General features: G+C 42.7%; 61 protein-coding genes and 2 pseudogenes (2 of these 63 cut by a window edge). 19 read left to right on the top strand and 44 right to left on the bottom strand.

The window, feature by feature from the left end; genetic code table 11:
* On the bottom strand, positions 1–136 hold the start of the coding sequence (locus H7F27_RS12970; RefSeq protein ID WP_024121278.1) for a PhoH family protein. 1,193 nt of this gene lie to the left of the window's left edge; 136 of the gene's 1,329 nt are visible here — the first part of the coding sequence; the start codon lies at positions 134–136; its stop codon lies beyond the left edge, outside the window.
* A 154-nt stretch (positions 137–290) separates the two neighbouring features.
* Here H7F27_RS12970 and H7F27_RS12975 point away from each other — a divergent pair, with 154 nt between their 5' ends.
* Positions 291–920 carry a YhcN/YlaJ family sporulation lipoprotein gene (locus tag H7F27_RS12975; RefSeq protein WP_024121277.1) on the top strand — a complete coding sequence of 210 codons (630 nt, stop codon included), beginning with the start codon at positions 291–293 and terminating at the stop codon, positions 918–920.
* Between the two features lie 86 nt (positions 921–1,006).
* The gene (locus H7F27_RS12980; RefSeq protein ID WP_081638297.1) at positions 1,007–1,216 is read left to right on the top strand and encodes a YlaI family protein; all 210 of its coding nucleotides are present in this window, start codon (positions 1,007–1,009) and stop codon (positions 1,214–1,216) included.
* 55 nt (positions 1,217–1,271) lie between these two features.
* Here the strand turns inward: H7F27_RS12980 and H7F27_RS12985 are convergent, their stop codons facing one another.
* Together H7F27_RS12985 and typA are read right to left on the bottom strand one after the other, a co-directional pair.
* Positions 1,272–1,589, bottom strand: a complete 318-nt coding sequence (locus H7F27_RS12985) for a YlaH-like family protein (protein ID WP_024121276.1) — start codon at positions 1,587–1,589, stop codon at positions 1,272–1,274.
* Between the two features lie 55 nt (positions 1,590–1,644).
* A complete protein-coding gene (gene typA / locus H7F27_RS12990; protein ID WP_010334118.1) occupies positions 1,645–3,483 on the bottom strand; it encodes a translational GTPase TypA in 1,839 nt (612 codons plus the stop codon).
* A gap of 111 nt (positions 3,484–3,594) precedes the next feature.
* Here typA and H7F27_RS12995 point away from each other — a divergent pair, with 111 nt between their 5' ends.
* Both H7F27_RS12995 and H7F27_RS13000 read left to right on the top strand, forming a co-directional pair.
* Positions 3,595–3,783: a YlaF family protein gene (locus H7F27_RS12995; protein WP_101860688.1), complete on the top strand. Its 189-nt coding sequence runs from the start codon at positions 3,595–3,597 to the stop codon at positions 3,781–3,783.
* 272 nt (positions 3,784–4,055) lie between these two features.
* Complete coding sequence (locus tag H7F27_RS13000; protein ID WP_101860687.1) at positions 4,056–4,661, top strand: hypothetical protein; 606 nt, start codon at positions 4,056–4,058, stop codon at positions 4,659–4,661.
* Positions 4,662–4,705: 44 nt separating this feature from the next.
* Here the strand turns inward: H7F27_RS13000 and H7F27_RS13005 are convergent, their stop codons facing one another.
* Together H7F27_RS13005 and H7F27_RS13010 are read right to left on the bottom strand one after the other, a co-directional pair.
* Positions 4,706–4,999 (bottom strand): zf-HC2 domain-containing protein, encoded by a 294-nt coding sequence (locus tag H7F27_RS13005; RefSeq protein WP_095714831.1) that lies wholly within the window; start codon positions 4,997–4,999, stop codon positions 4,706–4,708.
* Positions 4,996–5,184 (bottom strand): annotated as a pseudogene (locus H7F27_RS13010) (sigma factor-like helix-turn-helix DNA-binding protein); the annotation flags it as partial. The gene H7F27_RS13005 and the pseudogene H7F27_RS13010, both read right to left, overlap by 4 nt.
* 347 nt (positions 5,185–5,531) lie before the next feature.
* Between H7F27_RS13010 and H7F27_RS13015 the strand changes: the two are divergent.
* A complete protein-coding gene (locus H7F27_RS13015; RefSeq protein ID WP_185847991.1) occupies positions 5,532–7,097 on the top strand; it encodes a M4 family metallopeptidase in 1,566 nt (521 codons plus the stop codon).
* Positions 7,098–7,765: 668 nt separating this feature from the next.
* Positions 7,766–8,680, top strand: coding sequence for a class I SAM-dependent methyltransferase (locus H7F27_RS13020; protein WP_185847992.1), 915 nt, complete (start codon positions 7,766–7,768; stop codon positions 8,678–8,680).
* A gap of 101 nt (positions 8,681–8,781) precedes the next feature.
* Here the strand turns inward: H7F27_RS13020 and H7F27_RS13025 are convergent, their stop codons facing one another.
* The 3 genes from H7F27_RS13025 to H7F27_RS13035 form a co-directional block, all read right to left on the bottom strand.
* Complete coding sequence (locus H7F27_RS13025) at positions 8,782–9,198, bottom strand: GNAT family N-acetyltransferase (RefSeq protein ID WP_105954384.1); 417 nt, start codon at positions 9,196–9,198, stop codon at positions 8,782–8,784.
* A 25-nt stretch (positions 9,199–9,223) separates the two neighbouring features.
* Positions 9,224–10,021: an inositol-1-monophosphatase gene (gene suhB, locus H7F27_RS13030; RefSeq protein ID WP_185847993.1), complete on the bottom strand. Its 798-nt coding sequence runs from the start codon at positions 10,019–10,021 to the stop codon at positions 9,224–9,226.
* Positions 10,022–10,158: 137 nt separating this feature from the next.
* Positions 10,159–10,347: a hypothetical protein gene (locus tag H7F27_RS13035; protein ID WP_010334110.1), complete on the bottom strand. Its 189-nt coding sequence runs from the start codon at positions 10,345–10,347 to the stop codon at positions 10,159–10,161.
* Positions 10,348–10,585: 238 nt separating this feature from the next.
* On the opposite strand from H7F27_RS13035, the gene H7F27_RS13040 reads away from it, so the two are divergent.
* Positions 10,586–11,224 carry a YktB family protein gene (locus H7F27_RS13040; RefSeq protein ID WP_105992126.1) on the top strand — a complete coding sequence of 213 codons (639 nt, stop codon included), beginning with the start codon at positions 10,586–10,588 and terminating at the stop codon, positions 11,222–11,224.
* A gap of 35 nt (positions 11,225–11,259) precedes the next feature.
* Here the strand turns inward: H7F27_RS13040 and H7F27_RS13045 are convergent, their stop codons facing one another.
* On the bottom strand, positions 11,260–11,526 hold the full coding sequence (locus H7F27_RS13045) for a UPF0223 family protein (RefSeq protein WP_024121266.1): 267 nt from the start codon (positions 11,524–11,526) through the stop codon (positions 11,260–11,262).
* 185 nt (positions 11,527–11,711) lie between these two features.
* On the opposite strand from H7F27_RS13045, the gene speA reads away from it, so the two are divergent.
* The gene (gene speA / locus H7F27_RS13050; protein WP_105992127.1) at positions 11,712–13,184 is read left to right on the top strand and encodes an arginine decarboxylase; all 1,473 of its coding nucleotides are present in this window, start codon (positions 11,712–11,714) and stop codon (positions 13,182–13,184) included.
* 36 nt (positions 13,185–13,220) lie between these two features.
* On the opposite strand, the gene H7F27_RS13055 is transcribed toward speA, so the two are convergent.
* The gene (locus H7F27_RS13055) at positions 13,221–13,340 is read right to left on the bottom strand and encodes a GapA-binding peptide SR1P (RefSeq protein ID WP_010334106.1); all 120 of its coding nucleotides are present in this window, start codon (positions 13,338–13,340) and stop codon (positions 13,221–13,223) included.
* 430 nt (positions 13,341–13,770) lie between these two features.
* Between H7F27_RS13055 and slp the strand changes: the two genes are divergently transcribed.
* Positions 13,771–14,145, top strand: a complete 375-nt coding sequence (gene slp / locus H7F27_RS13060; RefSeq protein ID WP_024121264.1) for a peptidoglycan-associated lipoprotein Slp — start codon at positions 13,771–13,773, stop codon at positions 14,143–14,145.
* 45 nt (positions 14,146–14,190) lie between these two features.
* Here the strand turns inward: slp and lpdA are convergent, their stop codons facing one another.
* The 5 genes from lpdA to H7F27_RS13085 form a co-directional block, all read right to left on the bottom strand.
* Entirely contained in the window at positions 14,191–15,603 is a 1,413-nt protein-coding gene (gene lpdA, locus H7F27_RS13065; RefSeq protein WP_095714720.1) for a dihydrolipoyl dehydrogenase, read from the bottom strand.
* 4 nt (positions 15,604–15,607) lie between these two features.
* Entirely contained in the window at positions 15,608–16,936 is a 1,329-nt protein-coding gene (gene pdhC / locus H7F27_RS13070; protein WP_024121262.1) for a pyruvate dehydrogenase complex dihydrolipoyllysine-residue acetyltransferase, read from the bottom strand.
* A gap of 114 nt (positions 16,937–17,050) precedes the next feature.
* A complete protein-coding gene (gene pdhB, locus H7F27_RS13075; protein ID WP_014113660.1) occupies positions 17,051–18,028 on the bottom strand; it encodes a pyruvate dehydrogenase complex E1 component subunit beta in 978 nt (325 codons plus the stop codon).
* A gap of 3 nt (positions 18,029–18,031) precedes the next feature.
* Positions 18,032–19,147, bottom strand: coding sequence for a pyruvate dehydrogenase (acetyl-transferring) E1 component subunit alpha (gene pdhA / locus H7F27_RS13080; protein ID WP_024121261.1), 1,116 nt, complete (start codon positions 19,145–19,147; stop codon positions 18,032–18,034).
* Between the two features lie 408 nt (positions 19,148–19,555).
* Positions 19,556–20,227, bottom strand: a complete 672-nt coding sequence (locus tag H7F27_RS13085; RefSeq protein WP_185847994.1) for a YkyA family protein — start codon at positions 20,225–20,227, stop codon at positions 19,556–19,558.
* Positions 20,228–20,445: 218 nt separating this feature from the next.
* On the opposite strand from H7F27_RS13085, the gene H7F27_RS13090 reads away from it, so the two are divergent.
* Together H7F27_RS13090 and def are read left to right on the top strand one after the other, a co-directional pair.
* The gene (locus H7F27_RS13090) at positions 20,446–20,601 is read left to right on the top strand and encodes a YjcZ family sporulation protein (RefSeq protein WP_024121259.1); all 156 of its coding nucleotides are present in this window, start codon (positions 20,446–20,448) and stop codon (positions 20,599–20,601) included.
* A 109-nt stretch (positions 20,602–20,710) separates the two neighbouring features.
* Positions 20,711–21,265 carry a peptide deformylase gene (gene def / locus H7F27_RS13095; RefSeq protein WP_185847995.1) on the top strand — a complete coding sequence of 185 codons (555 nt, stop codon included), beginning with the start codon at positions 20,711–20,713 and terminating at the stop codon, positions 21,263–21,265.
* A gap of 41 nt (positions 21,266–21,306) precedes the next feature.
* On the opposite strand, the gene H7F27_RS13100 is transcribed toward def, so the two are convergent.
* On the bottom strand, positions 21,307–22,080 hold the full coding sequence (locus tag H7F27_RS13100; RefSeq protein WP_185847996.1) for a Cof-type HAD-IIB family hydrolase: 774 nt from the start codon (positions 22,078–22,080) through the stop codon (positions 21,307–21,309).
* Between the two features lie 381 nt (positions 22,081–22,461).
* Between H7F27_RS13100 and rnpZA the strand changes: the two genes are divergently transcribed.
* The gene (rnpZA, locus tag H7F27_RS13105; RefSeq protein WP_010334097.1) at positions 22,462–22,671 is read left to right on the top strand and encodes an RNA polymerase subunit omega 1; all 210 of its coding nucleotides are present in this window, start codon (positions 22,462–22,464) and stop codon (positions 22,669–22,671) included.
* 5 nt (positions 22,672–22,676) lie between these two features.
* Complete coding sequence (gene rnjA / locus H7F27_RS13110; RefSeq protein ID WP_010334096.1) at positions 22,677–24,344, top strand: ribonuclease J1; 1,668 nt, start codon at positions 22,677–22,679, stop codon at positions 24,342–24,344.
* 34 nt (positions 24,345–24,378) lie between these two features.
* Here rnjA and ade read toward each other — a convergent pair whose 3' ends face one another.
* From ade to abhA, 5 genes are all read right to left on the bottom strand, one after another.
* Positions 24,379–26,112: an adenine deaminase gene (ade, locus tag H7F27_RS13115; RefSeq protein WP_185847997.1), complete on the bottom strand. Its 1,734-nt coding sequence runs from the start codon at positions 26,110–26,112 to the stop codon at positions 24,379–24,381.
* A 156-nt stretch (positions 26,113–26,268) separates the two neighbouring features.
* Positions 26,269–26,934 carry a Ktr system potassium transporter KtrC gene (gene ktrC, locus H7F27_RS13120; protein ID WP_010334094.1) on the bottom strand — a complete coding sequence of 222 codons (666 nt, stop codon included), beginning with the start codon at positions 26,932–26,934 and terminating at the stop codon, positions 26,269–26,271.
* 71 nt (positions 26,935–27,005) lie between these two features.
* Positions 27,006–27,836, bottom strand: coding sequence for a gamma-glutamylcyclotransferase family protein (locus H7F27_RS13125; protein ID WP_185847998.1), 831 nt, complete (start codon positions 27,834–27,836; stop codon positions 27,006–27,008).
* A 15-nt stretch (positions 27,837–27,851) separates the two neighbouring features.
* Positions 27,852–29,138, bottom strand: a complete 1,287-nt coding sequence (gene kinC / locus H7F27_RS13130) for a two-component sensor histidine kinase KinC (protein ID WP_185847999.1) — start codon at positions 29,136–29,138, stop codon at positions 27,852–27,854.
* Positions 29,139–29,328: 190 nt separating this feature from the next.
* The gene (gene abhA / locus H7F27_RS13135; RefSeq protein ID WP_024121253.1) at positions 29,329–29,607 is read right to left on the bottom strand and encodes a transcriptional regulator AbhA; all 279 of its coding nucleotides are present in this window, start codon (positions 29,605–29,607) and stop codon (positions 29,329–29,331) included.
* A gap of 281 nt (positions 29,608–29,888) precedes the next feature.
* Between abhA and mreBH the strand changes: the two genes are divergently transcribed.
* The 3 genes from mreBH (at position 29,889) to H7F27_RS13150 (ending at position 32,476) form a co-directional block, all read left to right on the top strand.
* A complete protein-coding gene (mreBH, locus tag H7F27_RS13140) occupies positions 29,889–30,896 on the top strand; it encodes a cell shape-determining protein MreBH (protein ID WP_024121252.1) in 1,008 nt (335 codons plus the stop codon).
* Positions 30,897–30,998: 102 nt separating this feature from the next.
* Complete coding sequence (locus H7F27_RS13145; protein WP_024121251.1) at positions 30,999–31,130, top strand: protein YkpC; 132 nt, start codon at positions 30,999–31,001, stop codon at positions 31,128–31,130.
* A 113-nt stretch (positions 31,131–31,243) separates the two neighbouring features.
* A complete protein-coding gene (locus tag H7F27_RS13150) occupies positions 31,244–32,476 on the top strand; it encodes an aminopeptidase (RefSeq protein WP_185848000.1) in 1,233 nt (410 codons plus the stop codon).
* 27 nt (positions 32,477–32,503) lie between these two features.
* Here the strand turns inward: H7F27_RS13150 and H7F27_RS13155 are convergent, their stop codons facing one another.
* Complete coding sequence (locus tag H7F27_RS13155; RefSeq protein WP_024121249.1) at positions 32,504–33,415, bottom strand: ketopantoate reductase family protein; 912 nt, start codon at positions 33,413–33,415, stop codon at positions 32,504–32,506.
* 58 nt (positions 33,416–33,473) lie between these two features.
* On the bottom strand, positions 33,474–35,093 hold the full coding sequence (locus H7F27_RS13160) for an ABC-F family ATP-binding cassette domain-containing protein (RefSeq protein WP_024121248.1): 1,620 nt from the start codon (positions 35,091–35,093) through the stop codon (positions 33,474–33,476).
* Positions 35,094–35,277: 184 nt separating this feature from the next.
* Here H7F27_RS13160 and H7F27_RS13165 point away from each other — a divergent pair, with 184 nt between their 5' ends.
* The gene (locus H7F27_RS13165; RefSeq protein ID WP_010334087.1) at positions 35,278–35,547 is read left to right on the top strand and encodes a hypothetical protein; all 270 of its coding nucleotides are present in this window, start codon (positions 35,278–35,280) and stop codon (positions 35,545–35,547) included.
* A gap of 35 nt (positions 35,548–35,582) precedes the next feature.
* Here the strand turns inward: H7F27_RS13165 and sipT are convergent, their stop codons facing one another.
* From sipT to H7F27_RS13245, 16 genes and pseudogenes are all read right to left on the bottom strand, one after another.
* Entirely contained in the window at positions 35,583–36,164 is a 582-nt protein-coding gene (gene sipT, locus H7F27_RS13170) for a signal peptidase I sipT (protein ID WP_044156035.1), read from the bottom strand.
* Positions 36,165–36,306: 142 nt separating this feature from the next.
* Positions 36,307–38,211 (bottom strand): PTS fructose transporter subunit IIABC, encoded by a 1,905-nt coding sequence (locus H7F27_RS13175; RefSeq protein ID WP_101860677.1) that lies wholly within the window; start codon positions 38,209–38,211, stop codon positions 36,307–36,309.
* 14 nt (positions 38,212–38,225) lie between these two features.
* Positions 38,226–39,137, bottom strand: coding sequence for a 1-phosphofructokinase (gene pfkB / locus H7F27_RS13180; protein ID WP_101860676.1), 912 nt, complete (start codon positions 39,135–39,137; stop codon positions 38,226–38,228).
* Positions 39,134–39,889, bottom strand: a complete 756-nt coding sequence (locus H7F27_RS13185) for a DeoR/GlpR family DNA-binding transcription regulator (protein ID WP_024121244.1) — start codon at positions 39,887–39,889, stop codon at positions 39,134–39,136. The genes pfkB and H7F27_RS13185 overlap by 4 nt, the downstream gene beginning before the upstream one ends.
* 278 nt (positions 39,890–40,167) lie before the next feature.
* Positions 40,168–41,361 carry a sporulation-delaying-protein transporter subunit SkiZ gene (gene skiZ / locus H7F27_RS13190; protein WP_059352849.1) on the bottom strand — a complete coding sequence of 398 codons (1,194 nt, stop codon included), beginning with the start codon at positions 41,359–41,361 and terminating at the stop codon, positions 40,168–40,170.
* The gene (yknY, locus tag H7F27_RS13195; protein ID WP_101860675.1) at positions 41,358–42,050 is read right to left on the bottom strand and encodes an ABC transporter ATP-binding protein YknY; all 693 of its coding nucleotides are present in this window, start codon (positions 42,048–42,050) and stop codon (positions 41,358–41,360) included. Before yknY ends, skiZ begins: the two co-directional genes overlap by 4 nt.
* Positions 42,051–43,187: an efflux RND transporter periplasmic adaptor subunit gene (locus H7F27_RS13200; RefSeq protein ID WP_101860674.1), complete on the bottom strand. Its 1,137-nt coding sequence runs from the start codon at positions 43,185–43,187 to the stop codon at positions 42,051–42,053. It abuts the gene before it with no gap.
* A gap of 4 nt (positions 43,188–43,191) precedes the next feature.
* The gene (gene yknW / locus H7F27_RS13205) at positions 43,192–43,887 is read right to left on the bottom strand and encodes a YknW family membrane protein (RefSeq protein ID WP_024121240.1); all 696 of its coding nucleotides are present in this window, start codon (positions 43,885–43,887) and stop codon (positions 43,192–43,194) included.
* Positions 43,888–44,008: 121 nt separating this feature from the next.
* Complete coding sequence (locus H7F27_RS13210) at positions 44,009–45,823, bottom strand: ABC transporter ATP-binding protein (RefSeq protein WP_101860673.1); 1,815 nt, start codon at positions 45,821–45,823, stop codon at positions 44,009–44,011.
* A gap of 10 nt (positions 45,824–45,833) precedes the next feature.
* A complete protein-coding gene (locus tag H7F27_RS13215; protein ID WP_185848001.1) occupies positions 45,834–47,591 on the bottom strand; it encodes an ABC transporter ATP-binding protein in 1,758 nt (585 codons plus the stop codon).
* 236 nt (positions 47,592–47,827) lie between these two features.
* Entirely contained in the window at positions 47,828–48,061 is a 234-nt protein-coding gene (moaD, locus tag H7F27_RS13220) for a molybdopterin converting factor subunit 1 (RefSeq protein WP_024121237.1), read from the bottom strand.
* Positions 48,054–48,528: pseudogene (locus H7F27_RS13225) on the bottom strand (molybdenum cofactor biosynthesis protein MoaE). Before H7F27_RS13225 ends, moaD begins: the two are co-directional and overlap by 8 nt.
* Positions 48,528–49,049 carry a molybdopterin-guanine dinucleotide biosynthesis protein B gene (gene mobB / locus H7F27_RS13230; protein WP_101860671.1) on the bottom strand — a complete coding sequence of 174 codons (522 nt, stop codon included), beginning with the start codon at positions 49,047–49,049 and terminating at the stop codon, positions 48,528–48,530. Before mobB ends, H7F27_RS13225 begins: the two are co-directional and overlap by 1 nt.
* The gene (gene glp / locus H7F27_RS13235; RefSeq protein ID WP_024121234.1) at positions 49,010–50,302 is read right to left on the bottom strand and encodes a molybdopterin molybdotransferase MoeA; all 1,293 of its coding nucleotides are present in this window, start codon (positions 50,300–50,302) and stop codon (positions 49,010–49,012) included. The genes mobB and glp overlap by 40 nt, the downstream gene beginning before the upstream one ends.
* Before the next feature lie 17 nt (positions 50,303–50,319).
* A complete protein-coding gene (locus H7F27_RS13240) occupies positions 50,320–51,339 on the bottom strand; it encodes a MoeB/ThiF family adenylyltransferase (protein ID WP_185848002.1) in 1,020 nt (339 codons plus the stop codon).
* Between the two features lie 51 nt (positions 51,340–51,390).
* Complete coding sequence (locus H7F27_RS13245; protein ID WP_185848003.1) at positions 51,391–51,990, bottom strand: molybdenum cofactor guanylyltransferase; 600 nt, start codon at positions 51,988–51,990, stop codon at positions 51,391–51,393.
* Positions 51,991–52,122: 132 nt separating this feature from the next.
* Between H7F27_RS13245 and H7F27_RS13250 the strand changes: the two genes are divergently transcribed.
* Entirely contained in the window at positions 52,123–53,088 is a 966-nt protein-coding gene (locus tag H7F27_RS13250) for a coiled-coil domain-containing protein (RefSeq protein WP_024121231.1), read from the top strand.
* Positions 53,089–53,129: 41 nt separating this feature from the next.
* Here the strand turns inward: H7F27_RS13250 and rok are convergent, their stop codons facing one another.
* The 3 genes from rok to ahpA all read right to left on the bottom strand — a co-directional run bounded on the left by rok (position 53,130) and on the right by ahpA (position 55,239).
* Positions 53,130–53,705, bottom strand: coding sequence for a transcriptional regulator Rok (gene rok / locus H7F27_RS13255; protein ID WP_024121230.1), 576 nt, complete (start codon positions 53,703–53,705; stop codon positions 53,130–53,132).
* A 451-nt stretch (positions 53,706–54,156) separates the two neighbouring features.
* Positions 54,157–54,615, bottom strand: a complete 459-nt coding sequence (gene ykuV, locus H7F27_RS13260; protein ID WP_024121229.1) for a thiol-disulfide oxidoreductase YkuV — start codon at positions 54,613–54,615, stop codon at positions 54,157–54,159.
* Positions 54,616–54,696: 81 nt separating this feature from the next.
* Positions 54,697–55,239 (bottom strand): biofilm-specific peroxidase AhpA, encoded by a 543-nt coding sequence (gene ahpA / locus H7F27_RS13265; protein ID WP_010334066.1) that lies wholly within the window; start codon positions 55,237–55,239, stop codon positions 54,697–54,699.
* Between the two features lie 244 nt (positions 55,240–55,483).
* Between ahpA and H7F27_RS13270 the strand changes: the two genes are divergently transcribed.
* Positions 55,484–56,287, top strand: coding sequence for a mechanosensitive ion channel family protein (locus H7F27_RS13270; RefSeq protein ID WP_185848004.1), 804 nt, complete (start codon positions 55,484–55,486; stop codon positions 56,285–56,287).
* Positions 56,288–56,321: 34 nt separating this feature from the next.
* Here the strand turns inward: H7F27_RS13270 and H7F27_RS13275 are convergent, their stop codons facing one another.
* Together H7F27_RS13275 and H7F27_RS13280 are read right to left on the bottom strand one after the other, a co-directional pair.
* A complete protein-coding gene (locus H7F27_RS13275; RefSeq protein WP_010334064.1) occupies positions 56,322–56,567 on the bottom strand; it encodes a YkuS family protein in 246 nt (81 codons plus the stop codon).
* A gap of 60 nt (positions 56,568–56,627) precedes the next feature.
* A protein-coding gene (locus tag H7F27_RS13280) for an N-acetyldiaminopimelate deacetylase (protein WP_185848005.1) crosses the window boundary here: on the bottom strand, positions 56,628–57,671 show its 3' portion. The gene runs 81 nt beyond the window's last position; the window shows 1,044 of its 1,125 coding nt (coding positions 82–1,125); the start codon falls outside the window, past its right edge — the gene reads right to left on this strand; the stop codon is at positions 56,628–56,630.

Consider the following 57,671-nt stretch of genomic DNA (forward strand, 5'->3'; position numbering starts at 1 on the left):
CGTCCATATATCGTTTCTTGGAATCAACCTCTTCTAAAACGACAGCAGGGATGACAACTTCATTTTCTTCAAAAGAAAAAATAGCGTTAGGATCCTGTAATAACACATTCGTATCTAACACATAAATTTTACTCAAGTCTCAGCCTCCTGATATAAGGGTCAAAGTTCTTCCTGCTTCTCTTACGATGAAAAAGGTGAACGCCTGCTAAAATATATGTTTTTGTGAATAAAGATAGAAGGTTAATTCAACAATAAAATTAATGAATGCATTTCAAGGAGGGAAACCGCAAGTGCGAATTCTTTTCATTATCATACAGCTCACACTCATTTTGTCCGCATGCGCTGTTCAACAGGGAAGACAGGAGCAAAATATTGAAAAAGAATCAACAAGACAGCAGGAAACAAAACCGATTCACGTAAAGGACACATCTCAGGAAACAAAAGACAATGGAACTAGAACTGATATTGCCAAGCATCTTGTCGGCGTTGCTGAAAAAGTGCCGGATGTCAAGGATGCGACAGCTGTTGTGCTTGGAGGATATGCTGTAGTAGGAATTGACGTCGACGATAACCTGGATAGAAGCAAAGTCGAAACCATCAAATACTCTGTGGCACAGGCTTTAAAAAATGATCGGCACGGCGCCAATGCAGTTGTGGTTGCTGATCCTGATACCGTCAGCCGTCTCAATGAAATGGGAAGAGAGATCAGTGAAGGCCGTCCTGTTACGGGGATTTTAGATGAACTGGCCGCGATTGTCGGCCGGGTGCTTCCGGAAGTGCCTAACGATGTGATTGACGATGAGGATGAACCGCAAACCAAGCAGCAAAACGATCAATTAAACAGAAAGCAAGAGAAGGAAATGGAAACGGAACAAAACGATCAATCTGATCATCATATGAAAAAGAACAATAATGATTAAGCTACAGCCCTTGCGGCTTTAGCTTTTTCTTATTTTGGACAGCATCTGATCCATGATATAATGCATATTAGAGTGAAAGAGGTGATATGATGAGGGTCCAATGTTCCATTTGCGATAAAATTGAAACAATTGATGATGAAACCCTGATCGCGAAACGGCTGAGAAACCGTCCGATCCATACATATATGTGCCAGGAATGCCATGACCGAATTGCCAAAAAAACAGAAGAACGGCTGAAAACCGGAAAGTTCACATTTCACCCGGGACAGCAGAAGAAAGAAAAAGTTAAAAAATAAAGCGGCAGCTATTCATACAGAATAAAAAAAGACTCAGCGAGATGCTGAGTCTTTTTCATGATTTTGCCGACTGTTCCTTTTTCGACTGATACAGCCGAATTTTGTAAATGATTAAAATCAATGCAGCGACGACCAATCCCTCTGCCACAGGCAAAAATACACCGAGAAAAGTCAAAACAGTGCAGCCTAAAGCCAGAAATAAGTACACCACTGCTGATTTTAATACCGGAAGCCGTTTTGCAAATCCAAGCTTAAACACAATAACAGCTAAAACAAAAATGGTGCCATACAGCAGCCACATGCCTGCTGCTGGCTGCCGGTCCACTTGATATAGAGCGGCGAAGAACGACAGGCGTTCGCTTACGTCATTCAAAAAGATTCCCTCCCCTGCAGCGTACGGGTTCTATCTTTTCAAATTCTGCAAGGGATTAAGACAATCCTGCTGTTTTTTTCTTTTTAGCCGCTTTTTCACGTTCGTTTTTATTAAGGATTTTCTTTCTTAAACGGATGGATTCAGGCGTTACTTCGCAGTATTCATCTTCGTTTAAGTACTCTAAAGATTCTTCAAGAGACATGATGCGCGCTTTTTTAATTGTTGTTGTTTGATCTTTTGTTGCAGAGCGGACGTTTGTCTGCTGTTTCATTTTGCTGACATTGACAACAAGGTCGTTGTCACGGTTATGCTCTCCGACAATCATTCCTTCATAAACTTCAGTACCAGGTTCAACAAAGATCACACCGCGGTCTTCAATCCCTTGAATTCCGTAAGATGTCGCTTTTCCGTTTTCCATTGACACAAGCACACCTTGACGGCGTCCGCCGACTTGGCCCGCCTGCATCGGCTGGTAACTGTCAAACGTATGGTTCAGGATACCGAAGCCGCGTGTTAATGACAGGAACTCTGTTGAGTAACCGATCAATCCGCGGGAAGGCACTGTAAAGATTAAACGGACTTGGCCGTTACCGTTGTTAATCATATCGATCATTTCACCTTTACGCGCTCCCATTGATTCCATTACAGAGCCTGTATGCTCTTCCGGAACATCAATTTGCACGCGCTCTACAGGCTCACAGCGTACACCGTCAATTTCTTTGATGATAACTTCAGGTTTTGACACTTGAAGCTCATAGCCTTCACGGCGCATGTTTTCAATTAAAATAGACAGGTGAAGCTCACCGCGGCCGGAAACCACCCAAGCATCTGGAGAAGCTGTAGGCTCGACACGCAAGCTGACATCAGTCTGCAGCTGTGACTGAAGGCGCTCTTCAATTTTACGGGCTGTTACATATTTCCCTTCACGGCCGGCAAACGGGCTGTTATTCACGACAAATGTCATTTGAAGTGTCGGTTCATCAATGCGAAGCACCGGAAGCGGTTCTTGATGCTCAACAGGACAGACTGTTTCACCGACGTTGATATCTTCCATACCGGAAACCGCAACGAGGTCTCCCGCTTTTGCTTCTTCAATTTCCACCCGTTTTAAGCCTTGGAAACCAAAGATTTTTGTCACACGGAATGATTTAGCTGTACCGTCAAGCTTCATAAGAGAAACCTGCTGACCGACTTTCATCGTACCGCGGAAAACACGTCCGATTCCGATACGGCCTACATAGTCGTTATAATCAAGAAGTGCAACTTGGAATTGAAGCGGCTCATCTGCATTCTCAACAGGTGCCGGAACATGCTTAATAATCGTTTCATATAAAGCTTCCATGTTTTCATCTTGCTGCTTAGGGTCAAGGCTCGCTGTTCCATTAATCGCGGAAGCATATACCACCGGGAATTCGAGCTGTTCTTCATTTGCGTCAAGCTCGATGAACAGGTCAAGAACCTCATCGATCACTTCTTCAGGACGTGCGAAATCACGGTCGATTTTGTTCACAACAACAACCGGGTTCAAGTTTTGCTCAAGAGCTTTCTTCAGAACGAAGCGAGTTTGAGGCATGCAGCCTTCATATGCGTCAACGACAAGCAGTACACCGTCAACCATTTTCATAATCCGTTCTACCTCTCCCCCAAAGTCTGCGTGTCCAGGGGTATCCAAAATATTGATGCGTGTATCTTTATAGTTAATCGCAGTATTTTTCGCCAAAATTGTAATGCCGCGTTCGCGTTCAAGATCGTTTGAGTCCATTGCGCGTTCAGCAACTTGTTCGTTGGCACGGAATGTACCAGCCTGGTGTAAAAGCTGATCGACTAGAGTCGTTTTCCCATGGTCAACGTGGGCAATAATCGCGATGTTGCGAAGATCATTTCGAAGTTTCACTTTTTCATCTCCTAAAAAAATTAGATAACTTTCATATTATACCACACATCCTCTTTAAAAGCGTCACGTTTTTCTGTAAACTTATTATAAGACGTAAAAGGGGATGGAAATATGAAAAAAATGAATTGGCTTTTATTATTATTTGCATTTGCAGCGGTTTTCAGCATAATGCTGATCGGCGTCTTTATCGCCGAAAAAAGCGCGTGGGGCATTATCGCCAGCATTGTGCTCGTTTGCACCGTTATGGGAAGCGGATTTACGTTAAAAAAGAAAATGCGCGAGCAAGGATTACTCGATTAAAAGCTTATCCTTGCTAAAGACATTGTAATCAAAAACACCGCAAATGAATGCGGTGTTTTTTCGTTGCGTAAGGCTTATCTCCCCTGTTTCCTAGGCGGGAAGAAGCAAAACAACATCCATTCATGGACAATCGTTCTAAATATGACACTTTTAACCAAGCAAAAGTGGTTCGACATTGATATACACAAACTACCATAAAGCCTATTTTCCTCACACCAGCCTCTCCCTATAATGGGATTTGTACCACAATTCACAAAAGGGAGAGACGAAACATGAAGAAACCATTTGTAAAAAAAGCCATACTTACAACTGCCGCACTGACCTCAGCCACCCTGCTTACTTTCGGACCCGATGCCGCAAGCGCAAAAACAGTTAGTCACAGCACACCTGCTTTGCAGGAGACAATCACAAATGAAGACCTGAATACATTTTTCGATTTATTAAATCAATGTATATATGAAAAAGACGGGGTTTATTATTTTGACAGTGAAAAAGCTGTCGAGTTAGGAATGACACAAGAAGAGGCTCAAATCATTGCAAAATTGTGGGAATCGACATCTGAATTCTTCGATATTGTTTCACAATGTGTGTATGTTGAAGACGGCAGCTACAAATTTGATACAGAAAAAGCTGTTGAGCTCGGCTTCACAGAAAAAGAAGCACTCGCGCTTGACCAATTTTTCGCCGCTGTTTCCCTTAAAATTCATATTCTGCAGGCATCCATTGTTTCAGAAGATGGAGCGTACAGCTTTGATAAAGATGCAGCTTTAGAAGCTGGTGCGACACCGGAGCAGGCTGATTTTTATGAAAAGCTCTTCGGTGCACTGTCTCAAGAACAGCTTGCAGCCATCTACCAAATGCTTCATCCGCAAGCTTAATGTAAGAAAAGCGCTTGTCCGTAAATCCGGCAAGCGCTTTTCCTTTATATCAGCAGTTTGATGATCAGCATCACAGCAAACACAGCTCCAAACCAGAAGGCTGCTTTAATAATCAGCAAACCATAGTATCTTTGTTTAAAACGGATTTCTTCTTCAGGCAGAAAAGCATCTTGAGGGGGCTGTTCATCTTTAAACTCAAAAGGCTCAGACATCTGTTCAAACATTTCTCTGCAGCTGCGGCAGGTGTTCATATGCTTTTCAATGAAGTTTTCCGTTTCTTTTTTGCAATCACCTTCAATATACAGAGGGAGAAGGTCTCTTACTAGAAAGCAGATCATATCCGCTCCTCCTCTCTTCTTTTCGTCATGTTTTTCTTGAGCTCTAATCTAGCCCGGTGAAGAGTGGTTTTCACTTTCGAAAGGCTCCAGCCTAAGATTTCGGCGATTTCCTCATAAGAAAGCTCTTGAAATTCTCTTAAAATCAAAACGGATTGGTGCTGATCCTTTAGCTGCAGGAGCTCTTGCAGTATATCTGTTCAAAATGCAATACATAATGACTGAATAAATCAAACACGAACAACAATCCTTTACTTCTTATTAAGGCCTCATCCGGTTAGACAAGCCGCTTGTTATAAAGTTTCAATAAAAACCAAAAATTTCTCATCTCCCCTTTGATATAAAGACGACATAACTCTTGCAATTCATCCATCACATGACACTTGACTCATCTTGATATTATTCAACAAAAATAAACACAGGACAATTCTATCAATTTTGTCTAGTTATGTTAGTTTTTGTTGAGAATACCAGATTGCTCGTTTAATATAACGATATAAAGATTTTTCAGTATTTTCAAAAAGGGGGATTTATTGTGGGTTTAGGTAAGAAATTGTCCGTCGTTGTCGCTGCTTCGTTTATGAGTTTATCAATCGGCCTTCCGGGTGTTCAGGCTGCTGAGAATGACCAGCTTAAGGAGAATCAAACAAACTTTCTCCCTAAAAGCGCCATTGCACAAACAGAGCTCTCTGCTCCAAATGACAAAGCTGTCAAACAGTTTTTGAAAAAGAACAGCAAAGTGTTTAAAGGCGATCCCGCCAAAAGACTGAAACTTGTGGAAAGCACAACTGACGCTCTTGGGTACAAGCACTTTCGATATGTGCCCGTCATTAACGGAGTGCCTATTAAAGATTCACAAGTGATCGTTCACGTCGATAAATCTGACAATGTCTATGCGATCAATGGAGAATTGCACAATCAGTCTGCTTCAAAAACAGAAAACAGCCAAAAGGTATCCTCTGACAAAGCACTAGCACTCGCTTTTAAAGCCATTGGCAAATCACCTGACGCCGTTTCTAACGGAAGCGCAAAAAACAGCGATAAAGCAGAGTTAAAAGCGGTAGAAACAGAGGACGGCGGCTATCGTCTGGCTTACGATGTCACGATTCGCTATATCGAACCTGAACCTGCTAACTGGGAAGTCTTAGTGGATGCCGAATCAGGCACCATTTTAAAACAGCAAAATAAAGTAGAACATGCAGCCGCAACAGGATCAGGGACAACACTAAAAGGCGCAACAGTTCCTCTGAATATTTCTTATGAAAGCGGCAAATATGTTTTAAGAGATCTGTCAAAACCAACCGGCACTCAAATTATCACGTATGATTTACAAAACAGACAAAGCCGCCTTCCGGGAACACTTGTCTCAAGCACAACAAATAAATTCACAACTTCATCACAGCGCGCAGCTGTAGATGCCCACTATAACCTGGGTAAAGTGTACGATTATTTTTACTCGACATTTAAACGAAACAGCTATGACAACAAAGGCAGTAAAATCGTTTCTTCTGTTCACTACGGCAGCCGTTATAATAACGCCGCTTGGACAGGGGATCAAATGATTTACGGTGATGGAGACGGCTCCTTCTTCTCCCCGCTTTCCGGCTCATTGGATGTGACGGCGCATGAAATGACACACGGTGTCACTCAAGAAACAGCCAACCTTGTCTATGAAAATCAGCCTGGGGCATTAAACGAGTCGTTCTCTGATGTATTCGGTTATTTCACTGATACAGAAGACTGGGATATCGGTGAAGACATTACGGTCAGCCAGCCGGCTCTCCGCAGCTTGTCCAATCCGACAAAATATGACCAGCCTGACAATTACGCCAACTATCAAAACCTTCCGAATACAGATGAAGGCGATTACGGCGGTGTACACATAAACAGCGGAATTCCAAACAAAGCCGCTTACAATACCATTACAAGCCTAGGCATATCTAAATCACAACAGATTTATTACCGTGCGTTAACAACGTACCTTACGCCTTATTCCACTTTCAAAGATGCAAAGGCCGCCCTCATTCAGTCTGCCCGTGACCTTTATGGCTCAACTGATGCCGCAAAAGTTGAAGCATCCTGGAAAGCCGTCGGTTTGTAATGTCTAAATGAAAAGCCTGAGATATCTCAGGCTTTTTCTTGATTTTCAAGTTTGTTTGAAAATCAGCAGCTGTTTCACGATAGCCGTACATATGACCACCTTGCCTCTGAACAAATCGCAGACAGTGTAAATACAAACTCGGTCATTATCCGCCAATTCAGCCGATTGTTAAAAAAAGCGAGCTTCATTGATGTCAAAAGAGATTATTGAAGAAGGTGAGCTTTTCACACCCATGAAAACTCTAATCCCGATTGCTGGATCGTAACAAATATACTTCAGGTTCTAGAGCTAGGCCCAAGCCGCTTATGTTCATCGCGAGGCGACTCCGCTTCTCATTATGTACGGTGATCAGAATGACGTTGTTCTGTATAAGCAAAGCGCTGATTTATACAGGGCACTTACAAAAGCAGGTCATGGTGAATTATGTATAAAGTAAAAGGTGCCGGACATATCGGTTTACCCAAGACCATACACTTCGTATTGTAAAAACATTCTTTCATTCTCATTTAAACAGCCAAAAATTGAATAGAAGAATCTTACTCTTCCAACCTCAAATACATTGACAAAAATTTTTATTTGTGCTATAATTTACTATTCATATAGTTGTGTGTATAATAAGGTTCTCCTGGCCAGGGGAATCTTATTTTTGTTTATCAGGAGGACATGGTATGAGGGAAAATGAGTCCAGTTTAACAGCTTTAATATCAGCGTTTAGCCGAGCCTATCACAGTCAATATGATACACCTAAAATTTTTGACGATTATATTGCCAAACACCTTATTTCTGAAAAAGAGTTTTCCGACTTTAGTCAAAATATGATACAAGGCATACAGTTTTTCAATAAAGATATTGCCCAAAAGTTTCAAGATGACCCAGAGGAGATACTAAAGTGGATTACACAAGTCCAGCTTTCCCCTACGCCCTTAGCTCGAGCAGCATATTGTGAGAAAGTATTTCGCAACGAAGTGGTGCTGGGAGCAAAACAGTATGTCATTCTTGGCGCCGGGTTAGACACATTCTGCTTCCGGCATCCAGAGCTGGAAGACAGCTTAGACATATTTGAAATTGATTACCCGGCTACACAGCAATTGAAAAAGAAAAGACTGGATGATGCAAGGCTTACTATTCCAGCGAATCTTCATTTGGTTCCTATGGACTTTACCAAAACGTTTTCATATCAGCCTCTCTTAGATGAAGGCTTTGATAACCAAAAAACGTTCTTCAGCCTTTTAGGAGTTTCTTATTATTTGACGAAAGAAGAGAATAAAAGCCTGCTTAACCAATTATTTGCCCATGTCCCCTCCGGAAGCTCTATCGTTTTTGATTACGCAGACGAAACGCTCTTTAAAACAAAAGGAAAGTCTAATAGAGTTGAACATATGGTGAAAATGGCTTCAGCAAGCGGTGAGCCGATGAAATCGTGTTTTACTTATCTTGAAATCGAAAAAGCATTAGATTCAGCTGGTTTACTCATCTATGAACATGTAACACCAGCCGAAATCAATGACCTTTTCTTCAAGAAACGAACGGATTATTTGTCAGCGTTTGAAACCATTCATTATATACATGCCGTAAAAAAATAACCCCCCCTGGTTCTTCACCAGGCTCGCCTCTCAATCGATCGTTAAAGATTGGGAGGTTTTTTTTGCGCATGAAAATAAGCTGCCGTCATGTATACGTCAGCTTAAACTAAAGGCTTTACCATGATTATGTACAGCTTGTCTGCCTCATCTTTCTCCGTCTTGAGCTGTTCAAAGCCGCATTGGCTCAAAAACAGTATCGATTCATTCCGGTCAATCGGAACCGCTGTAAACAGTGCTCTATGTTTGTCCTGAAGCGATTGGCCGATCTGTTCAATGATCTTCCTGGCATGTCCCTTTCTTTCTTCAGCAGGATCAACCAGCACTGTTCCCAGCCATGGCTTTCCGTTGGAAGGAGCCCATTCAAGATGATAACTGACGGCAACAGGCAGACCGTTTTTTTCCCAAACAAGCCATGATCCGTTATACATCGAGTAGGAGATCATATAGCTTTCTGCATCTTTCTCCCCAAACTCCTCCTCTTTCCATACAGGATGAGCCTCCGCGAGCATCTCCAACAAGCAGAGGTCGTCCTGCTCAAATGGCCTACTTTCCAGCATGAAGATACTCTTCAAATATTGTTTTATGTATAGATGGGTTTCCGGCCAGCACACAGTGATTCTCTAAAAAGGTGAACGGTTCTCCTTCAGTCGTTGTATAAATGCCCCCTACTTCGTTTAACAGCACACAGCCAGCTGCGTAATCCCAAGGAGCAAGCCGCATCGTAATGTAAGCGTCAATTCTTCCCGCAGCGACGTTTGCCAGTTCTAGAGCGGCAGATCCATAGGAGCGTGTTCCTCTCACCCTTTTCACAAGCGGTGCCAGCACACCCGGGTCAATTCTTCTGTTTTCCGTCACCCATGTCGCATTAATGGCTAGAATCGCTTCTTCAATAACGGTTTCCTTTAAAGGAGACAGCTTCGTTTCATTCATATAAGCACCTTTACCGCTAAACGCGTGATACAGTTCATCATGCACCACATCGTAAATTAAACCGATTTTGCCAATTCCATTTTCAAAAATACCGATAGAGATTGCAAAATTTCTTTGCTGGTGCACAAAATTCATCGTCCCGTCAATCGGATCGATAATCCAGACGACACCTTCCAACGAGTTAAGTTTGTCTCCTTGTCCTTCTTCTCCGAGTATGCGATGCCCCGGAAAGGTTTCTTGGATGCGGTCGATAAAAAACTTTTCCGTTTCCTTGTCAATATTGGTGACTAAATCATTCGGATTTGATTTTGTTTCAATTGTCAGGCTTTCGTGCATCGACTCTTTAATTCTTGCGCCTGCTTCTTTTATCCATTTCTTTGCAGTCTCATCAATTTCCGTCCAATTTGTCATTCATATGTACCTCTTTTCTATGTAGACCTTTATTTTATAGGATACTGATAACGGCGGTGAAAAAGCAAGGAAAATGAAAAATATGCCTTCTCACGTAAAAACGAACCATTCACGCGGTTCGTTTTCACTATAGCTTTTTACCCGTTGAGGCGAATCCATTCTTTTCTGAGACGTTCAAGTTTGTTTTTGCTTAGCTCAATTTGTTCGTCATTTTCCTTTTGCATTGCCTCATAAAGGGTTGCCAATTCATAATCAACCTCTAGTCTCCAGACAGCTACACGGTTGTTTTTCTCTTCCCTAAATCCCTCTTTCACAACTTGCCTCATTGTCTTTCGCCCCTTCCAGAGATCATTTGTTTTAAAAAAGCATCCCATTTTGCCATTCAACAATGATACTTCTTATATCCTATGATTCTTCTATTTACCTGTAACACGATTCTGAAAATTGTGTGTTTACCTATTCGTTTATTACCACATTCCCCCTCTCTTCAAACGCGTGCTCATCTTTTTGCTGCGCGTTCTAACTGTGATAAAATATGTATACTTAGCATGAAGGAGGAAAATCATGACACAAATGCGTTTTACTGAAGAAGACTTTAACACATTTACAATAGACGGCTTAGACGCGCGCATGGAGGTGTTAAAAGAACGGGTTCGTCCGAAGCTGACTGCTTTAGGCGAGCACTTTGCCCCAACATTATCCGCTTTAACCGGAGATGAAATGTTTCCCCATGTGGCCAAGCATGCAAGGAGATCAGTCAACCCTCCTGCAGACAGCTGGGTGGCATTCGCAAACAGCAAAAGAGGCTATAAAAAACTGCCGCATTTTCAAATCGGCTTGTGGGAGAGCCATGTTTTTGTATGGTTCGCGATCATTTATGAGTCCCCTATAAAAGAAGAATACGGCAAATTGCTTGAAGCGAATCAAGACAGCGTTACAAATCACATTCCAGACAGCTTTGTTTGGTCTGCGGATCACACAAAACCAGGCGTCCATAAGCAGTCAGAAATGGGCAAGGAACAGCTCAAGACAATGTTCGAACGGTTGCAGACAATAAAGAAAGCCGAGCTGTTATGCGGCATTCAGCTTCAAAAAGAAGAGGTGCTGAATATGAATAACCAAGAATTCCTTCAGCGAATCGATGATGCCTTCCAGCAGCTTGCATTTCTGTACCGCTTAACCCAAAAAGTATCACAAGCATAAAAAAAGAGCCGGGACCTCATCCGGCTCTTTTCCTTTTACATCTTAATCTTTGCCTGGTCAGATTCCTTCGCCTGCTTGACCGTACGATAAGGAGAGTATGTACTTTGTTCCTCAAACTCGCCGCACAGCTTTTTTTCTTCAGCTTTTCCCGGCACAATTTCTTTGAATCGCCGATACGTCTTTAGCAGCTCTTCACGGTCTGCTCCCTTTTCATAAGCCAGCTCAACCTGCTGGAAAAATGCAATCACATCCACTGCTTCTTCGGTTGTCCAATCTTCATTCATCGGATATTGGTATTCCATTTTCTTCACTCCTTATAGATTCGCTTTCCTTTTACAAAAAGCATCTTCATTTGATCATAAATTGTTCTTTACATTCTTTCAAGTTCATAATATAATTCATTTGTTTTACGTCTAAAAAACGGTTGAGAAACTGATTTTAATACACACTAATATGCATAGGTATTACTACAAAGGTGGGAAAACAATTGTCGCAACATGAAACACCCTTATTCACAGGCCTGAAAAAGCACGCAAGCAGACAGCCTGTTCAATTCCACATTCCCGGCCATAAAAAAGGGGCAGGAATGGATCCAGAGTTCAGACAATTTATCGGTGAAAACGCGTTAAGTATAGATTTGATTAATATTGAACCATTAGATGACCTGCATGCGCCTAAAGGCATTATTAAAGAAGCGCAGGATTTGGCGGCCGAAGCTTTCGGCGCGGATCATACCTTTTTTTCTGTTCAGGGAACAAGCGGCGCAATCATGACAATGGTGATGGCTGTCTGCGGACCTGGAGATAAAATCATCATTCCAAGAAATGTGCACAAATCCATTATGTCAGCTATTGTATTTTCCGGAGCTGTCCCAATCTTTATTCATCCTGAAATTGACAATGAACTGGGCATCTCTCACGGCATTACACTTGAATCCGCTAAACGGGCGCTGCATGAACATCCTGATGCCAAAGGGCTTCTTGTGATCAACCCGACATATTTCGGAGTAGCTGCTGATTTAAAAAGCATCGTAGAACTAGCCCACTCCTTTGATGTGCCGGTTCTGGTCGATGAAGCACACGGCGTTCATATTCATTTTCACGACCAATTTCCGCTTTCAGCGATGCAGGCAGGTGCAGACATGGCTGCGACAAGTGTGCATAAGCTAGGCGGATCACTGACACAAAGCTCTATTCTAAACATGAAAGAAGGCCTTGTTTCTAAAGACAGAGTGCAATCGATACTCAGCATGCTAACAACCACGTCTACTTCTTATTTGCTTCTAGCCTCTTTGGACGTGGCCAGAAAACGGCTTGCGACAGAAGGCTATCAGCTTGCTGAAGAAACGTTGAAGCTTGCTAATCAGACGAGAGAACGTCTGAACCAAATTGACGGCATTTACTGTGTCGGTTCTGAAATTCTCGGTTCTAAAGCGGCTTACAATTATGATCCGACAAAATTAATTATTTCAGTTAAAAACCTCGGGCTCACAGGACATGATGTCGAGAAGTGGCTGCGGGAATCCTTTAATATTGAAGTAGAGCTTTCAGATCTGTATAACATTTTGTGTATCTTCACACCTGGTGACAGCCAGAACGATGCAAATCGCCTTGTGGAAGCTTTAAAAGAGATAGCGCGTCAAATGTCAGCAAATGATGTTACGCATAAACAGACAAAGGTACTGCTTCCAGAAATCCCATTACTGGCGATGACGCCGCGTGACGCTTTCTATGCAAATACAGAAGTTGTTCCATTAAAAGAAGCAGCAGGACGGATTATCGCTGAATTTGTGATGGTGTATCCTCCTGGAATTCCTATCTTTATCCCGGGCGAGATTATTACAGAAGAAAACATCAGCTACATCTTCAAAAACATTGATGCCGGACTTCCAGTTCAAGGACCGGAGGATTCTACTTTGAGCATGATTCGAGTCATAAAAGAGCAAAAAGCTATTCAATAAATACAAAAAGCATGCGGCTAAGCCGCATGCTTTTTCTTACTCTTCATCAAGAGGACACTGACATTGTCCGCAGCATGTTCCGTATAACGTTGTAACCTTCTCATCCTCGAAGTAATGAATGGCTTCGTTACAATCTTGGCAAACAATCGTACCCATCTCTCATTCCCCATTTCTTTTAATTTTGAAAACGCTTAATTTCTTTTGTTGGTATTATATTAATATGTCACATTTAAAATGTCAACAACAAACTGTATAACACATTTATTTCAAAAACTTTTAATGTAACATGTTTTTTCTTTTCGGTTCCATGAATTATCATCTTCTTAACAAACGCTTTCATTCGATACTTATGCTGAAAAGACATTGTGATTTCATGTTTTCGCGAACTTTTTTGAATAGTGTAACGAAATTGCAAATGATTCGCGATGAATAATGTGTGCGTTCAGAGTATTCGGTTTAAAGAGATGTTATCTCTCTTTAAAAACGGTTTCAATTATATAACAATTAGGTAACAAGAAGCAGATGACGCGGTTACTCGTGATAAACTAAAACTAGTTTACTATGGTTTATACAGAGGAGAAGATAGATGCGATATCGCGCGGTATTTCCCATACTGATGATAGTATTTGCTTTATCGGGCTGCACCCTTTCCACAATCAATCCAATAAAAAAAAGCCGAATTGACAGCATTCATCATACTCAAATCCTATTTTTTTCTGATGAAAATCAAATTGATCAAGAGGCGTCATATTATGATGCTCTGCTAGATTTAGAAAAGGATTATCCTGATCAAATAGATAAAATGAAGGTATACGATAACAGAAAAGGCTGGGAAGATGAAATCGAAACCGTCCCTACTCTCATGGTAGTTGATCAGCGGCATGTCGTTGTGAAAATAGAGGGATGTGTGAAAAAGAAAGAAGACATCATTAAACCATTACAGCATGTACTGTCTAAATAAATAAAACAGCCCCCGCTTACGGGGCTGTTTTTTATGTCATCTCTATTATTTTACGATGTGAATCGGGCTTCCGATTGCCACTTCAGCAGCTTCCATTGTGATTTCACCCAATGTTGGATGTGCATGAATTGTCATAGCAATATCTTCAGCAGTCATGCCGCCTTCGATAGCTAAACTTAATTCAGAAATCATGTCAGAAGCGCTTGCGCCGGCGATTTGCGCACCGATTACAAGGCCATCCTCTTTACGAGTGATCAGCTTCATGAAGCCGTCAGTTTCGTTAAGAGAAAGCGCGCGGCCGTTTGCTGCAAATGGGAATTTAGCAGCAACAATGTCAAGGCCTTCTTCTTTCGCTTGTGCTTCAGTGTAACCGACTGATGCAAGCTCAGGCTCAGAGAAGACAACCGCAGGAATACCAAGGTAATCGATTTCTGCAGGCTCTCCAGCGATCGCTTCTGCAGCAATCTTACCTTCGTAAGATGCTTTGTGAGCAAGCGGCGGTCCTTCAATGATATCACCGATTGCATAGATGTTAGGTACGTTCGTGCGGCACTGTTTGTCAGTTTTGATAACACCGCGGTCAGTCATTTCAATACCGACTTGCTCAAGACCAAGCTCATCAGTATTTGGACGGCGTCCGACAGTAATCAGTACGTAATCAGCATCAACAGTTTTTTCTTCACCTTTTACTTCGAAAGTGACTGTTACGCCGTCAGCTTTTTCTTCAACGCCTTTAGCCATCGCGTTTGTATGGATTTCAACGTTGCCTTTTTTCTTCAGTCTGCGAGTTACAAGGGAACTCATTTGTTTTTCGAAGCCTGGAAGAATTTCATCTCCACCTTCAAGAATAACAAGCTCAGTGCCGAAGTTTGCATACGCAGTTCCAAGCTCAGTTCCGATGTATCCGCCGCCGATAACAACAAGCTTTTTAGGAATTTCTTTAAGAGCCAAAGCACCTGTTGAATTTAGGACACGCTCAGTATATTTGAAGTTTGGCAATTCGATAGGACGAGAACCAGTCGCAATGATTGCGTTTTTGAACGTGTATGTTTGAGCAGAATTCTCATCCATTACACGAACTGAATTGCTGTCTACAAAGTAAGCTTCGCCTTTTACTACATCTACTTTGTTGCCTTTAAGAAGACCTGCTACACCACCAGTAAGCTTGTTAACAACAGAAGTTTTCCACTCTTGAACTTTTGTGAAATCAACTGTTACGTTCTCAGCATTGATTCCCATGTCATCAGAATGCTTAGCATTCTCATAACGGTGGCCAGCATTGATCAGCGCTTTTGAAGGGATACATCCAACGTTCAGACAAACGCCTCCAAGAGTTGCTTTTTCAACGACTGTTACTTTTTGTCCAAGCTGTGCAGCGCGGATGGCAGCTACATAGCCGCCAGGTCCCGCACCAATTACAAGAGTATCTGTTTCAATAGGGAAATCTCCTACTACCATAACATTACGCCTCCATTAAAATTAATTGTGGATCGTTCAGTAAACGCTTGATGTGATTTAGTGCATTTTGCGCAGTCGCTCCGTCGATCATACGGTGGTCGAAGCTGAGAGAAAGAGCTAAGACTGGAGCTGCTACGATTTCGCCATCACGAACAATCGCTTTTTCTGCAATGCGTCCGATACCAAGAATCGCAACTTCTGGATGGTTGATAACCGGAGTGAACCATTGTCCGCCGGCTGAACCGATGTTTGTAATTGTGCAAGATGCGCCTTTCATTTCAGCCGGAGCAAGCTTGCCTTCACGAGCTTTTGTTGCAAGGCTGTTGATCTCATCAGAAATTTCAAAGATCGCTTTACGGTCTGCATTTTTTACAACTGGCACAAGCAAGCCTTTTTCAGTGTCAGCAGCAATACCGATGTTGAAGTAATGTTTTTGGATTACTTCATCTGTTTTATCGTCAATTGACGTGTTTAAAACAGGGAATTTTTTCAGTGCAGATGTAAGAGCTTTTACAACGTAAGGCAAGTATGTCAGCTTGATGCCTTGATCAGCAGCAACCTGTTTGAACTGTTTACGATGTGCAACAAGGTTTGTTACGTCCACTTCGTCCATTAGTGTTACATGAGGAGCAGTATGTTTAGAGTTAACCATCGCTTTTGCAATTGCTTTACGGATACCACTCATTTTTTCGCGAGTTTCTGGGAATTCACCCTCTGGAGCCGGTGCAGCAGCCGGTTTAGCAGCTGTTTCTTGAGGTGCAGCCGTTTCTTGCGGCGCAGCTTCTTGCGCTCCTCCGTTTACAAAGCTGTCGATATCTTCTTTTACAACACGTCCGTTGTTGCCTGAACCTGTTACTTTACGGATATCTACGCCTTTTTCACGAGCGTATTTACGTACAGAAGGCATAGCGATCACGCGTTTGTTCGGGTCAACTTCAGCTTGATCCTGCTGTCCTGCGCCAGTTTCTTTAGCAGGCTCTTCAGCACGCTCTTCTTTCGCAACATCTTGTCCAGCTTCACCAGTAGACTGAACTTGTGCTTCAGTTTTTGCGTCGCCAGACTCATCGCTGCCTTTAAATTGAAGGTCTTCGTAACCAGGTGCATCAAACGTAATGATCGTTTGTCCAACAGTTGCAACCGTTCCCTCTTCAACTTTTAATTCTAATACTTTTCCTTTAACAGGTGAAGGAATTTCTACTACTGCTTTATCATTTTGGACTTCCGCCAGTACATCATCTTCGTCAACCTCATCGTTAGGCTTGACAAACCATTTTACGATTTCGCCTTCGTGGATACCTTCCCCGATATCTGGAAGTTTAAATTCAAATGCCACAGTTCTCGACCTCCTAGTTTGATTAAGCAATTTTAAAGTTTACAACGTAAGCATTGAAAACAGATATATAATAGAGGGAAAACGTTCATCTTCCCTCTCGATTATGCAGTTTGATTAAAATTCAAGTACTTTTCTTGCTGTTTCAAGAACATCTTTATGGTTTGGAAGCCATACGCTCTCCGCTTGAGAGAAAGGAAATACTGTATCAGGCGCAGCCACGCGAAGTACAGGTGCTTCCAAGCTCAAGATCGCACGGTCATTAATTTCTGCTACTACGTTTGCAGCAATACCGGCTTGTTTTTGTGCCTCTTGAACAACAATCGCGCGTCCTGTTTTTTCTACAGATGCGATGATTGTATCAATGTCAAGCGGGCTTACAGTGCGAAGGTCGACAACTTCAGCAGAAATGCCGTCTTTTTCAAGCTCCTCGGCAGCTTTTAATGATTCATGAACCATTGCGCCGTAAGTGATGATTGAAAGGTCAGTACCTTCACGTTTTACGTCAGCTTTGCCAAGCTCAATTGTGTATTCTTCTTCAGGAACTTCCTGACGGAAAGAACGGTAAAGCTTCATGTGCTCTAAGAAAACAACAGGATCGTTGTCTCTGATCGCAGAAATCAAAAGTCCTTTGGCATCGTAAGGAGTTGATGGAATAACAACTTTGATACCAGGCTGTTGTGCAACAAGACCTTCTAAGCTGTCAGCGTGAAGCTCAGGAGTATGAACACCGCCGCCGAACGGAGAACGAATGGTTACAGGTGAAGTCCAGCGTCCGCCAGAACGGTAACGCATACGAGCCATTTGGCCAGAAACTGAATCCATTACTTCGTAAACAAATCCAAAGAATTGGATTTCCATTACCGGACGGAAGCCGTTTAAGCCTAATCCAAGGGCAAGACCGCCGATACCAGATTCAGCAAGTGGCGTGTCAAACACACGGTCTTCACCGAATTCTTTTTGCAATCCTTCTGTCGCACGGAATACGCCGCCGTTAACACCAACGTCTTCTCCGAAAACTAAGACATTTTCGTCATTTTTCAGTTCTGTGCGTAACGCATCCGTGATTGCTTGAATCATTGTCATTTGCGCCATGGCTTACTTCGACTCCTTCTGTGTATAAATTTCAAATTGCTCCTCAAGGTTATGAGGCATTTTTTCAAACATGATTTTCATTAAATCAGTTACTTTTTGCTTAGGCTCAGCATCCGCTTTTTTGATCGCCTGCTTAATTTCTTCTTTTGCATCCTCGATTACTTTTGTTTCTTCTTCTTCAGACCATAGGCCTTTGTTTTCAAGGAACGCACGGAAGCGTACAAGCGGATCTTTTTGCTCCCACTCGTTTTCGATTTCTTTTGTGCGATATTTAGTCGGATCGTCACCAGCCATTGTGTGCGGGCCATAACGGAATGTCAGTGTTTCAATCAGTGTCGGGCCTTCGCCGTTAATCGCCCGTTCGCGTGCTTCAGCAGTTGCAGCGTATACAGCAAGCGGATCCATTCCGTCTACTTGTACGCCCACAATACCGGCAGCTACTGCTTTTTGTGCAATTGTGCCTGCTGCAGATTGTTTTTCAACTGGAGTTGAAATCGCGTAACGGTTGTTTTGTACAACGAAGATCGCAGGTGCTTTATAAGCGCCGGCAAAGTTAATTCCTTCGTAGAAGTCCCCTTGTGAAGCTCCGCCGTCACCAGTGTAAGTGATTGCGACAGCTTTCTTACCGCGTTTTTTAAGACCTAGCGCAACACCGGCCGTTTGAATGTATTGAGCACCGATAATGATTTGTGGAGAAAGGGCATTCACATCATCAGGCATTTGGTTTCCTCGGAAATGTCCGCGAGAGAACAGGAACGCTTGATATAATGGAAGGCCGTGCCAGATTAACTGAGGCACATCACGGTATCCCGGAAGAACGAAGTCTTCTTTTTCAAGCGCGAAATGTGTAGCAATCTGAGAAGCTTCTTGGCCCGCAGTAGGAGCGTAGAATCCGAGACGTCCTTGACGGTTTAATGAGATAGAGCGCTGATCAAGCACACGCGTAAATACCATGCGGCGCATAAGCTCTTTCAATTGATCATCAGTTAAATCAGGCATCGCCGCTTCATTCACGACTTCTCCCTTTTCATTTAAAATTTGGAACGTTTCGAACTGCTTTTTAATGGCATCAAATTGCTTCTTACTATCAACGATTACTTTTTTCGTTTTTGCAGCCATACTAAAGTCACCTCTTCCTTTCTTTTAAACAGTCATTAGACGTGCATTCCTTTTATACATACAAACTTAGGGTACCCTAAAGTATCAGCAGTAAGTCGTATATATTTTAGCCGATCCCCAGTTTGCCGAAACCATTTATGTAGGATAGTTACACTCTGCTTTGAACTGTATTATTTCGAAGTTGTAAAAAACTAATACAACACCGCTTAACATGGATTAGTTTACACCATATAAAGAAGAACCGTCAATCGTTTTCATCGCTGATTTTCAATAAATGTATTCGCTTTACATTTTCTATAAAAAAACAGATGCAGCCTGTACCTTAAACTGTACTAGTATAACCTATCACACTGTACTACAATAGAAATTTAAATTTTGAATAGAATTTTAAAAAAGAGCTGATCATAGTCAGCTCTTTTTTATGTGATAGCCTGCGGCGTCATATAAATCTTCGCGGGCTTTATTATATTTCTCCGTTTGCACATCAAATTCTTCGCTTTGTTTAAGGACTTTTTTATAAGATGCATTCGCTTTTTCAATCTGCTGATCAAGCTTATCCAGCGTCAAGTCTTTGTCTTTCAGCAGCTTATACAGTTTTTTATCAAGTTTAATGGCTTTTTCATATTCTTCAGACATAGAGCTGTATGCATCATATCTTTTTTTCATATGATCTGCCGCAGTCTCGGCCTTTGCCTTGATGTGTTTATCCTTAATATTTTCTGCGGATGTTTTGGCTTCCTCAAATTCTGATTCGGATTTTTCGATGCTCTCATTTTCAAGCTTCAGATGTTCTTCGCGTTTATTTACATTCTCTAGCGCTTCGTCTGATAATGAAACGATTTTTTTATAATCATCCATATTGAGCTTGATGACATCATTGTAGAGAGCATGTTCTTTTTTCTCTAATTCCTCGAGCGTTTTCTGTTCTTCTTGAAACGGTTTTTCTAGATCAGCGACTTTTTCTAATGAGTCATGAAGCGAATCCACCGGATCCTGTCCCACGCACCCTGTTAATAGGAAAGTCACAGCGCAAAAGGCTCCGATTTTCACACCGTGGCGCCGTTTTATTCTGTCTTTCACGTTAAATCCCCCAATCTTGACAATTTCTACTATAGAATCCATAGAGATATTTGACAATAGCCAGGTGGTTATCGCATGGCTTGCTGAGCAAAAAAACAAATCTAAATCGTCAAAAATCAGGACAGATGACCATACAACTTTTTTGTTTTTACATAGGTTATTGTAGACGCTATGCCTACTACAAGGCTCTGGCGTAATTAAAAGAGGAGGTTATGTTCATGTACGGTTATGGATATGGTTACGGCGGAGGCTGCTGCAGTTATGGTTACGGATATGGCGGAGCAGGATATGGCCGCACATTTGCGTTAATCGTTGTTTTATTCATTCTGTTAATCATTGTTGGAGCTGCTTATTTAGGCGGAGGCTGTTGCTAATTACACAGTAAAACACTGACCAGCCATTTACGGCTGGTCATTCGTTTCGTTGCACCTTTACGAAGAAATCCGATATAATTTACATATTAAGCTTTAGGAGTGAAGTTTCTTGATTACTATGGAAAACATCGTGCGCGACGGCCACCCTGCCTTAAGAGAGACAGCAGAGCCTGTCGGGCTGCCTGCCACAGAAGAAGAAAAACAGCAGCTGGCAGATATGATTGAATTCGTAAAAAACAGCCAAAATCCGGAATTGGCTGAAAAATACAATCTGCGCCCCGGCGTAGGACTTGCGGCACCTCAAATTAATATTAATAAACGGATGATCGCAGTCCATACAGAAGATGCTTCCGGGAAGTTATACAGCTATGCATTGTTTAACCCGAAGATCGTCAGCCATTCCGTTGAAAGAAGCTATTTAACAAGCGGTGAAGGCTGCCTGTCAGTTGATGAGGCAATTCCCGGCTATGTTCCGCGCTACGCTCGTATCAGAGTGAAAGGAACAACACTGGAGGGAGAACAAATAGACATTCGTTTAAAAGGATTTCCGGCGATTGTATTTCAGCATGAAATCGACCATTTAAATGGCGTTATGTTTTATGATCATATCGATAAAGAAAATCCATTTAAAGAACCTGAAAACGCGATGGCGATTGACCGCTAAAAGAAAATATGCGGCTGACACTATAAGTGCCAGCCGCTTTTTTATTTTAGCAAGCCTAATTCTTTGACAGCATAAGCAATTCCATCCTCGTCTACAGGCTTTGTTACAAAATCCGCAACTTCTTTTAATTCAGGAACGGCATTCCCCATGGCAACGCCTGTTCCGACAAACTGAATCATTTGCAGATCATTTAATCCGTCACCGAAGGCATATGTATCGCTGATATCAAACGGAAGGCGCTCGATTACTTTTTTAATCCCCTCCGCCTTTGATCCGCCGCGCGGCACCACATCAGTCGAAAGCTCATGCCAACGCACAAGATCGAATTCTGGAAAAGCCCCATAAATTTTTTCTTCTTCATCCTGGCAAAACAGCAGAAGCTGAAAAATTTCTTTTCCTTCATAAAAGAGGTCATCGGTTTCAGGATAGTCGGTTTTCAGGCTGCCGATTCCCTCCAAGACATGAGGATGGTCAGCAACAGTCGCTTTCATTGTATCTTCAGCCATAAACACAACCGGGTGGCTTCCTTCTCCCGCCTGCTTTAACAATCTTCTGATTGCCTCTTCAGGCAGCGGATTCTTATAAATCACTTCATTTTCAAAGACGACATACTGACCGTTGTAGGAAATAAATGAGTGAATGCCTAACTCCTCTAAAATCGGCTTCACCAGAAACGGGGACCGCCCGCTGGCGATAAACACATGGTGCCCCTGCCTCTGAAGCTCCGCTACCGTTTTTCTTGTGCTTTCCGGTATCTTTTTGTCGTGATCATATATCGTGCCGTCAATATCGAAAAAAATTAATTTTGAGTCCATCGTTATTCCCCTTTATCGTCTAAATCTGCAATTCCCACACTCATCATACAAAAAGATTTCAGTTCAGCAAACTATTTCCCTCAAAAACAAAATAAAATTCCATTAATATCCACGGAAAGTCCGTGCTAAACTCCGTATACTATTTGTATAAAACAGCCTTGGACAAGTATCAATCGAAGGAGGGACCGCGGTATGCTTCGGAAATTAAAAAAGAAACTCAGAAGACAATGGAACGGAATGCTCCGCAGGAAAGCCATTGCCTGATAAGGGATCTGTCCCTTTTTGAAAGGTCCTTATTTTGCTCAAGACTTTCCTTATATTCCGTTTTCGAATATAATAGAATAAGCGAGTCTAACATACGGCATTTAAGGAGAGATTTGGATGATTTATAAGGTATTTTATCAAAAAAAAGCTGAGGAAGTACCTGTTCGGGAAAAAACAGATTCACTTTATATTGAAGGCGTATCAGAGCGTGACGTCAGAACGAAACTGAAAGACAAGAAATTTAATATTGAATTTATCACACCTGTTGACGGTGCTTTTTTAGAATATGAGCAACAGAGTGAAAATTTTAAAGTATTGGAGTTATGAGCGGTATGAAATTTGTAAAAAACGATCAGACTGCTGTTTTCGCCCTCGGAGGACTGGGTGAAATCGGTAAAAATACGTATGCAGTGCAGTTTCAGGATGAAATTGTGCTGATTGACGCGGGGATCAAGTTTCCCGAGGACGAACTGCTCGGTATTGATTACGTCATTCCCGATTACACGTATTTAGTTAAAAACGAAGATAAAATTAAAGGGCTTTTTATCACTCACGGGCACGAAGACCATATCGGCGGCATCCCGTACCTGCTTAGACAAGTCAATATTCCCGTTTACGGCGGTAAACTCGCGATCGGCTTACTTCGGAATAAACTTGAAGAGCACGGATTATTAAGACAGACTAAGCTTAACATCATCGGTGAGGATGATATCGTAAAATTTCGCAAAACGGCTGTGTCATTCTTTAGAACAACACACAGTATTCCGGATTCCTACGGTATTGTTGTAAAAACGCCGCCCGGAAACATCGTACATACTGGAGATTTCAAATTCGACTTTACTCCAGTCGGCGAGCCGGCAAACTTAACGAAAATGGCAGAAATCGGCAAAGAAGGCGTTCTGTGCCTCCTTTCAGACAGCACAAACAGTGAAAACCCCGAGTTCACTATGTCTGAACGCCGTGTCGGAGAAAGCATTCATGACATTTTCCGCAAGGTGGACGGCCGAGTTATCTTCGCTACATTTGCGTCGAATATTCACCGCTTGCAGCAGGTAATTGAGGCTGCTGTATTAAATGGAAGAAAAGTTGCCGTATTTGGACGCAGTATGGAATCGGCTATCGAAATCGGACAAACTCTCGGCTATATTAACTGTCCTAAAAATACGTTTATTGAACATAATGAAATCAATCGCATTCCTGCCAATAAAGTAACGATCCTGTGTACAGGTAGCCAAGGGGAACCGATGGCGGCTTTATCCAGAATTGCAAACGGCACACACCGGCAGATTTCAATCAATCCTGGAGATACAGTCGTATTTTCTTCATCCCCTATCCCAGGCAACACAATCAGCGTGAGCCGCACAATTAACCAGCTGTATCGTGCGGGGGCCGAGGTTATTCACGGACCTCTTAATGATATCCATACATCCGGTCACGGCGGACAGGAAGAACAAAAGCTGATGCTTCGTTTAATCAAGCCTAAATTCTTCATGCCGATTCACGGTGAGTACAGAATGCAAAAGATGCATGTCAAGCTTGCGACAGATTGCGGCATCCCTGAAGAAAACTGCTTTATCATGGATAACGGTGAAGTATTGGCGCTTAAAGGCGATGAAGCTTCAGTTGCCGGTAAAATCCCATCCGGTTCAGTATATATCGACGGTAGCGGTATCGGTGATATTGGAAATATCGTGCTTCGCGACCGCAGAATTCTTTCTGAAGAAGGTCTTGTGATCGTCGTTGTCAGCATAGATATGGATGACTTTAAGATTTCAGCGGGCCCTGACTTGATTTCCAGAGGGTTTGTTTACATGAGAGAATCAGGTGATTTGATCAATGACGCCCAGGAGCTCATTTCAAACCACTTGCAAAAAGTCATGGAACGAAAAACCACTCAATGGTCAGAAATCAAAAATGAGATCACGGATACGCTTGCTCCGTTCTTATATGAAAAAACGAAACGCCGCCCAATGATCCTTCCGATCATTATGGAGGTTTAAAAAAAAGATGCACTCACTTAGGAGTGCATCTTTTTTATTGCAGTGCTATATGCTGAAATGACTTTACATCAAACAACCCTGTTGTCGTCATTTTGATGTCAGGAATGACAGGCAAAGCCAAAAATGAAAGCGTCAAAAATGGGTTAAACCGGTCTTTGAAACCGATGAATGAGAGCTTTTCATGAAGCGTCATTAAGCTTTGATTCACCAATTCTGCAGATTGGTCGGATAATAACCCCGCAATCGGCAGAGCAACCGAGTGAAGTTCTTCCCCGTCCTTTATAACTGTTAATCCGCCGCCAATTTCCTGCAGCTTATTAACTGCGGCTGCGATATCGGTGTCATTTGTCCCCACGGCAATGATATTATGCGAATCGTGTGAAATCGTTGTTGCAATCGCCCCGCTTTTCAAACCAAATCCTTTCACAATACCAAGTCCCGTTTCTTTTAATCCCTTATGCCGTTCGACGACTGCAATCTTTAACAAGTCAAGATCGATGTCAGGCTGAAAAATGGATGCTTCCGGAGCCGGAACACTCACCAGGCGTGTTTCAAGCTGATTTGGTATGATTTGAATGACATTCATCTGCTGCTGGGGATCAATTGGCATATGAAAATCCTGTTCGGAAAGAGGAGCAGCAAGGTTAACGGAATGAAGCAGCGCCGGATCTGGTGTTAGCGTATGAGCTTGCGCCTGACAGACTGCTTTATTATCTTCAGCAACAGTTTGTCCTTTTACCAACGTCTTTGTGACAGTGACATTTTCCACATCTGAAATAAAGAGCAAATCGGCGTCAAATCCCGGAGCAACCGCTCCCTTTGTATCTAGTCCGTAGCATTCCGCTGCATTCAGGCTTCCTAATTGGTATGCCAAAAACGGATCGAGACCTGCTTGAATAGCCATTTTCACCTGATGATTCACACTTCCCTCTGACAATAAATCATCTACGTGTTTATCATCAGTACAGAAAAAGAAACGGCGCGCATTCTTTTCATTAACAGCCGGCAGCACTTTCATTGTGTTTTTGGCGACTGACCCTTCTCGCATCATGACGTACATTCCTCTTCTGATACGATCCAGCGCTTCTTCCTTCGTCGTTACCTCATGATCAGTCAAGACAAAAGCGGTTCTGTATATATTGATGAGATCAGTTGACAAGCCTGCTAAATGTCCGTCAATCCGTTTCCCCGCGCTCCGGGCATCAAACAGCTTATTAACCATGTCTGCTTCACCCTGCTCAACCGATACATAATCCATCACTTCAGCCAGACCCAATACCTCCTTCTCTTCGTAAAATGGCTTCAAATCGGCCGCCCGAAGTACCGCACCGGATCGCTCAAAGCTGGCGGCAGGCACACTGGAGGGAAGCATAAAATGGATATTCAGCGGTGTTTGGCGAGCCTGTTCAATCATAAATTTGATCCCTTCCTGACCGGACACGTTCGCTATTTCATGCGGATCGGTAATGATGGTCGTCACGCCATTCGGCAATACGGCTTTTGCAAACTCGATCGGTGTCACCATTGATGACTCAATATGTACATGACCATCAATAAATCCCGGCACAATGACTTGCCCCTCTGCATCAATGGTTTCTTCACCTTCATACTGGCCGAGGCCTACAATAACTCCGTCTGTTATCGCAATATCTTCATAAATCCACTCATGATTATATACGTCCATGATTTTCCCGTTCTTAATGACGATGTCAGCTTTTTGTCTGCGGGCTGAAGCATTCAGCCTTTTGACCAGCGCTTCTTTATTCAAATGGCCCCCTCCTCTTTTTTATTTATATGGTACAATATGCTATCGGAACGCTTATCCGTAGTCAATAAAATTTTAGTAAATTGGCGCTTAGTTCATTAAAGTTGTTATATTCTGATAATATGAAAAAACCGTCCCTAAGGACGGCTTATATTTCTTCTATTTCGTATGAAGAACTCTTTTCTCAAAACGTGAAATATCCGTAACCGATCCAATGACGATGAGAATATCTTCTTGATGTATCACTTCAGTCGCAAGCGGCGACACGATGACTTCCTTGCCCCTTTTAATCGCTACAATATTAATACCGTATTTCGCCCGTATATCTAAATCGAGAAGAGTGTTTCCGGCAAGACGGCTGTTGGCCACGATCTCGACGAGACTATGCTCTTCTGACAGCTCCAAATAATCAAGTACATTGTTGGAAACGATATTATGCGCAATTCTTTTTGCCATATCACGTTCCGGGTGGACAATGTGATCCGCGCCGATTTTGGACAGCACTTTTTCATGATAATCGTTCTGAGCCTTAACTGTAATCGTATTGACACCCAGTTCTTTGAGGATCAGAGTTGTTAATATACTCGCCTGAATATTTTCACCGATCGCAACAATGACGTGGTCAAAATTCCTCAAACCTAAATTTTTCAGAACAGATTCATCGGTCGAGTCTCCGATGACGGCATGTGATGCAATCTTGGCATACTCGTTGACTTTATCTTCATCAATATCCATCGCCATGACCTCGACGCCCTCTTCGCTCAATGCTTTGCATATACTTCCACCAAAACGGCCGAGTCCAATTACGGCAAATTCTTTTTTCATAGTGGTGCTCCTTTACCTAACATCATATTGATCAAATTTTAACATATTCTTTTGAGGCAGTGTTAATTTCATCAACCTTTTGGCAGCGAATTCATATGCTGCTTAAGCCGTTCAGTAAAGCCCGGGGTCAAATAAAGCTCCGCTCCCCGTTCAATCTCGATTTGATAATGCTGAGGAGGTGCTGTTTCTGCTTCTTTTCGGAGGACGAGAAAGGTTAAACAATCGGTATAGAGCTTTCCCCCTGCTTCAACGTCTACAAATGCCGGCCGATAGGTAAGAGATTCAACCCCTTCCCTTTTATACAAATAGGCGACAGCTGAAAAAGGAAGACGATATAACACCCCTTCTGTCGTGCCTCCGTCTTCAGTGATATCCGCTCTTGAGCCGTCTGGTCTTTTTAACGTAAAGCGGGTTGTATACCCTTTTAATACAGCTCCTCCCACTGGATCTTGAAAATAATGATCAACCCCTGCTTTTTGAAAACGGGCATTGTCCATACAAGATCCGTAGGCAAAATAGTACACGGGATCTTTAGATTTGCTGATCATCTGATGTTCTTTCCAGTCACCGCTGCCTATTTTCACAAAGTCAGCATTATCATCTTTTTTCATATAATATACAAGTGCTTCCTTGATTCCAGCATCAGTTTCGACATGTACAGATTTCTTGTGGTAGCCTTGATACAAAAGATCAAGCTTATGTATACACGATGCATCTGCTTCATATATCTCACCGCAAATATAGCCATCAGCCCCAAACACGGCCGCAGGTTCCTCGGCTGCCGTATTAAAAAGACTTCCCTTTGTCCGCGCCTGCTCACTGATACAAGCCGACTGTGATAACAAATGATGATTTTTTTCATGCTTCCTTAAGGTCCCATATACAAACAGAAGCGAGTTCATCTTGTTTTTCCCCTCTCAGCTGTCAGATTTCAAAGGCAAAACAACTTGAAAGATGCTGCCTTTTCCAGCTTCACTTTCAATCTTCAATTCCCCGTTATGTTCCTTTAATATTCTCAAACAAATGGCGAGCCCCAGCCCTGTGCCTTTCTCCTTTGTTGAATAAAAAGGTTTTCCGATTTGCTCAAGCTTTTCCTGTGACATGCCGTTCCCTTCATCTTTTACGCTTATTACGGCGTGTGAAGCTGTTTTAGCAGTGGAAATCGTTACGACACCGCCCTTTGGCATTGCTTCGATTCCATTTTTAATAATATTGATAAAAACCTGCTTCAGCTGGTTTTCGTCCCCTTTAATCATACAGGCTTCCGTCTCACCAAAATTCTTTTCAATAGCAATATTGGACAATATGGCATTCGTATCAAGCAATGTCGTGACTTGTTTCAAAATTTCATTGATTGGTTGCGTTTTAAATGTAATTTCCTGCGGCTTCGCAAGCAGCAGCAGCTCGCCGAGCACCAGATCAATTCTTTTAATCTCTGAAAAGATGATATCAAAATAATCTTTTCTATCCGGATATGATGTTTTCATAATTTGAAGGAATCCGCTGACGGACGTTAAAGGATTTCTGACTTCATGTGCAATGCCGGCAGCCAGTTCACTCGTGATTGACAGTTTCTGCGACTCCCTCGCAAGCCGTTCATTAATTTCCAGAAGCTCATCTTCAGCCTCTTTTCGCTCAGTGATGTCTGACATTGTACCCAGGCTTCCGGTAAATTGCTCATCTCGGTCATAGTAAAGTTTATAGTGAACCTCGCCCCAAAAAATCGTCCCGTTCTTTGTCACATATTTTGCCGTAAACATCCCCGAGGACGCTTTGTTTTTGATTTGAGTGTTAATGTGATCAGCTACATGCTTTTCTTTTATGAAGTAATCATTATACATTGTCCCCATACATTCACTGATCGAAAAACCTGTGATGGCTGCCCACGCTTGATTTAAGTATGTAATTTCGCCTTTTGCATTTGTTTGAAAAACGATCTCCTGTAAATTATCCATGATGCGGTTCTTCTCATCAGAAAGCTGTTTATACTTCCATTCATTATCTTTCATTTTCTTGACCAGCTGTTTTTTCTCATCGACATAATACGCCAGCATCCAGACACTGAAAATCGTTACTGCTGTATACACAATGTCAACAGGCCAATTAATCGGGTTTTTGCCTATAAAATAAAATAAATAATCCCAAAACATAATAAAAATCATTGCCAAAATAATGGAAATGATACGTGCTTGATATTTTCTCATATGACCACCTGCCGCTTGTGTTTCTCTGTTTATTGTACCATTCTTCGACAAATAATTGAGTAAAATATGTAAAGTATCCCAAATCATTCATTACCTTTTGTTCATGATGTCATATCTTAGGCGGCGGTAATCAGAAATCGGCACGCAAAAAAAGGCGGAGATTACACCATTCCGCCTTTTTCAACATATATTATTCTTTTAAAGCGGCTTGAATTTCTTCGAGAAGCAGCTGTGCGCCTTCAGGGCTTAACGTAATTTTACCGTTGCCGTATTCTTTATTTTCTGAAGTGATTTCCCCAGTCATTAAACAAATGCCATGAGGTTTGTACTTTTTCAAAATAATTTTATCGCCCTCGACAAAAAACTCAATGCTGTCTTTAATAGCAATATCCAGTGCCCGTCTTAACTCTATCGGCATAACAATACGGCCTAATTCATCTACTTTTCTTACAACACCTATTGATTTCATAAAAACCCTTCTTCCTTAAATGTTTCTTTTTTCATGTAATATTCAAGGTTGTCCCTCAATATATCGTAGACGTACGAAACTTAGAAAAAGTTTCCCGCTTTCTTGAAGAATCGCAAGATATTTTTTCCATAAAACCGAAAAATGTATTACTTCTGTTACACCCTTCCGCAGTTTTTTACAAAAACATTTCTTTCCCGACGCACACCCCCAAAAATCGCTTCTTTTCTTAGAAACTTTAAATGTAGAATCATATAAAATCAGGATAAAGATTGGGTGAAAACATGTTTCAATCAACTGAAATTGGAATTGACTTAGGAACAGCTAATATACTTGTTTACAGCAAAAATAAAGGAATCATCTTAAATGAACCTTCTGTTGTCGCAGTAGATACAACGACTAAAGCAGTGCTTGCGATCGGGACTGACGCGAAAAATATGATCGGTAAAACACCGGGAAAAATTGTCGCTGTCAGACCGATGAAGGACGGCGTTATCGCTGACTACGATATGACAACTGATTTGTTAAAGCACATCATGAAAAAAGCCGGAAAGAGCATCGGCATGTCGTTCAGAAAGCCGAATGTCGTTGTATGCACACCATCAGGCTCAACTGCAGTGGAACGCCGCGCCATCAGTGACGCGGTGAAAAATTGCGGAGCGAAAAACGTCCATTTAATTGAAGAACCGGTGGCAGCTGCAATCGGAGCGGATTTGCCGGTTGACGAGCCGGTTGCTAACGTGGTGGTAGATATCGGCGGAGGGACGACGGAAGTCGCGATTATTTCCTTTGGAGGCGTTGTCTCCTGCCATTCAATCAGAATCGGCGGAGACCAGCTTGATGAGGATATCGTTGCTTTTGTGCGGAAAAAGTACAATTTGCTGATCGGTGAACGTACAGCTGAGCAGGTTAAAATGGAAATTGGCCATGCATTGATTGAGCATGTGCCGGATGCAATGGAAATTCGCGGACGTGACCTTGTGACGGGGCTACCGAAAACCATTATGCTTCAATCAAATGAAATTCAAAACGCGATGCGTGAATCTCTCCTTCATATTCTTGAAGCGATTAGAGCCACACTTGAGGACTGTCCTCCTGAATTAAGCGGAGACATTGTCGATCGCGGCGTAATTTTAACAGGCGGCGGGGCGCTTCTTAACGGGATCAAAGAATGGCTGTCAGAAGAAATCGTTGTACCTGTACACGTGGCGCCAAACCCGCTTGAATCCGTGGCAATCGGCACCGGCCGTTCTTTAGAGGTGATTGATAAGCTCCAAAAAGCGGTTAAATAATCCTTTTCTCGCAAAATCTCAGAAAGTAATTGAAATTCCTGCTTCTTTTTTCCTCTCTCGCTTCATATTGTGGGAAATGGAGAAACGATAAGGAGGAAACAGATGCTTAGAGATTTAGGAAGACGGGTAGCGATTGCAGCCATTTTGAGCGGAATCATTCTTGGAGGCATGAGCATTTCACTGGCAAACATGCCTCATGCGCCTGAAGGTACTGTAAAAATGAATCATCCATAAGTATTGAAAAGCCCAAAACCATTTTGTTTTGGGTTTTTCTCTTTGCACTCCTTTCTTTTCTTTATAGGAGATTATTTGATATGATGAGAAAAAAGCACGAGGAGGAAAGATTGATGGATACATTTTCAGAGAAACTAAATACATATGCCCAGCTGGCGGTTGAGGCCGGCGTTAATGTCCAAAAAGGCCAGTATGTGGTGGTAAATGCTTCGACGGAGGTACGCGATTTCGTCCGTCTGATTGTAAAACATGCATATGAAAAAGGCGCAAAAAATGTAACAGTGAACTGGCAGGATGACGAAGTGGCCAAATTAAAATATGAACTGGCGCCGTTTGAAGCCTTTGAAGAGTATCCTGAATGGGAAGCGAAAGGCAGAGAAGAGCTTGCCAAGAAAGGAGCTGCTTTCATTTCAGTTGTATCCTCAAACCCAGATTTACTGCAAGGTGTAGATTCCAAACGGATTGCCGCCTTCCAAAAAGCTGCAGGCAAAGCGTTACATACATACAGACAATACATTCAATCTGATAAAGTGAGCTGGACTGTCGTCGGTGCTGCATCAGCAGGTTGGGCTCAGAAAGTATTCCCTGGCAAATCAGAAGAGGAAGCGACACAGCTCCTGTGGGAAGAAATTTTTAAAGCCACACGCGTAAACGAAGAAAATCCGGTTCAAGCGTGGATCAATCATGATCAAAACCTTCATGAAAAAGTTGATCATTTGAACCAAAAACATTATGCCGCTTTACATTACCAAGCAGAAGGAACTGATTTAACAATCAAGCTGCCGAAAAAACACGTTTGGGCAGGTGCCGGAAGCGTAAATGAAAGCGGACATGAATTTATGGCCAATATGCCGACAGAAGAAGTATTCACACTGCCGCAAAAAGACGGGGTAGACGGGTTTGTATCGAGCACAAAACCGCTCAGCTACGGCGGGAACATTATCGAAAACTTCACGCTCACATTCAAAAACGGCCGTATTGTTGACATTAAAGCCGAAAAAGGAGAAGACATTTTAAAAGAATTGGTCGAAACAGATGAAGGCTCTCACTATCTTGGTGAGGTAGCTCTTGTCCCGTACGATTCGGCTATTTCACAGTCAAATATTCTTTTTTACAACACTTTATTTGATGAAAATGCGTCAAATCATCTGGCGATCGGCAGTGCCTATGCTTTTAATATTGAGGGCGGAAAACAGATGTCTCGCGAAGAGCTTGTCAAAGAAGGCTTAAATGAAAGCATTACCCACGTAGACTTTATGGTTGGTTCTAAGGATATGAACATTGATGGAATTACTGAAGACGGAAAAAGAGAACCTATCTTTAGAAATGGAAATTGGGCTTTTTAAATAAAGAAGGAGGCTTTCGCCTCCTTCTTATTTTTTTGCTTCATACATTTGCAGATTGGCATAAACTGTTTCTAATATTGGTGTTGAAAGAGACAAACGCTTTGCTTTATCAAGCAAAAAGCCGTGCAGATGATCTCCTTCAGTCGTTTGGCCATTTTCCATATCACGAAGCATGGAGGATTTCATATGATAAGACATGCTTGTCATTGTGCGGAAGCTGTCTTCTTCAAGTTCTGGATCAGCCGGAACTCCTTCCTTGCGCAAGATCATGCCGATTTCCCCAATGAGTGTTCGCGCAGTGTGCCGGCCGCTCTCTGTTTCAAGGATTGGTCCAAGCGGTCTTTGAAATAAGGTTGTCATTCCTGCTTGTGCTGCAATAAACAGATATTTTTTCCAGATGTCTTTCTCAATATGCCCGCTAATGATGACCTCTGCCTTCACTCCTGCAAATGCTTCCTCAAGCTCTTTTATCCGTTCCGTACGCTCACCGTTCCATTCACCGAACACAAAACGATGCGACGCACTTGTATGGTTGATTTCTCCCAGATTGTTTAAAGCACTTTCTATGAAGCACAGCCCGCCCAGCACCTGATCTTTCGAAAATGCCGTAAACAGCTGCTCGTAGTGGCGATAACCGTTTAAGAAAGGAATAATGACTGATTCGCTGTGGACAAAAGGTTTGACATCGCTAATCACCTGATCGAGTGAATATGCTTTAGAAGCGATGATGATTACATCAAACTGTTCTTTTTCTCCTGCAGTGATTACTGCGGGCTGAAAGGACACGTCACCCTTTTCACTATGAATAACTAGTCCCGTTTGTTTTAACTGTTCAGCTCTTTTTTGGCGGACAAGAAACGTCACCGCATTCCCTTTCTCTGCAAGCCGTCCGCCAATATAACCGCCTACTCCACCTGCTCCGACAATTAAAAATTTCAAGTTAATGTCCCCTTTCTTCTCTATGTAAAAAAAAGCAGAGAATTCTCTGCTTTTTTTATTACGCGTATAGTTCAGCCAGTTTTTTCTGCACATCAGCATTTTCAAGGAACTCGTCATAGCTCATTTGCTTGTCAACAATGCCATTAGGTGTAATCTCTATGATTCTGTTGGCAATCGTCTGTACAAACTGGTGGTCATGTGATGTAAACAGCATTGCGCCTTTAAAGCTGATTAAGCCATTATTGAGCGCTGTAATAGATTCTAGGTCTAAGTGGTTGGTCGGTTCATCCAAAATTAAAATATTGGCGCCAGAAAGCATTGCTTTCGAAAGCATGCAGCGAACCTTTTCTCCCCCGGATAAAACATTTGCTTTTTTGTGTACTTCTTCACCGGAAAACAGCATGCGTCCTAAGAAGCCGCGTAAAAAGCTCTCACTTTGGTCATGAGGAGAATATTGGCGAAGCCAGTCTACAAGATTTAAATCACTGCCTTCAAAATATTCGCTGTTGTCTTTAGGGAAGTACGCTTGAGATGTCGTCACGCCCCATTTAAATGTTCCGCTGTCAGCTTCCATTTCCCCGGAAATGATTTTGAACAAAGTAGTAACAGCCAATTCATTACGTCCTGTAAAAGCAATTTTATCTTCTCTATTCATAATAAAGCTGACATTGTCGAGAACTTTTACACCGTCAATTGTTTTCGTTAATCCTTCTACCCGGAGAACATCATTACCGATTTCTCGTTCCGGTGTGAAGTTGACGTAAGGATAACGGCGTGAAGACGGTTTAATATCATCAAGAGAAATTTTATCAAGAAGTTTCTTTCTTGAAGTCGCCTGTTTTGATTTAGACGCATTTGCGCTGAATCTGGCCACAAACTCTTGAAGCTGTTTAATTTGCTCTTCTTTTTTCTTGTTCGCTTCTTGAGAAAGCTTCAAAGCAAGCTGGCTTGATTCATACCAGAAATCATAGTTCCCAACGTAGATTTGGATTTTGTTAAAATCAAGGTCAGCAATATGTGTACACACTTTATTTAAAAAGTGACGGTCATGGGATACAACAATCACAGTGTTTTCAAAGTTAATCAGAAACTCTTCCAGCCACTGAATTGCCTGAAGGTCTAAGTGGTTCGTCGGCTCATCAAGAAGCAGAACATCGGGCTTGCCGAATAATGCCTGAGCCAAGAGAACTTTCACTTTTTCGGAACCGCCAAGGTCTTCCATCTTCTTCGTGTGAAGATCTTCTGAGATGCCGAGACCTTTTAGAAGGATCGCAGCTTCACTTTCTGCTTCCCATCCGTTCAGCTCTGCAAATTCACCTTCGAGCTCTGCCGCACGAATTCCGTCTTCATCCGAGAAATCAGGCTTCATGTAAATTGCGTCTTTCTCCTGCATGACCTCGTATAAACGCTTATGTCCCATAATCACAACTTTTAGCACTTCATACTCTTCGTACTCAAAGTGGTTCTGTTTCAGGATGGCAAGACGCTCGCCAGGACTCATATGAACATCGCCTGTCTGAGGCTCAATTTCTCCTGATAACACTTTCAGAAACGTTGATTTACCAGCACCATTGGCACCAATTAACCCGTAGCAGTTGCCTGGGGTAAATTTAATATTTACATCTTCAAATAACTTGCGATCCGCAAAGCGCAAGCTCACATTATTTACAGCAATCATTTAATATCCTCCATCATGTCTATCATCATTAAAAGTATACCATGAATGGAAGACAAGAGAAATGCTTCCCTGATAAAAGCAGGCAGAAACACTTCTACACTAAAAGGGAAAAGCTGTGGTACAATTGAAGGCAAAGAGGATGCATCCAGATGGAAAATCATACATTCTTACTCGGAGGAACACATTGAGGCTTTTAACACTGACTGAATATTGCTTATTGATCTTTTTTACAGGCTTTTATCTTGCCGTAACTGGCTTTACCGCCAAAGATATCGGCTTATATATCGGGATCGCCCTGATTTATATCTTCTCACATATCTTCTCTAAACGGTTATTAGAAAAACGCGGCAAAGAGAACAAGCAAGTGCATCTTTTCTTCAGTGTGCTGGCCATTATCGGTTCAGTATTTGTCACTGTATTATGCATTGCATTAGTCGCTTCTTTTTCCAATTAAAAAACGCCTGCTGTCCAAAGGCCAGCAAGGCGTTTTTATTTGGTTTGGCGCATTTCATTAAACGGGAAAAATACAAACTTCGACGTACCCACAATCCGATCTTCCGCAATCAGTCCTAGGCCATTTCTGCTGTCCATGGAGTTTAGCCGGTTATCCCCCATGACGAAATATTTGCCTTTCGGTACTTTCACCGGGCCAAAGTCGCCTGTAAGACTGACACCAAGCTTTTCTGCCTCTTTTTTGTTTTTAGACAAATAAGGCTCGGCAACTTTTTTTCCGTTTATATAAAGCGTGTCATCCTTCATTTCCACGGTTTCTCCAGGCTTACCGATCAACCGTTTGACGTAATGGATTTTTGAAGTCTCACCATTGATAATGACGATATCTCCCCGCTCCAGGTCACCGATATAGTGTACCGTTTTATTGACAAACAGTCTTTCGCCGTCATGTAAAGTGGGGTACATAGATGAACCTTCGACTAAATACGGTTCAAATAGGAAGTGGCGGATAATGAGTGCCAGCAGGACAGCAATGACAATTGCTTTTCCCCATTCCCAATACGTATTGGTTTTTTTCTTCCCCGCTTTTTCAGTTTTTGTTTGATTTTCTTCGGTCAAAGTGTTTCCTCCTAGACGATTGCTATGTCAGTTGTTTCCCTTCTTTTACTTTATCATAATTTATTATAAAATACATAACTTAACCGCGCTGCCGCGAGAAGATAGAGAAAAAGCGTCCTTTAGTAACAGGACGCTTTTTTCCTTATTTTTCAGTTACAGGTTTTTTTACGATACCTAGGATAATCGCCATAACCACAGCACCAATTACAATACTTAATAAGTAAAGGAGCGGATGGTTTGTAATAAAGGCTACGAATATGCCCCCGTGAGGTGCAGGAAGGGTTACACGGAAGAATTCAGTTAATCCGCCGGCAACCGCTGCACCGACCACAGCCGCTGGAATTACGCGAAGCGGATCAGCCGCAGCAAACGGGATTGCGCCTTCTGTTACGAATGCCGCACCCATGAAGTAGCATGTAATACCTGCTTCACGGTCACGCTGAGAGAACTTGTTTCTGAAAATTGTTGTTGCAAGTGCGATACCTAGCGGAGGAACCATACCGCCGGCCATGATCGCTGCATGAGGCGCATAGTTGCCTGCATCAATCATCGCGATACCGAACGTGAAGGCTGCTTTATTAAGCGGACCGCCCATGTCGATCGCCATCATACCGCCTAAAATAATACCCATTAACACCAAGTTTCCAGTACCAAGGCTTTGAAGCCAGTCTGTTAAGAAATTCATGAATGCTGCTACAGGTGTATTGATTACAAATTGCATTAATACGCCAGTGATAAAAATACCAAACAGCGGATAAATCAATACAGGCTTCAATCCATCAAGTGACTGAGGGATAAACACAAATACTTTTTTCAATAAAATCACGACATAACCAGCAAGGAATCCGGCAATCAAACCGCCTAAGAATCCAGCATTCGCTTGAGTGGCCATAAACCCGCCGACCATACCAGGAGCAAATCCCGGACGATCTGCAATACTCATTGCGATAAAGCCGGCCAGAACTGCAACAATCAGTTTTAATGCATTGTCGCCGCCGATAAAGTTCAATGCTGCAGCAAACGTATTGTAGCTAGGATCATTCGGATCTGAAGAATGGATACCCCAGAAGAATGAAATTGCAACGAGTATACCGCCGCCCACTACGAATGGAAGCATGTTGCTGACACCGCTCATAAGGTGCTTATAAAACGCGTTTCCAATGCCGCCAGATTTGGCTTTTGGTTCATTTTCATCACTTTGAGCAGAAGAACCGCTGCCGCTGCCTTGATAAATCGGTGCGTCTTGATTCACCGCTTTTTCGATAAGCTCTTGCGGACGTCTGATACCTGCCGTTACTGGAACCTGAAGCACGCGTTTGCCTTTAAAGCGCTCCATTTCAACCTGCTTGTCCGCTGCGACAATGATTGCAGGTGCATCTTCAATTTCTTGAGCAGTTAACTTGTGCTTAATACCGCTTGAACCATTTGTTTCAACCTTAATCTCAACACCAAGCTCTTTCGCTTTTTCTTTAAGGGCATCCGCTGCCATGAAAGTATGGGCAATACCTGTCGGACAAGCTGTAACCGCTAGGATTTTACCTTTTCCGGCTGGTGCTGGTGCCGTTTCTTCTTCTTCTTCCTCTTCGTCATCATCTTTATCATGCTGATTGATAATGTCAATAATCGCGTCTTCTGATTCAGCTTCAAGCAGCTGTTTGCGAATTTCTTCACGCATTAACAGCGTAGACAGTCTTGACAGTGCTTCAAGGTGAGTGTTGTTTGCACCTTCAGTCGCTGCAATCATGAAGACCAAGTGTGCCGGCTGGCCGTCTAGTGATTCATAATCGACACCGTCTTTTGAACGCCCAAACGCAATCGCCGGGTTGATAACGCTTGCCGTTTTCGCATGCGGAATAGCGATTCCTTCACCGATACCCGTTGAACTTTGGCTTTCACGATTTAAAATGGCTTCTTTGTAGGCTTGTCTGTCATTTAATTTTCCAGCCTTATCAAGAACTGTGACCATTTCGTCAATAACGTTTTCTTTTTCTTTGCTTTCAATATTAAGCTTTATCGTATGCTTCGTTAAAAGCTCAGTTATTTTCACTTTTGTTTCCTCCTCTATAGACGTGTGACCTTAACTTCAGGAAGAAGCTGCTGGACAAATTCTTCTGTACCAAGTTCCTCAGAAAACGCGGTAGCGCTGCCTGATGTAACTCCTAAGCGGAATGCCTCTTCAAGCGGCAGCTGCTTGGAAACACCGGCAAGAAAACCTGCAACGACAGAATCTCCTGCTCCGACTGAGTTTACCAATTTCCCCTTTGGTACGTTTGCAAAGTAAACGGCATCCTTCGTAAACAGAAGCGCTCCGTCACCGGCCATGGATACGATTACATGCTCAGCGCCTTGTTCTACAAGCTTTTTCCCATAAGGAACAGCTTCTTCAACAGATGAAATCGTCGTTCCGAACATTTCACCAAGCTCGTGATGGTTTGGCTTCATCAAAAACGGTTTCATTTCTGTTGCTTTCATAAGCGCTTCGCCAGAGATATCTAACACAACACGCGCGTTCTGCTGTTTGCAAGCCTCTGCGATTTTTTCATAGGTATCTTGAGGCAGTGAAGATGGAATGCTTCCAGCAAGAACGACAATATCCCCCTCTTGCAAAGATGTAAACTGTTCTAAAAAGGCATTGAAATCTTCGTCTGAAATCGTTGGTCCCTGACCGTTAATTTCCGTTTCATCACCAGTTTTCAATTTCACATTGATGCGGGTATCTTCTTTTACTTCAGAAAAAGCTGTTTCCAGGTTTTCTTCGCGCAAAAATGTTTTGATATATTCTCCGGTAAATCCGCCGATAAATCCGAGCGCTTTTGACTGAACATGATGTCTTTTCAGCAGTCTCGATACGTTGATGCCTTTTCCCCCTGGATACTTTGTATCGTATGCGGAACGGTTCAGGCCTCCTACAGTAAAATCTTCAACGTGAACAATATAATCGACAGATGGATTAAGTGTTACAGTATAAATCATGGTTTCACTACCTTTACGACAGTTTTTTCTTGGTAATTATCGAATGTAAGCTCTTCAGCGTCAGTCGTAATGATTGTTGCGTCGCCTATGCCGGCAAATGCCGAAAATGAAATTTCTCCAAATTTCGAAGGGTCCGCTAAGACGTAAGCGTGTTTTGCCTGTTTGACAGCCTTCGTTTTCAAAAGGGCTTCATCAGGGTCAGGCGTTGTGAAGCCGGCCTCTGTATGCACACCGTTTGCCCCCAGAAAACTCTTATCGAATCTGTACTGATCCATGGCAATCAGTGAAGCGCCTCCGATAACCGCACCCGTTCTGTGCTTTACATATCCTCCAAGCAGATAAAAAGATATTTCTTTCCTTATCAATGCGTCGATGTGCATAACCCCGTTCGTGACCACAACGATATCTTTGCTTTTATCCATAAAATCAATCATGTGCAAAGTCGTCGTGCCCGCATCAAGATAAATGCAATCCCCTTCCTCCAAAAGTGAAGCGGCTTTTTCAGCAATCTTCAATTTGTCTTGAAGGTTTTTGGATGATTTTTCAAGCATATCAGGTTCAAGTCTGATATCGGAAAGCTTGGCAGCTCCCCCGTGAACACGCTTTAAAAAACCGCGTTCTTCAAGCGTCGATAAATCTCTTCTGATTGTAGATTCAGAAGCATTTGTAAGATTTATAAGCTCTTGAATCTTTACCACATCACGCTTTTCTATTTGATCAATAATCAACTGATATCTTTCAGGAGTTAGCATGCTTCACCTCCTAATGAAAACGTATTCATTTTGAATACAATTTCATTGTAAACGCTTTTTTTACAATAGGCAACTAAAATCATTCAAATTCATTCAATAACTATCAAAATCTTTCACGTTTCTCCATATTAACGTATGTATATAGGGTTTGTAAACTGTAAATTCGACAAAAATAAGGACAATTGTATGACTTTTTCTTCTTATCTTAATGTAAAAAGTCTTTTATATTCATAGTAAAAAGCACCAAACATAAAAAAACCTCATGCATATGCATGAGGTTACTCGTAACGCAGCGCTTCAATCGGATCGAGCTTGGCAGCTTTATTTGCAGGAAGCATTCCAAAGACAACGCCAATAAGCATACTGAACAGCACGCCTCCGCATACGACCTGCCAGGATACTAATGACGGCCAGCCGGCAATGGCAGAAACCAGCGCGGCCCCTCCGTATCCGATCCCGATCCCAATCAGTCCGCCGATAAGCGTTAATACGACTGATTCGATTAAAAACTGGGTCAGAATTTGTCCTCTCGTTGCTCCGAGAGACTTCCGAATCCCAATTTCCCGCGTTCGTTCTGTCACTGACACGAGCATAATATTCATGACACCGATTCCGCCGACTAAAAGCGAAATGCCTGCAATTGAGCCGATAATCGTGGTCATGATTGTTGTGATCTTTCCAATTCCTGCTGCAATCTCTTCCATGTTCATGACTTGATATGAATCCTCAGTGCCATGATGGTCATTCACCAGCTGTGCCGCTTCTTTTCCGATAGATTTTATATCATCAGCCGATTCGACCTGCAATGACACATTACTGAAGTCACTTGTACCGAAAGACGATTTCATCATATTAAACGGCACATACATTTCACTTAGTCCGAAAGACAGCAAACCTGTTTCCTTCTTCAGCACACCGATAATTTCCACAGGCTGTCCGTTTACCCAGACAACTTCACCGAGAGGAGAGGATTTATCAAACAGCTCTTCTGCCATTTTTTGCGATATAATGCCCGCCCTTTTTCCCGCAAGAAAGTCATTATCAGTAAAGGTTCTCCCGCTTTCTATTTCTAAGGAATTGACATTCATATATCCGTCGTTGATTCCGTTAATGGTTACATCGGTTTCTTCCTCATGATAACGCGCCTTCATGCTTTCAGAAGTCGATGCAACCACTTGTTTTATCCCTTCTATATCTTTTAATCCGCTAATATCGTTTTCTGTGAAAGTTGACTCCGTTACGGCGTTCGGATTGCTTGCAAGCTCTTCGTCACTCGGCATGTAGTATAGTTCCACCGTATTCCCCGGACCGCTGATGGACTGCTTAAGCATTTGCTCGCCGCCCTGCCCTACAGCAACGACGACAATAACAGAGCCAACACCAATTATGATTCCGAGCATCGTTAAAATGGAACGCATTTTATGTGCAAGAACAGAGCTCAAAGCCATTCTGACGTTTTCTAACAGACTCATTCCCCCACGCTCCTTTGTCCGGAGCCGGGAGGAACAATTTCTCCGTCTCGCACCATGATGACCCGGTTCGTGCAATCTGCAACTTCCGGCTCGTGGGTGACAAGTACAATCGTAGTTCCCTCGTCGTTTAACGCTGTAAATTGGTCCATAATCGCTGCACTTGTTTTCGTATCCAACGCGCCAGTCGGTTCATCCGCCAAAATTAATTTTGGTTCATTGACGATTGCCCTCGCAATAGCCACACGCTGCTTTTGACCGCCGGATAACTCATTCGGCATATGAAGCATTCGATCGGCTAATCCGACCTTTTCTAAAGCTCTTTCGGCTCTCTCTTGGCGTTCTTTTTTTCCAATGCCGGAATAAATCATCGGCAGCTCGACATTTTTTTTAGCGTTCAGCCGCGGGAGAAGCTGGAATTGCTGAAAGACAAAACCGATGGATTTGTTGCGGACTGCGGCCAATTCTTTGTCTTTATAAGATGAGATGTCTTCACCGTCCAGCTTATATATACCGGAAGTCGGACGGTCTAGACAGCCGATAATATTCATAATCGTTGATTTTCCCGATCCTGACGGCCCCATGATCGAAACGTATTCCCCTTGATTGATGTTCAAATCAATCGAATGAAGAACATCAAACGTTTCTCTGCCGATCTGGTAGCTTTTTCGCACATTTGAAAGCTGAATCATTTATGCTTTCACTTCCGTTCCGTCAGCCAAATCATCAGCAGGATTTAAAATGACCTGATCATCCTTAGAAATTCCTTCTTTTATTTCCGTTACATCATCTGTTACTTCCCCGATTTTGACGTCGACTCGCTTGGCTTTACCGTCCTTTACTGTATACACATAATATTGATCATCTTCTTTTTTAACTGCCTTAGAAGGAAGCGTATTGGTTTTCCGCTTATCCGTTTCTATATTCATAATGAATTTAAAACCTGGCTTTCCTTCAGGAAGATCACCTTTTATTTTGACTTGAAGCGGGTATTGTACCGCCTGATCTGTGCCAGCGGCTGCCGCGGCGTTATCCTGCTGATCCGGCACTAGTCCGACAGCTGAAACTGTACCTTTCCATGTTTTATCCTGAATGACATCTGAAGTGAGTGTGACCTTTTGGCCTTTTTTGACTTTAAGTGTATCGTATTCAGACAATTTTCCTGCAACGACAAGATCTTTAGGATTGCCGATATGTATAACGGGCTCTTGAATATCTGACTTTTTTGATGCCGCTTCCTGGTTGACAGAAATCACAGTGCCTTCAATCTCGCTTTTCACTTGAAGATCTGACACTTGATTGGCAAGCGACTGCCGCTGAAGTTCAGTTTGCTTTAATTCAATTTGAGCCGTTTTTTCCTGCATTTCAAGCTCTGTGCGCTCAGAGTCAACTTGTTTTTCTGCTTCTTTCTTTCCAAGCTGTTTTGTCAGTTCTTTTTCTTTACTGTCCAACGCTTGTAGCTTTTCTTGAATCTGATCGATTTGCAGCCGGTTCGATTCAGAGGTCAATTGATTCTGTTCTTTTTCCAGACTAAGCTGCTCATTCGTATAAGTGACTAACGGCGTACCCTTTTTAACTTTGTCGCCTTCCTTTACTTTAATGTCGTTCAAAGTTCCTTTATCGGCTTCATAAAACACATATTGTTCATTTGAAAATTTAAGTGTGCCTGGAACCATAACCGTTGACGATATCTTTTTTTCTTCTAGACTGCCCGTCTCCACCTTCTGGCCGGCGCTGCCGCTTGTCGGAGCGGCAGACCGGTAAATATTAATTCCTATAAAAAGAGCGACTAATGCTGCAATCCCAATTCCAATCCAGACTTTTTTCATCTATTTATGCACCTGCCACAGAGTTTATCGCCCCTGAAACAAACGAAAATGCGACCAAAAGGACGAAAAGAATAATAACGGATATCCACCCTGCTTTTTTGGAGATGCCTCCCGTTTTGTGAAGACCGATCGCTAATAATACATAGCTCCAAATGCTGAAGATTTCAAATGTATTTAATACATTGGCTAAAGGCATGTCTGAAGGAATAATTCCCGCAAGTGACGTCATGCTGTAAAGTGAACTTGTGTCAGTTGTAAAAGCAACAATTCCGTTGATCAATAATCCTAAGCTGCTGATTAAGGAGACAAACAGACCGAGAGAAAGCATTTTCTTATACGTCGTTACGCCTCCTGATATTTTCACACAGAGCCAATAAATGAGAGGTGCAATAAATAAAGCTGCAATTCCGCCGAGAATCGAACCTGCCATTGCTCCAAACTTGGTAATAGTGGCGACAGTTGAAATCTGCTCAGGCGATAAACCTTCAGTATCCGTCGCTTTAAGAAGCTCGCTATAATCCGTTCCGAGACCCTGCAATACAGCACCAACTATGATGATTGCCGCAACAATCAAGAGCGGGCCCCATACAACCGGCCTTTCTCTTATTCTCTCAAATTGAGTTCCAGGACTTGTGATCACTCCAAAAAGGGATGGCTTTTCAGTTGACACTCCGCCGTTTTTTTCTACATTTGCTTCCATATATAAAACCTCCTTGAACATATCTAGCTGATAATACGAAAGGATCTAAAAAAAGTTTCATATTTTTTAAAAAAATATCCAAATCATTCAAAAGGCCTTCAGACTTTCAAACTGAAGGCTTTTATTCGGCAGCTATGCTGTATTGCGCTTTCACCAGTCCTGCATAAATACCTCCTTTCGCAAGCAGCTGTTCGTGGCTGCCCTCTTCCATTTTCCTGCCGTGATCAAGAACGATGATATGGTCGGCGTCGCGGATCGTGGACAATCTATGGGCAATCATGACGGCTGTACGGCCTTTCAGCAAAGTTTTTAAAGCCTGCTGGATTTTGACCTCTGTCTCTGTATCAATGCTTGCCGTGGCTTCGTCAAGAATGATAATAGCAGGATCTGCGAGCAGCGCTCTTGCGAAGGAAATGAGCTGGCGCTGACCGGCGGATAGTACGCTGCCCCTTTCTTCCACTTCTGTTTCGTATCCTTCTGCTAAACCAGATATAAACTCATCCGCTCCGACTGCTTGAGCAGCTTTTATCACTTCTTCGTCTGACGCATCCGGCCTTCCGAAACGAATATTTTCCATAATCGTTCCCGAGAAAATAAACGTATCTTGAAGCACAATACTGATTTGAGAGCGTAAACTGGCAATGGCCAGGTCTTTTATCGGAGTGCCGTCTATTTTAATGGTTCCTCCTGTTGCATCATAAAATCGGCTGATTAAATTGGCAATCGTTGTTTTCCCGCTCCCTGTGTGTCCGACAAGTGCAAGTGTCGAGCCTGCAGGAATAGAAAAGGAAACGGCATGAAGTGCCTTTCGTTTTTCATCATAAGAAAATTCAACCTCTTCAAAGCTGATATGGCCTTTAATATTTTTCTTGTGAATGGCATCCCGCTTTTCCTTGACGTTCGGCTGTTCGTCTAAAAACTCGAAAATCCGCTCTGACGAGGCCATCCCCATTAACAATTGGTTATAAACCTGGCCTAGTCTTGAAATAGGCTCCCAAAACATGCCTAAATAGAAGGCGAAAGATACGAAGACACCTATTGTAATAGTTTGGTTCATGATGAGTGTGGCGCCATACCATATTAATACAGCCGTTCCTATCGCATTTGTCATTTCTACCAGCGGACGGAACACAGCATTTTTTCTTGTTGCTTCCCGCCATGATTGATAGTTCTCCTGATTGACTCCGTCAAAATACGCCATGTTTTCTTGTTCCTGCGTGAAAGCCTGCGTTACGCGGATACCTTGTATGCTTTCGTTTAAATGGGAGTTCAGCTTTGATTGCTTCAGACGCACCGTTTGCCATGAACGGCGGATTTTTTTTCTGAGACTTGTTGAAATAAAAAACATAATCGGCAGAGTCACCATGATGGCTATGGTCAGTTCAGGACTCAGCGTGAATAAAATGATGACGACTCCCGCCAAAAGCAATAAATCTGTTAATAAGTTAATCACGCCGCTTGTGAAAAGCTCCTGAAGGGAGTTAATGTCATTCATAATTCTGACGAGAATAGACCCTGCCGATCTCTGATCAAAAAATCGGTGGGACAAGCGCTGCACATGGGTAAATAAATGCTGGCGCAAATCGTAAATGACATGCTGGCCAAGCTGGTTCATCCATCTGATCCTTAGCATATTGGCTGCATAATTAACAGCGTATAAAACGCTGATCAAAATAATCAGCTGCATCAGCAATTCCGAATTCTTTGCTGTAATGGCTTGATCGAGAACATAAACACCGATCAGAATAGGAATGACAAGCTTCACAGCAGTCCCAATCAAAACGGTGAGAAAAGAAAGCGGCAGAATTGTTTTTCGGTATGGTTTGACATAGCTTAACAGCCGCCACATTTGAGCCCAGTTAAACGGTTTTTCAATGATTTCATCTGAAGAATAATAGAAACGCTCCAAAATCCCCTGTTTTTTTGCTTGTTTCATATGTTCCTCCCTATCCGACCTGATGCGGCTCATTTATCATATTGACGTCCCGGTATTGCAAATCGTATATCTTTTTGTAATAGCCGTTCTTGGCAAGAAGCTCGTGATGATTGCCTCTTTCACGAATGCTACCTTTATCGAAGACAAGAATTTCATCTGCGTGTTTCAGTGAAGAAATGCGGTGAGCGATGATAAAGGTTGTGCGGTTTTTCATGACTTCTTTTAACGCAAGCTGTATGCTGTGCTCCGTTTGCATATCTACTGCACTTGTGGCGTCATCTAATATTAAAATGCTCGGGTTTAAACAGATGGCTCTGGCAATAGCAATGCGCTGCTTCTGGCCTCCAGAAAGCCCCAGCCCCCTTTCTCCAAGCATGGTGTCATATCCGTCAGGCAGTTCCATAATAAAATCGTGGGCCTGAGCTCTTTTTGCCGCATTTATAATGTCGTCCATCGAAGCATCCGGCTTCCCGTATGAAATATTTGATCGAATAGTAGATGAAAATAGGAATGATTCTTGAAGTACAACTCCAATATTTGAGCGAAGGGTTTTTAATGAATAATCTGTGATAGGTTTATGATCAATGGTGATGATTCCGCCTGCAGGACTGTAAAATCTAGTGAGGAGCTGTGTGACTGAGCTTTTTCCAGATCCTGTAGGACCCAAAAGTCCGATCATCTTTCCGCTTTTTGCTTCAAAGCTTACATCGGAAAGCGCGTTCGTTTGTTCATTTCTGTATGTGAGAGTTACATCTTTGAATGAGACATCTCCGGTTAACTTTGGCTGATGTAAAGCATGAACGTGGTCTTTGATGTCTTCCTCTTCATCAAGAATGTCTAACAGACGCTCTCCTGAGGCTTTTGCCTGAGAAAACATATTAATCACAAAACCTAAGTTCATAATCGGCCACATCATATAATTGACAAGACTGAAGAAAGCGACAAGCTCACCCGGATTCAGCTGATTTTGCATGACCAAATAGCCGCCGTATGAAAGAAGAGCCACAATACAAATATTGCCGATAAACTCCATCAGCGGAAAATAAGCAGACCAGATGGATGACGTTTGTAAATATTTTGTTCTGTAGGCCGCATTTGCCTTATTAAAGGCGCTGATTTGAAAATCTTCTCTTGATAGTGACTTAACTGTGTTGATGCCGCTGATATTTTCCTGCACCTTTGTATTGAGCTTTGCAAACGATTTTCTGATGCCTCGGAAGGCGGGGTGTACTCTTTTGTCAAACTGATATACCGCGACCGCCAGAAAAGGCAAAGCAGCGATTGTTACCAGCGTAAGCGGAACCGAATAGTAAAACATGACCGATAAGCTGATTGCAACCAGCAAGCCGAATCGAATAAACTCAGCAAGCCCGTAGGATAAAAAAAACCTGAGCCCTTCAACATCGGCTGTCAGCCTGGACATCAAATCACCTGTTTTTGCGTTGTCATAGTAAGAAAAAGAAAGCCTCTGCAGTTTTGCATACAGGCCATTTCTCAGCCGATAAACAGATTTGATGCCAAACATATCACCTAAATACTGATGAAAAAAAGTGGCGGTTCCTTTTACAGCCATAACCGCAATAAATCCCAGACTGATCCATGCTGCAAGCTGATACTGCCTCCCCAGTACGATCTCATCAATCGTAATTTGCAGAATGATTGGATAAACGACCGTAATGGCTGTCATCAAAAGCATCGCCACAAGCGACCACATAAACACCTTTCTGTACGGCCAATAAAATGCTTTTAATCTTTTAAATGTCTCCATACCCAGCACCCTTCCAGTTTTTTCACCCTTACTATATCGATTCCAGAAATAAATTTCTATTATTTTTCAAAAATTCAATCTAATGGTGGAGATAGTCTCTTACTTTATATGGCGGGACTTATGTAAATAAATGCTTACAGAAAATCATTGTATGCAGGATGATGAGCAGGATATGCCAAAAAAGAGGGATATGACTTTTAACGCAAAAACCGGACGGCTTTATCGCCGTCCGGTTTTCATCCCCCGCTGACAGGTGGAATAACAGCCACCGTGTCACCGGAAGATACTGAGGTATTTTCTTTGACGTAGTTTTCATTTACAGCAATCATAGCCGTATCAATTGATTCAAGTCCGTATTGTTCCTTTAATACCGCTTTTATATCATCGATTGTTGCTTGTTCCATATCAATTTCAAGCGTTGACGTGCCGGCCTTTTCAGCAAGTCCCGCAAACAAAAGAATGTTAATCATGCTGCTCTCCCTCACTTACATCTGGTTTTCCATTCGGATAAGCTGTTGTCTCAAGCTGGTCACCGATCCATTGCTCTCCGTCTTCCCAAATTTCTTTTTTCCAAATAGGCACAATCTGTTTAATGCGTTCGATTGCATACTCATTGGCTTCATAAGCGGCTTTTCGATGGGGAGAAGACACAGCGATGACAACTGCCGCTTCGCCGATATCCAGTACACCGATCCGATGTGTGATAGCAGCCGAAGCACCTTTCCATTTCTCTTCTATTTCAGCCCCGATTTGGGCCAGCATCTGCACAGCCATCGGTTCATAAGCCTCATATTCCAGCCGGATTGTTTTTTTTTCCGTTTGTCCACTCCCGAACTGTCCCGATAAACGTGGTAATAGCTCCGGCTTCCCGTTTCTCTACTTTTTTTATGATATCTTCAGTAACGATGGGTGTTTTCGTAATCTCAAACCTTCCCATTACACAGATTCCCCTTTCAGCTGTGAAAGCACAAAATCAACTGCGGCCGGATCATCCGCGTGAAAAACGGGTAATCCTTGGTGTGCAGCCATTTGTTCTTTTTCTCTGTATATAATTGCGATTATATTTACTGCCTGCAGTTCAGCCAGATCATTCTTATCTCGTACTATTACTACTTTAGGATAAGGAGCTTTTTTAAAGCCTTCTATGAGCAGGCAATCCATATCAAGAAAGCGATATAACTCGATCAGCTGCGGGAGATCCCATTTACGGCGGGCCGTAAGCTGTAAAACACCCGCTCCTTCTACTGCTGTTACTTCAGCTCCCGCAGCTTGGTAACGGTCAGTGTCTTTTCCTTCAGTGAATGCTTCCGGTTCACCGCCATGACCGTGATGCTTCAGGCAGCCTGCATGCAGTCCCTGTTGTGCGGCTTTTTTAAGAATACGCTCTATCAACGTTGTTTTTCCGCTGTTTTGGAATCCTACAACTTGGACGATCGGGAAAGGACGGACCAAGGCCACTCACTTCCATTCTCTTCTCTGATCAGCAGCACGTGGACCGTTCTGCCTGATTCGTAACCTCTCGTACCGCCCGGCAGGATGATAAACGCATTCGCTTCTGCAAGTGAAGTGACAGAGCTTGACTTATCTAATCCAACGGGAGCCGCTAACAGCTTTCCTTCCTGATGGTGTACATAAGCACGTACAAATCGGGTAAAAGGATTCGGCTTCGGAAAGTCCTTAGTCAAAACAGCTTCTGCGCAAATTGGATGCGGTTTATCATGAAGCAGCCATGACCGGATCATCGGTTTTACAAACAGTTCAAAACCGACATAGCATGCCGACGGGTTTCCTGACAGCCCAAACAGCAGCATATCGTTTGCATGAGCCACAGTCGTTACACTTCCCGGGCGCATAGCAACTTTATTAAAGAGCACATCAGCTCCGAGCCTTTCATAGATTTCAGGCAAAAAGTCAAAGTCACCCACTGACACGCCGCCTGTTGTGATTAGAAAATCAACCTTTTCCATTGCTTTCTCGACCGCAGCAAAGCTTTGATCAAGATCATCGGAGATTTTCCCTAAATAAAGAGGTGAAGCGCCCGCTTCGATAACTTGTGCATATACCATACTGGCGTTGCTGTTACGGATTTTCCCCGGCTCCAGCGGGTCACTGACATTCAGCAATTCAGTGCCGGTAGCGATAATCCCGACAACAGGCTTTCTCACGACAGGCACAGAAGCGTATCCAAAGGTTGCCAGAAGAGCTGTTACCCCCGGGGTAATTCGCGTGCCCTTTCTGACTAAAACGCTCCCTTTTTGAGCATCTTCACCTGTTTTTGAAATATTGTCCCCTGGCTGGAAGCGGCGTTTTAAACACATAAACGGCTGACCATTCTCTTCAAAGGCTTGAGTCAGCTCAATCATGACCACGGCATCCGCGCCTTTTGGAATTTGCGCACCTGTCATGATCCGCACTGCCTGAAACGCAGCAAGTTCTTTCTCAGATACAGCTCCTGCTCCGATATGGTCAATGACCTCAAAGCGGACAGGGTGCTCGCGTGAAGCTTCAGCCGTATCACATGCTCTGACAGCAAAACCGTCATATGGCGAACGGTCAAATGCAGGCACATGGTGATCTGCCGTTACATCTTCAGCTAAAAATCGGTGAAGGCTGTTTTCAAGCGCCACCCATTCTGTTTCCCCTCGTTTTTGAAATCGGCTGACACGCCGAACAGCTTCATCTACCGGTATCGGTGTTCTTTTCTCCAGCATTCTGAACCCTCCTGTTGTTACAATCCGATTACTCTTGCCAACACAGAATTAGCTTCTTTCACTTCACTTGTTCCGTGTATCAGAGCCCGTCCGTCATTAAAAATGACGATTCTGAAATTTTCATAATAGATATGAAGCAAAAATGCATTGGCCTCTACCTTGCCGATTGTTTTCAGCCGACTGGCGAGCTCCTGCTTCGGTATTCTTTTTAATGACTCTGATCTGACTTGAACCGTATTACGGCCGCACAGCACAGCAGCTTTTGGCGTGTTCCAGTCTTGAAGATAAGGATAAACTGCGTGTGCGCCGCATGACGGACAATCTTCGACTCGTACATTGCTAACGTTGATTTTCATATGTGAATTGTTCCAGACATCAAACGTGACAAAGCCGCGCTGTATCGCTTCTGTGTTTCCCGTTAACAGTTTCAGCGCCTCCGCCTGCTGATAGGCTGAAACCATATGGACCGCAGGCGGAATAATCCCCGCTGTATCGCACGTCGCTCCGCCGACAGGAATTTGCTCAAACAAACAAGACAAACAAGGTGTCTCCCCCGGAATAATTGTCATGAACATCCCTTGGCTGCTTACACAAGCGCCATAAATCCACGGTGTCTTTGTTTTCTGAGCTAGATCGTTGATAAGCATGCGTGTTTCAAAATTATCTGTTGCATCGATGACAACATCCGCTTTTTCAATCAGCGGTTCAAGCGTTTCAGCCGTCCCCTCTGTAACGTATGCCTCAATATGTATGCCGCTGTTAATAGCGGATAAATGTTCTTTGGCAGCCATAGCTTTTGGCATGCGGAGTTCCGCATCGCTTTCTGTATAGAGCTGCTGCCTTTGCAGATTGCTCCATTCTACATAATCACGGTCAATGATGGTGACGGTTCCAACTCCCGCTCTCGATAGCCCTTCAGCTCCGGCTGTTCCGAGCGCTCCTGCTCCTACGATCAGCACGCGGCTGTCTGCCAGTCTTTGCTGTCCCTCTTCTCCAATTTGCTTAAATCTGATTTGCCGTGAATAACGCTCTTCCATCAAACCTGATCTCCTTATCTTTTATGTCAATCATACCATGATTTCCCCCCGTCAGTCCCAGCAGGAGAATGTCTTGAGTTCATTCAAACGCCTATAGTCATGTCGTGTATTAATATTCATAAACTCTTCCGGCACTGCCGCGATTTCCTCTGCCTGTACGTACCGAACTGAAATACGGTCTAAGAAATCTGATAGTTTTAATTTTTTCTCAGATAGCTGTTCATATAGAATAGGCATGATCCTTTTATGATACAGTGCTATCAATGGCTGCACTCTTCCGCCTGATATCGGGATGACTGCGTCCGTATCGGCAGTTACCATGCGCCTGAGCTCCACCATCGTCCTTTTTCGTATCAGCGGTGTGTCACAGGATAGAATCGTATAAAGGTCACCGTCTGTCTTTTCAAAAGCAGTATAGATACCAGCCAATGGGCCCATTCCTTGGAACGGCTCCGTGTCTTGATACACTTCGGTTTCGCCATTCTCTTGAAATCTATCGATAAACTCGGGACGACTGATGATGACCACTTGCTCACCCAGCGACTTTTTAGCCCATTCGTAAAACATGCGGCCTCTCCATTTTACAAACGCCTTGGGCTCCCCAAACCGGCGTGAGGCTCCTCCTGCTAAAAGTACATTTATATGTTTCATGCTCTCACCTCTAGTTACCAAAAGCATAGCAAAAGCAAGGTCCCAACGCCAATGCTTGTCTGTTTATTAAAGAGGAATAGCTGTTCAGTATTTGCATATTGTAATGTTAACATCATGAGGGAGATGGTTCGATTGAAAAGAACAGGTCCTTTTTTCCATGACGTGTCACAGGAGAACCTTTATTTAAAATCAGAGCTGTCAAGGTGCCGTAAACTAATTTCCGAGCTTGAGGCAAGCTACTTCCATCAGAAAAATAACAAACTGCTCAAAGAAAATACCAATATGAAAGAAAAACTTCAGCAGCTGTCCGCTGAGCTAAAGCAAATGTCAATGAAAGAACAACACGCCTCCTATACGAGCCATACACTGCATCAAATGAGAGCCGAACTGCTCGATAAAATCGTCACCTTGCAGGAGCTTCTTTCCGCAGAAACCTACAAACGCAAAACCGAAATCGAAGAAAAACATAAGCTTCATATCGAAAAAATCAAAATTGAGGAAGAAAATAAAAATTTGCATAAACAAATTATTCATCTTAATACCTCTATCCAGCGGGAACAGAACGAATTGTTTCAAGCGAAGCAGCAAGCTGAAACGATAAAAGCCGAAAACGGACGCTTGAAAGAGCAAATGATAGAAAAAGAATACCAGCTAAAACATATCAAAATAGAAATAGATCATATGAAAGACCGAATCATAGAAACGAAAGAAAGGCTGCTTGAAATAGAAAAAACGAAAGAAAAACTATTTCAAGAAACTATTATTTCGTACAAACGGCAGCTTGATGAAAGTGATGCCTGGATTGCTTCTCATTTTGCCGATATTGATGGCGGTGCGAAACAGAAAGAAAAAACGGCAGAAGAAGCTCAAACCGTTTACGCACCGTCAAGTCATGTAGAGACCATCCTTGAAGATGTCACAAAACAAGTAAATGAGCTTCAAAAACAGCTGACCAGAGCCCAATCATCTGACCAGCTTATCAACCATAAAATTGAAGAGCTGAAGAGCCGTGCCGCCGAAGAAAAACCTTATCAAAAATGGGTGTATAAGCTTAATCTTGAAAAAGAAAACAAACCTTCACCGAAAAAAACCCAATAATAAAAAAACTGCTTGAGCTCCCAAGCAGTTTTTCTGTGTGCTTATTCTGTTGCTGATTCAGCTGATTCGATGTCACCCTCTAAAATGTACTGGCCGCGATACGGTTTTTTCACTTCCGGATACATTTTAATTAAACTTTGCATAAACGTTGTCATATTAGGGATTTCAAGACCGCTTTCCTTTTCAATCTCTTTTTGAAGTTCGGAGCTCTTAATTGCCGCGTTGTGGCGTTTTAATGTTTTAATAGCCGCTTCACGCAGTTTAGCTGCTTTAGATCCCGGTCTTGCCGTTCCTCTTCTTCTTCTAGTCGCTCCATCTGGTATACCGGCAGGAAGAGAGGAAATAGATTGAAGCTGAGGCTGGGCGGACTGCTGCTGTGATGGCGGCTGATAGCTTCTGATTTCCTGAGCTGCAAGCTCGGCGAGAACTGGCAGAGAGTCAGTTTTTCTTTCAGAACGGAACTCCTTTTTCGTTTCGGAAGTGCTTCCATTTCTGTCCAGCTCTCTTAATTTTGCGTATATTTTATCGCGTTCAATTTGATATTCACGAATGACTTTTACTTCAGCTTCATTTAATTGTTCTAATCGCAAGCGCAAAGCTTCTCTTTCATTAAACATTCCTCAATGTACCCCCTATCAGAATTAACATCTTTAATTAAGATATTAGATTACAAAAGTAATTTTATCAACTATTATTTTAGCATTTTACTATTATATTTACTCTATGAAAAATTCCTTATTTTCTAAAAATGTTTTATTTTTTAACAGACCTCTTTATTCACAAGGGTTCAAGAGCTTATGTCAGTCATTTGGAATAAAGTTGAAAATATATCTTTTAATTACTTCTTTAATGAAATTTAGTGTAATATCTACAATTTTCGCGTGCAGGGATATGAAAAATATCTAAATATGCAGAAAAACATAAGAAATTAGGTCTCGTTTTTAGAAGATAAATCATTAAAAAGCGTTTTTCTTATACCCAAATATGGAAAAATAAGCTTCTTACTCTTTTCCTTTTTTGCGCAAATAAAAAAACCTGATTAGGATCAGGTTTTTAATTTGCGCACAATTATTCAGCTTCTTGTTCTGTTTCAGCCAGAACGCGGTTCACACGTTTTTCAAGCATTTTCATGCCGCTGCCGCCGGCTTGAAAATGACGAAGCTGTCCGGTTTTATCAAACACATAGTACGCAGGCACATACTCGTTTTCAAATGCGTCGGTTAAGGCATGGTCGCTGTCAACAAAAATAGGCTGAGTAATGTCATGTTCAGCAGCTACTTCTTTGATTTTGTCGAGATCCAGGTCATCTTCGGAACGAGGCATATGAACAGCTACAACGTTCAGCTTGTCTTGATATTTGTCACGGAATTCATTCACCTGCGGCATTGCTTCTTTGCACAGGTGGCAGCTGATGGACCAGAAATGAATAAGTGTCGGTTTTTCTCCAATCAGTTGTTCTTTTGTTACTTCACCATTGAACCAAGCTTTTTCTCCTGTCAATTCAGGCATTGGCTGACGTAATTTCATCGCTTTTCCCTCCTAGTGAGCAGTAAGAGTCAAAAAGGCCTAACGAATTGTTAGACCTTTTTCTTTCGTTCTCAAAAAGAATTAAAGTGTTTTTTGACCTGGTTTCCAGTTAGCCGGGCATAGTCCGCCTGTTTGAAGTGCTTGAAGTACTCGAAGCGTTTCATCAACGTCACGGCCGATGTTGTTATGGAAAACCGTTTGATATTGTAGCTCGCCTTCAGGATTGATAATAAACAATCCGCGAAGTGCAACGCCTTCTTCTTCAATTAAAACGCCATATTCACGGGATACTTCATGGTTAGTATCAGCAGCAAGCGGATATTTCAGCTGACCAAGACCATTTTCTTTGCGGTCTGTGTTGATCCACGCCAAGTGAGTATGGATTGTATCAGTTGAAACGCCGATCACTTCAGCATCAAGATCTTCGAATTCGTCATAACGGTCAGACATCGCTGTAATTTCTGTCGGACAGACAAAAGTAAAGTCCATTGGATAGAAGAAAAGAACCGTCCATTTATCGTTTTTCATGTTTTCTTCAAGACTTACTTTGCCAAATTCCTTATTTGCAAGGACTGCTTCCATTTCAAAACGAGGAGCTTGTTTACCTACCATACGTTCTGCCATATGTATCCCTCCAATTGATAGTTTGGCTTTAAAAGCCAGATGAACAAGAAAATAAAGGAAAATATTCCTTATTTCGTCAATAACCTCACAATGACTATTATATCGAACCGCATTTTCCCAGTCAATTTTTAACAAAGAATACATGTCTTTGCCTTCGACATTTTACGGTAAAAAGTTTAACATGTTCATGTATAGGGAAACAAACTTTAACATGCTGCAACACATTCAGAAAGGAAGCTCCAACATGGATTTTATTACACAGTATGATTGGACAGGTCTTGTCACCAGTGCGGGTGTTTTACTCATTAAGCTCGTCATTATGATTTGCTTCTATTTTATCGTTCGATCTGTAGGCATGAGAATTATTAAACATCTATTTGCAAAATTTGAAGCCCAAAACAGCCTGTCTATCGGACGCGCTCACACGCTCCGAAGCCTGACACTTAACGTATTTGCTTACATATTGATTTTTATTTTTTTCGTTATGGTTCTGGATTTGTTTCATTATGACCCGAGCGCTCTTTTAGCAGGTGCGGGAATCGTAGGTCTGGCGGTCGGTTTTGGCGCCCAAGGCCTTGTCAGCGACATCGTGACAGGTTTTTTTATTCTGCTTGAAAAACAATTGGATGTCGGAGATTATATAACCGTTGCGACCTTTGACGGAATTGTGGAGCAGGTCGGTTTAAGAACGACCCAAATCCGCAGCTTTGACGGCACACTGCATTACATTCCGAACCGGAACATCACAAATGTAAGCAACCATTCCCGCGGCACGATGCAGGCGCTGGTTGATATTAAAGTCCCGGCTGAAAGAAACCTCGATGAAACCATTCACATCTTACAACATGTATGTGACGAAACGGCAGCTGCTCTTCCGCAAATAAAAGAGGGTCCTAATGTCATTGGCATTCAAGAGCTGGGAACCTCTGAAATTGTGATCAGAGTCATTGCCAAAACAGAAAATATGGAACAGTGGCGGGTCGAACGAGTGCTGAGAAAAGAAATAAAAACCGCACTCGACCGCGCTTTTCCTAAAGAAACAGAATAACAAAAGAACCGAAGCTTTTGCTTCGGTTTTCACTTTACTGAATTCTGCTTTCAACTTCGCTGCAAATTTCTTCAGCAGTCATCCCGGAAGCTGTAATGACCGGTGCTTGTGTTACTGTATCGGCAATACCTTGCACATTGTTGTCTAGCCCTGTTACGACACAGCAGTCACAGCCTTTTGCATCTGCAGGACTTTTCATCATGACAACGTCATATCCTTTTTCTCTTAATGCAGCTTCTACATCTGATAACGACTGTTCAATTCCTATTTTTTTTGTCATAAAGAACACCTCCGTTAAATAGGGTGCTCATCATATGGCATTTTATTCTTTCCATTGTACTTAATTGGCATAAACAGAAAAATAACCTGTCATCACGTTAACCGCTGTTTCGATCGCATTTTCATCAGGATTCAGCTTCGCGTGATGGAGACCGTGCGCGGAATCAGCGCCGAGCCAGAACATGAAACCCGGGTATTTTTTCAGCATGTAGCCAAAATCCTCTCCTGTCATCGCTTCTTTTGCTTCGATTACTTGTGCCAATTTTTGCTCAGCAACAAAAGACATAAACTCCTCTGTGAGCCCGCTTGTATTGTAAACTTGGTGATACACAGACGGATACGTCACTTTTCCTTTACAGCGGAAGCCGATTTCGATTCCCTTTACTAAATCTTCGATCCGTTCCTTTACCTGCTTCATGGATTCTTCAGAAAGCGTGCGGATTGTGCCTTCCAGGTGAGCTGTTTGCGCAATGATATTTTGCGCGGAGCCGCCCGTAATCGTACCGATAGTAATCACAGCGCTGTCCAGCGGGTCTGTGTTTCTGGAGATGATCGTTTGCAATTGAGTAACGAGTGTGCTTGCCGCTACAACCATATCCTCAGCTAAGTGCGGATAAGCGGCATGCCCCCCTTTGCCTTCCAGGTCAATGACAAGCTCTGATGTATTCGCAAAAAGCAAACCGCTTTTTGTCGCAATGGTGCCGACCGGAAGCTCTGGAGCAATATGAAGCGCAGTGATGAGATCGGGCTGCCACTTTTTTAAGACGTCGCTCTCAAGCATCGGTTCCGCTCCGCCTGGCCCTTCCTCTGCCGGCTGAAATAAAAAGAGCAGATCATGCTTAACAGGGTGATGAACAAAGTGGTCGATGATGCCCAGCGCAACCGTCATATGCAAATCATGTCCGCAGGCGTGCATGTTGCCGTGATGCTCTGATGCGAATGGCAGCCCTGTCTGCTCTTCGATTGAAAGCGCGTCAATGTCCGCTCGGTATCCGAGCATTTTGTCCGGCGCTGTTCCGTTCACTTTCACAAAAAGTCCGGTTCTCCATTTCTCAATTTCAATTCTGTCTTTCGGATATTGCTCCAAGACGTTTAATAAATATTG

The sequence above is a fragment of the Bacillus sp. PAMC26543 genome (assembly GCF_014250375.1).
GTDB lineage: Bacteria > Bacillota > Bacilli > Bacillales > Bacillaceae > Bacillus > Bacillus halotolerans.

Coding starts and splice junctions, on each gene's coding strand:
- pdhA (WP_024121261.1), bottom strand. CDS start 19,147: ATGGCTGCAAAAACGAAAAAAGTAATCGTTGATAGTAAGAAGCAATTT.
- H7F27_RS13000 (WP_101860687.1), top strand. CDS start 4,056: ATGAAGAAACCATTTGTAAAAAAAGCCATACTTACAACTGCCGCACTG.
- yknY (WP_101860675.1), bottom strand. CDS start 42,050: ATGATTCAGCTTTCAAATGTGCGAAAAAGCTACCAGATCGGCAGAGAA.
- ahpA (WP_010334066.1), bottom strand. CDS start 55,239: ATGGCAGAACGTATGGTAGGTAAACAAGCTCCTCGTTTTGAAATGGAA.
- H7F27_RS13035 (WP_010334110.1), bottom strand. CDS start 10,347: ATGAGGCAAGTTGTGAAAGAGGGATTTAGGGAAGAGAAAAACAACCGT.
- rnpZA (WP_010334097.1), top strand. CDS start 22,462: ATGATTTATAAGGTATTTTATCAAAAAAAAGCTGAGGAAGTACCTGTT.
- pfkB (WP_101860676.1), bottom strand. CDS start 39,137: ATGATTTATACTGTAACACTTAATCCATCTGTCGATTATATTGTTCAC.
- skiZ (WP_059352849.1), bottom strand. CDS start 41,361: ATGAGTCTGTTAGAAAACGTCAGAATGGCTTTGAGCTCTGTTCTTGCA.
- H7F27_RS13040 (WP_105992126.1), top strand. CDS start 10,586: ATGACACAAATGCGTTTTACTGAAGAAGACTTTAACACATTTACAATA.
- pdhB (WP_014113660.1), bottom strand. CDS start 18,028: ATGGCGCAAATGACAATGATTCAAGCAATCACGGATGCGTTACGCACA.
- H7F27_RS13245 (WP_185848003.1), bottom strand. CDS start 51,990: ATGAAACATATAAATGTACTTTTAGCAGGAGGAGCCTCACGCCGGTTT.
- H7F27_RS13160 (WP_024121248.1), bottom strand. CDS start 35,093: ATGATTGCTGTAAATAATGTGAGCTTGCGCTTTGCGGATCGCAAGTTA.
- glp (WP_024121234.1), bottom strand. CDS start 50,302: ATGCTGGAGAAAAGAACACCGATACCGGTAGATGAAGCTGTTCGGCGT.
- mreBH (WP_024121252.1), top strand. CDS start 29,889: ATGTTTCAATCAACTGAAATTGGAATTGACTTAGGAACAGCTAATATA.
- H7F27_RS13270 (WP_185848004.1), top strand. CDS start 55,484: ATGGATTTTATTACACAGTATGATTGGACAGGTCTTGTCACCAGTGCG.
- H7F27_RS12980 (WP_081638297.1), top strand. CDS start 1,007: ATGATGAGGGTCCAATGTTCCATTTGCGATAAAATTGAAACAATTGAT.
- H7F27_RS13215 (WP_185848001.1), bottom strand. CDS start 47,591: ATGGAGACATTTAAAAGATTAAAAGCATTTTATTGGCCGTACAGAAAG.
- H7F27_RS13005 (WP_095714831.1), bottom strand. CDS start 4,999: ATGATCTGCTTTCTAGTAAGAGACCTTCTCCCTCTGTATATTGAAGGT.
- H7F27_RS13055 (WP_010334106.1), bottom strand. CDS start 13,340: ATGGGTACGATTGTTTGCCAAGATTGTAACGAAGCCATTCATTACTTC.
- H7F27_RS13045 (WP_024121266.1), bottom strand. CDS start 11,526: ATGGAATACCAATATCCGATGAATGAAGATTGGACAACCGAAGAAGCA.
- H7F27_RS12995 (WP_101860688.1), top strand. CDS start 3,595: ATGAAAAAAATGAATTGGCTTTTATTATTATTTGCATTTGCAGCGGTT.
- H7F27_RS13100 (WP_185847996.1), bottom strand. CDS start 22,080: ATGGACTCAAAATTAATTTTTTTCGATATTGACGGCACGATATATGAT.
- lpdA (WP_095714720.1), bottom strand. CDS start 15,603: ATGGTAGTAGGAGATTTCCCTATTGAAACAGATACTCTTGTAATTGGT.
- kinC (WP_185847999.1), bottom strand. CDS start 29,138: ATGAGAAAATATCAAGCACGTATCATTTCCATTATTTTGGCAATGATT.
- yknW (WP_024121240.1), bottom strand. CDS start 43,887: ATGGAAGCAAATGTAGAAAAAAACGGCGGAGTGTCAACTGAAAAGCCA.
- H7F27_RS13275 (WP_010334064.1), bottom strand. CDS start 56,567: ATGACAAAAAAAATAGGAATTGAACAGTCGTTATCAGATGTAGAAGCT.
- H7F27_RS13200 (WP_101860674.1), bottom strand. CDS start 43,187: ATGAAAAAAGTCTGGATTGGAATTGGGATTGCAGCATTAGTCGCTCTT.
- slp (WP_024121264.1), top strand. CDS start 13,771: ATGCGATATCGCGCGGTATTTCCCATACTGATGATAGTATTTGCTTTA.
- H7F27_RS13185 (WP_024121244.1), bottom strand. CDS start 39,889: ATGCTAACTCCTGAAAGATATCAGTTGATTATTGATCAAATAGAAAAG.
- ykuV (WP_024121229.1), bottom strand. CDS start 54,615: ATGAAATTACGTCAGCCAATGCCTGAATTGACAGGAGAAAAAGCTTGG.
- rnjA (WP_010334096.1), top strand. CDS start 22,677: ATGAAATTTGTAAAAAACGATCAGACTGCTGTTTTCGCCCTCGGAGGA.
- suhB (WP_185847993.1), bottom strand. CDS start 10,021: ATGACAAATTGGACGGAAATTGATGAGACTGCAAAGAAATGGATAAAA.
- H7F27_RS13240 (WP_185848002.1), bottom strand. CDS start 51,339: ATGGAAGAGCGTTATTCACGGCAAATCAGATTTAAGCAAATTGGAGAA.
- ktrC (WP_010334094.1), bottom strand. CDS start 26,934: ATGAAAAAAGAATTTGCCGTAATTGGACTCGGCCGTTTTGGTGGAAGT.
- H7F27_RS13145 (WP_024121251.1), top strand. CDS start 30,999: ATGCTTAGAGATTTAGGAAGACGGGTAGCGATTGCAGCCATTTTGAGC.
- moaD (WP_024121237.1), bottom strand. CDS start 48,061: ATGATTAACATTCTTTTGTTTGCGGGACTTGCTGAAAAGGCCGGCACG.
- rok (WP_024121230.1), bottom strand. CDS start 53,705: ATGTTTAATGAAAGAGAAGCTTTGCGCTTGCGATTAGAACAATTAAAT.
- abhA (WP_024121253.1), bottom strand. CDS start 29,607: ATGAAATCAATAGGTGTTGTAAGAAAAGTAGATGAATTAGGCCGTATT.
- H7F27_RS13125 (WP_185847998.1), bottom strand. CDS start 27,836: ATGAACTCGCTTCTGTTTGTATATGGGACCTTAAGGAAGCATGAAAAA.
- H7F27_RS13210 (WP_101860673.1), bottom strand. CDS start 45,823: ATGAAACAAGCAAAAAAACAGGGGATTTTGGAGCGTTTCTATTATTCT.
- H7F27_RS13150 (WP_185848000.1), top strand. CDS start 31,244: ATGGATACATTTTCAGAGAAACTAAATACATATGCCCAGCTGGCGGTT.
- H7F27_RS13020 (WP_185847992.1), top strand. CDS start 7,766: ATGAGGGAAAATGAGTCCAGTTTAACAGCTTTAATATCAGCGTTTAGC.
- H7F27_RS13090 (WP_024121259.1), top strand. CDS start 20,446: ATGTACGGTTATGGATATGGTTACGGCGGAGGCTGCTGCAGTTATGGT.